The sequence below is a fragment of the Acinetobacter sp. UNC436CL71CviS28 genome, from assembly GCF_000620525.1.
Lineage (GTDB): Bacteria > Pseudomonadota > Gammaproteobacteria > Pseudomonadales > Moraxellaceae > Acinetobacter > Acinetobacter radioresistens.
This window is the reverse complement of sequence record NZ_JIBB01000027.1, coordinates 1-41,172: the sequence shown is the minus strand read 5'-3', so window position 1 is coordinate 41,172 and position 41,172 is coordinate 1. Positions and strand designations below refer to the sequence as shown.

40 protein-coding genes and 1 pseudogene are annotated in these 41,172 nt (G+C 44.0%); 20 read left to right on the top strand and 21 right to left on the bottom strand.

Annotated features, from left to right (window positions below):
• From N518_RS16800 to N518_RS0110800, 5 genes are all read right to left on the bottom strand, one after another.
• On the bottom strand, window positions 1–200 hold a 200-nt coding region (locus N518_RS16800), incomplete at its 3' end, for a helix-turn-helix domain-containing protein (protein ID WP_230400566.1).
• A gap of 404 nt (window positions 201–604) precedes the next feature.
• On the bottom strand, window positions 605–841 hold the full coding sequence (locus N518_RS0110815; protein WP_005023947.1) for a DUF378 domain-containing protein: 237 nt from the start codon (window positions 839–841) through the stop codon (window positions 605–607).
• A gap of 529 nt (window positions 842–1,370) precedes the next feature.
• On the bottom strand, window positions 1,371–2,642 hold the full coding sequence (locus tag N518_RS0110810; protein WP_005023946.1) for a replication-associated recombination protein A: 1,272 nt from the start codon (window positions 2,640–2,642) through the stop codon (window positions 1,371–1,373).
• Between the two features lie 143 nt (window positions 2,643–2,785).
• Window positions 2,786–3,958 carry a PQQ-dependent sugar dehydrogenase gene (locus N518_RS0110805; protein WP_005023944.1) on the bottom strand — a complete coding sequence of 391 codons (1,173 nt, stop codon included), beginning with the start codon at window positions 3,956–3,958 and terminating at the stop codon, window positions 2,786–2,788.
• Window positions 3,959–4,088: 130 nt separating this feature from the next.
• Window positions 4,089–4,493, bottom strand: coding sequence for a MerR family transcriptional regulator (locus N518_RS0110800; RefSeq protein ID WP_005023942.1), 405 nt, complete (start codon window positions 4,491–4,493; stop codon window positions 4,089–4,091).
• Between the two features lie 72 nt (window positions 4,494–4,565).
• Here N518_RS0110800 and N518_RS0110795 point away from each other — a divergent pair, with 72 nt between their 5' ends.
• Complete coding sequence (locus N518_RS0110795; protein ID WP_005023940.1) at window positions 4,566–5,183, top strand: cation transporter; 618 nt, start codon at window positions 4,566–4,568, stop codon at window positions 5,181–5,183.
• 46 nt (window positions 5,184–5,229) lie between these two features.
• Here N518_RS0110795 and N518_RS0110790 read toward each other — a convergent pair whose 3' ends face one another.
• Window positions 5,230–5,682, bottom strand: coding sequence for a YcgN family cysteine cluster protein (locus tag N518_RS0110790; RefSeq protein WP_005023938.1), 453 nt, complete (start codon window positions 5,680–5,682; stop codon window positions 5,230–5,232).
• A 189-nt stretch (window positions 5,683–5,871) separates the two neighbouring features.
• On the opposite strand from N518_RS0110790, the gene N518_RS16795 reads away from it, so the two are divergent.
• The 8 genes from N518_RS16795 to ahr all read left to right on the top strand — a co-directional run bounded on the left by N518_RS16795 (window position 5,872) and on the right by ahr (window position 11,133).
• Window positions 5,872–6,030, top strand: coding sequence for a DUF1328 domain-containing protein (locus N518_RS16795; RefSeq protein ID WP_005017692.1), 159 nt, complete (start codon window positions 5,872–5,874; stop codon window positions 6,028–6,030).
• A 179-nt stretch (window positions 6,031–6,209) separates the two neighbouring features.
• Window positions 6,210–6,944, top strand: a complete 735-nt coding sequence (locus tag N518_RS0110780; protein ID WP_005023935.1) for a dienelactone hydrolase family protein — start codon at window positions 6,210–6,212, stop codon at window positions 6,942–6,944.
• Between the two features lie 85 nt (window positions 6,945–7,029).
• On the top strand, window positions 7,030–7,395 hold the full coding sequence (locus N518_RS0110775) for an HIT family protein (RefSeq protein ID WP_005023934.1): 366 nt from the start codon (window positions 7,030–7,032) through the stop codon (window positions 7,393–7,395).
• A 210-nt stretch (window positions 7,396–7,605) separates the two neighbouring features.
• A complete protein-coding gene (gene mutY / locus N518_RS0110770) occupies window positions 7,606–8,637 on the top strand; it encodes an A/G-specific adenine glycosylase (protein WP_005023932.1) in 1,032 nt (343 codons plus the stop codon).
• A 51-nt stretch (window positions 8,638–8,688) separates the two neighbouring features.
• Window positions 8,689–9,225 (top strand): M23 family metallopeptidase, encoded by a 537-nt coding sequence (locus N518_RS0110765; protein WP_005023931.1) that lies wholly within the window; start codon window positions 8,689–8,691, stop codon window positions 9,223–9,225.
• A 9-nt stretch (window positions 9,226–9,234) separates the two neighbouring features.
• The gene (locus tag N518_RS0110760; RefSeq protein WP_005023928.1) at window positions 9,235–9,480 is read left to right on the top strand and encodes a hypothetical protein; all 246 of its coding nucleotides are present in this window, start codon (window positions 9,235–9,237) and stop codon (window positions 9,478–9,480) included.
• 34 nt (window positions 9,481–9,514) lie between these two features.
• Window positions 9,515–10,108, top strand: a complete 594-nt coding sequence (locus N518_RS0110755) for a DNA-3-methyladenine glycosylase I (protein WP_005023927.1) — start codon at window positions 9,515–9,517, stop codon at window positions 10,106–10,108.
• Complete coding sequence (gene ahr, locus N518_RS0110750) at window positions 10,105–11,133, top strand: NADPH-dependent aldehyde reductase Ahr (RefSeq protein ID WP_005023926.1); 1,029 nt, start codon at window positions 10,105–10,107, stop codon at window positions 11,131–11,133. Before N518_RS0110755 ends, ahr begins: the two co-directional genes overlap by 4 nt.
• On the opposite strand, the gene N518_RS0110745 is transcribed toward ahr, so the two are convergent.
• Window positions 11,130–12,557 carry a PLP-dependent aminotransferase family protein gene (locus N518_RS0110745; protein ID WP_005023924.1) on the bottom strand — a complete coding sequence of 476 codons (1,428 nt, stop codon included), beginning with the start codon at window positions 12,555–12,557 and terminating at the stop codon, window positions 11,130–11,132. The genes ahr and N518_RS0110745 overlap by 4 nt on opposite strands.
• Window positions 12,558–12,646: 89 nt before the next feature.
• Between N518_RS0110745 and N518_RS0110740 the strand changes: the two genes are divergently transcribed.
• Window positions 12,647–13,021, top strand: a complete 375-nt coding sequence (locus N518_RS0110740; protein WP_005017672.1) for a hypothetical protein — start codon at window positions 12,647–12,649, stop codon at window positions 13,019–13,021.
• Here N518_RS0110740 and N518_RS0110735 read toward each other — a convergent pair.
• On the bottom strand, window positions 13,000–13,908 hold the full coding sequence (locus tag N518_RS0110735; RefSeq protein WP_005023922.1) for a LysR family transcriptional regulator: 909 nt from the start codon (window positions 13,906–13,908) through the stop codon (window positions 13,000–13,002). The two genes, N518_RS0110740 and N518_RS0110735, sit on opposite strands and share 22 nt — an antisense overlap.
• Window positions 13,909–14,021: 113 nt before the next feature.
• Between N518_RS0110735 and dkgB the strand changes: the two genes are divergently transcribed.
• Entirely contained in the window at window positions 14,022–14,825 is an 804-nt protein-coding gene (gene dkgB, locus N518_RS0110730) for a 2,5-didehydrogluconate reductase DkgB (RefSeq protein WP_005023920.1), read from the top strand.
• 6 nt (window positions 14,826–14,831) lie between these two features.
• Window positions 14,832–15,998, top strand: coding sequence for an MFS transporter (locus tag N518_RS0110725; RefSeq protein WP_005023917.1), 1,167 nt, complete (start codon window positions 14,832–14,834; stop codon window positions 15,996–15,998).
• A 40-nt stretch (window positions 15,999–16,038) separates the two neighbouring features.
• Here N518_RS0110725 and N518_RS0110720 read toward each other — a convergent pair whose 3' ends face one another.
• Both N518_RS0110720 and dapB read right to left on the bottom strand, forming a co-directional pair.
• Complete coding sequence (locus N518_RS0110720) at window positions 16,039–16,692, bottom strand: START domain-containing protein (RefSeq protein ID WP_026444232.1); 654 nt, start codon at window positions 16,690–16,692, stop codon at window positions 16,039–16,041.
• 67 nt (window positions 16,693–16,759) lie between these two features.
• Window positions 16,760–17,581 (bottom strand): 4-hydroxy-tetrahydrodipicolinate reductase, encoded by an 822-nt coding sequence (gene dapB, locus N518_RS0110715; protein ID WP_005017661.1) that lies wholly within the window; start codon window positions 17,579–17,581, stop codon window positions 16,760–16,762.
• Window positions 17,582–17,877: 296 nt separating this feature from the next.
• Between dapB and N518_RS0110710 the strand changes: the two genes are divergently transcribed.
• The gene (locus N518_RS0110710; RefSeq protein ID WP_005017659.1) at window positions 17,878–18,237 is read left to right on the top strand and encodes a hypothetical protein; all 360 of its coding nucleotides are present in this window, start codon (window positions 17,878–17,880) and stop codon (window positions 18,235–18,237) included.
• Between the two features lie 111 nt (window positions 18,238–18,348).
• Here the strand turns inward: N518_RS0110710 and dnaJ are convergent, their stop codons facing one another.
• The 4 genes from dnaJ to N518_RS0110690 form a co-directional block, all read right to left on the bottom strand.
• Window positions 18,349–19,461, bottom strand: coding sequence for a molecular chaperone DnaJ (gene dnaJ, locus N518_RS0110705; protein WP_026444231.1), 1,113 nt, complete (start codon window positions 19,459–19,461; stop codon window positions 18,349–18,351).
• A gap of 104 nt (window positions 19,462–19,565) precedes the next feature.
• Window positions 19,566–19,943 carry a hypothetical protein gene (locus tag N518_RS0110700; protein WP_026444230.1) on the bottom strand — a complete coding sequence of 126 codons (378 nt, stop codon included), beginning with the start codon at window positions 19,941–19,943 and terminating at the stop codon, window positions 19,566–19,568.
• Between the two features lie 144 nt (window positions 19,944–20,087).
• On the bottom strand, window positions 20,088–23,210 hold the full coding sequence (locus N518_RS0110695; RefSeq protein WP_026444229.1) for an efflux RND transporter permease subunit: 3,123 nt from the start codon (window positions 23,208–23,210) through the stop codon (window positions 20,088–20,090).
• 2 nt (window positions 23,211–23,212) lie between these two features.
• The gene (locus N518_RS0110690; RefSeq protein ID WP_001050644.1) at window positions 23,213–24,313 is read right to left on the bottom strand and encodes an efflux RND transporter periplasmic adaptor subunit; all 1,101 of its coding nucleotides are present in this window, start codon (window positions 24,311–24,313) and stop codon (window positions 23,213–23,215) included.
• 144 nt (window positions 24,314–24,457) lie between these two features.
• Here N518_RS0110690 and N518_RS0110685 point away from each other — a divergent pair, with 144 nt between their 5' ends.
• The 4 genes from N518_RS0110685 (at window position 24,458) to N518_RS0110670 (ending at window position 30,580) form a co-directional block, all read left to right on the top strand.
• Window positions 24,458–25,090: a TetR/AcrR family transcriptional regulator gene (locus N518_RS0110685; protein ID WP_026444228.1), complete on the top strand. Its 633-nt coding sequence runs from the start codon at window positions 24,458–24,460 to the stop codon at window positions 25,088–25,090.
• A gap of 151 nt (window positions 25,091–25,241) precedes the next feature.
• Entirely contained in the window at window positions 25,242–27,926 is a 2,685-nt protein-coding gene (gene ppc, locus N518_RS0110680) for a phosphoenolpyruvate carboxylase (protein ID WP_026444227.1), read from the top strand.
• 364 nt (window positions 27,927–28,290) lie between these two features.
• Window positions 28,291–29,586, top strand: coding sequence for a solute carrier family 23 protein (locus tag N518_RS0110675; protein ID WP_005023905.1), 1,296 nt, complete (start codon window positions 28,291–28,293; stop codon window positions 29,584–29,586).
• 88 nt (window positions 29,587–29,674) lie between these two features.
• Complete coding sequence (locus N518_RS0110670; protein WP_005017641.1) at window positions 29,675–30,580, top strand: LysR substrate-binding domain-containing protein; 906 nt, start codon at window positions 29,675–29,677, stop codon at window positions 30,578–30,580.
• Here N518_RS0110670 and N518_RS0110665 read toward each other — a convergent pair.
• Window positions 30,577–31,320 carry a sulfite exporter TauE/SafE family protein gene (locus tag N518_RS0110665; protein WP_005023901.1) on the bottom strand — a complete coding sequence of 248 codons (744 nt, stop codon included), beginning with the start codon at window positions 31,318–31,320 and terminating at the stop codon, window positions 30,577–30,579. The genes N518_RS0110670 and N518_RS0110665 overlap by 4 nt on opposite strands.
• A gap of 184 nt (window positions 31,321–31,504) precedes the next feature.
• Between N518_RS0110665 and N518_RS0110660 the strand changes: the two genes are divergently transcribed.
• On the top strand, window positions 31,505–32,251 hold the full coding sequence (locus N518_RS0110660; RefSeq protein ID WP_005023898.1) for an HAD family hydrolase: 747 nt from the start codon (window positions 31,505–31,507) through the stop codon (window positions 32,249–32,251).
• 64 nt (window positions 32,252–32,315) lie between these two features.
• Here the strand turns inward: N518_RS0110660 and N518_RS0110655 are convergent, their stop codons facing one another.
• Both N518_RS0110655 and ilvD read right to left on the bottom strand, forming a co-directional pair.
• A complete protein-coding gene (locus tag N518_RS0110655; protein ID WP_005023895.1) occupies window positions 32,316–33,620 on the bottom strand; it encodes a hypothetical protein in 1,305 nt (434 codons plus the stop codon).
• A 74-nt stretch (window positions 33,621–33,694) separates the two neighbouring features.
• On the bottom strand, window positions 33,695–35,380 hold the full coding sequence (gene ilvD, locus N518_RS0110650; protein ID WP_005023893.1) for a dihydroxy-acid dehydratase: 1,686 nt from the start codon (window positions 35,378–35,380) through the stop codon (window positions 33,695–33,697).
• 315 nt (window positions 35,381–35,695) lie between these two features.
• Here ilvD and fmt point away from each other — a divergent pair, with 315 nt between their 5' ends.
• Window positions 35,696–36,658: a methionyl-tRNA formyltransferase gene (gene fmt / locus N518_RS0110645; RefSeq protein ID WP_005023891.1), complete on the top strand. Its 963-nt coding sequence runs from the start codon at window positions 35,696–35,698 to the stop codon at window positions 36,656–36,658.
• The gene (gene rsmB, locus N518_RS0110640; RefSeq protein WP_026444226.1) at window positions 36,655–37,962 is read left to right on the top strand and encodes a 16S rRNA (cytosine(967)-C(5))-methyltransferase RsmB; all 1,308 of its coding nucleotides are present in this window, start codon (window positions 36,655–36,657) and stop codon (window positions 37,960–37,962) included. Before fmt ends, rsmB begins: the two co-directional genes overlap by 4 nt.
• 23 nt (window positions 37,963–37,985) lie before the next feature.
• On the opposite strand, the gene zupT is transcribed toward rsmB, so the two are convergent.
• The 4 genes and pseudogenes from zupT to N518_RS0110620 all read right to left on the bottom strand — a co-directional run.
• On the bottom strand, window positions 37,986–38,795 hold the full coding sequence (gene zupT / locus N518_RS0110635) for a zinc transporter ZupT (protein WP_005023887.1): 810 nt from the start codon (window positions 38,793–38,795) through the stop codon (window positions 37,986–37,988).
• 89 nt (window positions 38,796–38,884) lie between these two features.
• Window positions 38,885–39,013, bottom strand: coding sequence for a methionine/alanine import family NSS transporter small subunit (locus tag N518_RS16790; RefSeq protein ID WP_005017618.1), 129 nt, complete (start codon window positions 39,011–39,013; stop codon window positions 38,885–38,887).
• Window positions 39,014–39,021: 8 nt separating this feature from the next.
• Complete coding sequence (locus N518_RS0110625) at window positions 39,022–40,500, bottom strand: sodium-dependent transporter (RefSeq protein ID WP_005017616.1); 1,479 nt, start codon at window positions 40,498–40,500, stop codon at window positions 39,022–39,024.
• 368 nt (window positions 40,501–40,868) lie between these two features.
• Window positions 40,869–41,172, bottom strand: a pseudogene (locus N518_RS0110620) (IS4 family transposase); the annotation flags it as partial.

Genomic DNA, 41,172 nt, shown 5'->3' with positions numbered 1-41,172 from the left:
AATTTCCAGAGGATTGAATCGATTTTGAGTTTTCTGTGACCACGTCTACGTCTAGCGAAGGTGTTATCAGAAGCATATCGAGCTTGATAAACGTCATTGATGCTATTTCTTTTAAGCTCACGATAGATCGTACTAGGATGTCTTTTAATGAGTTCAGCAAATTTTCTGGCTGAAAAGCCTTCTTTTCTTGACTCAAGCATTAATGCAGTACGATCTTCAAAGTTAAGATGATGGTATGACAATTTTATATACTCCATAAACCCTTTAAATTAATTAGGTGGTTTATGTCGCACTTCAAGTTTTACTCTGCCCTAATTTTAAAAGAGGATCTCTGCTAGAATATTCTATTAATTGTTTTATAATTGGGTGAATAGTATTGATTAAATAGTTTCCATTAAAATAAGAAGTTAATTTTTAAAATAGAAATTTAATATTTAACTGTAAAGCAGCAGTAGGAAATTTATAAAAAATAATAGAAAAGCTATAAGCTAATATTTATAGAGTGGCTTTTAAATATTAAGAAAAAGGTAAAAATAGTGTTTTATAAAAATAAAAATGGAGCCAAGACTCCATTTTTATATAAAATTTAAAATATTAGGCTTACTTAGCGAACAACTTTTGCATGAGGGTCATGGTGCACTGTTTTACCCAGTTTAGTACCCGTATAAATTAGATAAAGTGCAGACAAACCAACCAATACATAAATAATTCGGGATAGAGCACTCATTTCACCAAAAATTGCAGCAACTAGATCAAAATTAAATGCACCAACCAGGCCCCAGTTAATTCCACCAATAATTGTTAAAGCATATGCAATCCAGTCGATTGTATTAAGTCTCATAGGTTACTCTCCAGCCATCTATTTGATATATTAATTATGAGAATTTAATTAAATTTAATATGTTGTTTTGATGCTAAAAAGCTGTTTTCTATGTTGAGCTAGTGTCATTTTATAGAGTTTAAATTTTAACTAGGTTACTTTTATTTGTACAATTAGTGTTCAATGTAAACTTATAAAAATTGAGTTTTTTAGCTATAAAAGAAATACTATTAAATATTTTATATAATTTAAATTCCTTATATAGAGTGCCTAAAGATTAAAAATTTTGGAATTTTCTATTTAAAAAATTTATCTCTAGCCAATTACTAACTTATGATCTTAAAATTAAGAGAATAAATAACTTTAAAATATTTAATGAAATTTTTTATTTTTTATATAACCCATTAAGTAAATATAAATAAATATACCAAAAATAAAAAAGGCTTATCGGAAGACTCAACTTTTCAAAATAATATCTAGAAAAATAGGCTGAATATCATTAACAGACTTTTTAAATCCTAAAAACAAGGGCCCGGGTACGGCCCTTGATTTACTGTTGCTGTTGTTGCTGCCAGCGGCGCTGTTGTAGCTTCTCACCTTCCACTTCCCGCTTATTACGTGCCGACTCATACAATTGAGTACCTTTTAGCTCAGGGGGCAAGTACTCCTGTAATACAAAATGCTCCGGATAATCGTGCGGATATAGATAATTCACTCCATAACCTTGATCTTTCATCATTTTGGTAGGCGCATTTCTTAAATGTAGGGGAACAGGCAGGTTGGCAGTTTTCTCGGCCAAGGCCAAGGCCTTATTAATTGCCAGATAAGTACTATTACTTTTCGCACTGGTAGCCAGATATACTGCTGTCTGACCTAAAATAATCCGTGCTTCAGGCATACCCACTGCCTGAACTGAACGGAAGCATTCTCCAGCCAGTAAAAGTGCATTCGGATTAGAATTGCCAATATCTTCTGATGCTGCAATCAGCATACGGCGTGCAATAAATACCGGATCTTCTCCACCTTTAAGCATCCGGGCCATCCAGTACAAAGTTGCATCCGGATCACTTCCCCGAATTGACTTAATAAATGCTGATACTAAATCATAATGCTGTTCACCGGATTTGTCGTAACGTGCGATATTCTGCTGTGCAACCTTAACCACGATGGCATTATTAATTATATTTTCAAGGCCGGGTTCAAAGGTACTGGCAATCAGATCAAGTAGATTGAGTGCCTTGCGAGCATCTCCAGCAGCAAACTGGATGAGTGCATCATATTCTTCAATCTGGATATGCCGTTCTTTTAAAAATTCATCTGTTTGAAGTGCTTTATCAAGCAAGGTTTGAATAGATTCGCTATCAAGAATATTTAAGGTATAAACCTGGCAGCGTGACAAAAGCGCACCATTTACCTCAAAAGACGGGTTCTCAGTTGTCGCTCCGATTAAGGTGATTTTACCTTTCTCTACCGCATTTAATAGCGCATCCTGCTGAGACTTGTTAAAGCGATGAATTTCGTCAATGAAAACTACAGGTGTCAGCAGATCGCCACTTTCAGCAATAATTTCCCGTAGTTCTTTAACCCCAGTATTGAGCGCTGAAAGGCTAATAAAAGGTCGATCTACAGCCTGTGCCAGAAGCAAGGCAATAGTAGTTTTACCCACACCCGGTGGACCCCAGAAAATAATAGAAGGCAAATGCCCCTGATCAATCATCTGCCGTAAAGGTGCCTGCTCACCGAGCAGATGATCCTGTCCGATAATTTCTGAGAGGTCACGTGGACGCAGACGTTCAGGTAGAGGGATTTGAGTATCTGACATATTCTTTTTGCATTACTGTATAAGCTTTTATAGTAGCGTATTTTCAGGCTGCTGCACGGCAGTTTTTAAGCAGTACTGTATATAAGTGCGGGGCAAAAATAGCAAATATTCTGGCTTAAATATCAGCTTCATACCCCGATGCTTCATGAGCCAGCCGTTAGTTTCAAAAGTTTTGCATTTTTGCCATCCTCAATAACCCAGATCGAACCATCCTGAGCTTCCTGTAATCCCCGAATACGTTCCTTCATATCAATACGCTGAATTTCTTTCGCCGGGTTTTGCTCCAGATCTACGATAATCAAAGCCTCTGAAGACAGCCCTCCAATCAGTGCCTTCCCCTGCCACTTGGGAAATTGCCGGCCTTGATAAATCAGCAGACTCGAGGGAGAAATGACAGGTGTCCAGCTTAGCTCGGGTTTTTGAAATTCAGGTCGGGTTGAATGGTCAGGAATCGCTTTACCATCATAATGGTCTCCATTGGAAACGATGGGATAACCATAGTTTTTCCCCTCTCTAATCAGGTTCAGCTCATCCCCACCTTTCGGTCCCATTTCTACGACCCAGAGCTGATTTTTAGCATCAAATGCAATCCCAAGCGGATTTCGATGTCCGAATGACCAGATCTCGGCGGTTACTCTACTCTGCTGTGCAAATGGATTATTACTGGCCGGTGTACCGTCATCGTTTAGATGCAGTACTTTCCCAAGATTAGATTTCATATCCTGTGCCGGCGTAAACTTCTGGCGCTCACCTGAGGCAATCCAGAGTTTTCCTTCATGGTCAAAAGCCAGACGATGACCATAATGGCCTTGCCCCGAAACTTTTGGTATCTGACGCCAGATTACTTCATGGTTTTTTAAAGCTGGCACTGCACTGTTCAGGTCCAGCCGGGCTCTGGCGACAGCTGCTCCCTGTCCTCCAGCACCTTTTTCCGCATAACTATAGTAAACCCACTGGTTTTGATTAAAATTTGGATGCAATACGATATCGCCCAGACCGCCTTGCCCACCGTATGCTACTTCAGGCAGACCTGTGATATTTACTGTACGTTTTGTCAGCGGGTCAAATAGCTTGAGCTGACCTTTTCGTTCAGTGACCAGTAGTCGCTGGTCAGGTAGGATAGCGAGTGCCCAAGGTTCATTAAACTGGGTAATTTGCTGTACTTTAAATATCTGTAATTGCTTAGAAGTTGAAGTCTGGTCAGCCTGTTGATGGCTTTCCGGAGTATTAGTGTGTCCCTGATTTGAATTACAGCCATACAAGGTAAACAGGCTAAAAAATAATATAGATGTTATGCGGAATTTATTGTTATACATTACTTCTCTCTTAAATTCTGACTATATTTTCCATCATACAAATGAATGAATATATCTGTCCGATTTAATCAAAGTATTGCTTTACCAAATATTTCCTTTTGATTTAATTAATTTTCAGGAAAGTTAAAGCTTATGGTTCAGGGTGCTTAAGGCCAGAAATAATTTTGCAGTTCTGAATAGTAAGGTCAGCCCGACAGGTCTGGCGCAGCTGTTGTAACTTTGTACGGAAATTTTCAAGGCGTTGAAGTTTTTGTTCAATATGTCCCAAATGATCTTCTAGCAGTTGATCAACTGTATTGCACTGTTGATACGGCTTTTTCAACAGTTCAGTCAGCTGTCCAATTTCTTTAAGTGACATTCCCAGTTCACGGCAATGCCGGATAAAGATAAGCTGTTCAAGCGCAGTGTCATCATAATAACGATAGTTATTATTACCCCGTAATGGCAGCGAAAGCAGATTTTTCTTTTCATAAAAGCGAATACTGTCTACCGAAATTTTACTTTTCCTAGCCAGTTCACCAATCGAATACAGCATACGTTCCCCTCTTGACTCTGGAGTTACTCCAGACTTTTTAATTATTCTATCTGATCTTTCAGGAGTTGAATAATGGCAGGTTGCTGTAGTTGTCAGGAAACACAGGCCAAAAGCCGTAAATTCAGAAATGCGCTGTGGATAGCCCTATTTTTAAATTTCACTATGTTTATTGTTGAGGTTACAGGTGGAGCACATACAGGTTCCACTTCACTCTGGGCTGATGCACTGGATTTTGCAGGAGATTCTTTCAATTACCTGATTTCTATTTTCGTACTGGGTCTTGGATTATACTGGCGCGCAACAGCTGCCCTGCTAAAAGGACTGATGATGCTGGTTTTTGCTTTCATTGTTCTGGGCAAAGTGGTCTGGTCCTATATACATAGTGTACCGCCAGAAGCAATTACTATGGGTATTATTGGTACACTGGCACTGATCGCTAATATCCTGACTGCCCTGATTCTATATGCTTTTCGGGATGGCGAAGCCAATATGAAGTCTGTGTGGCTGTGCAGTCGTAATGATGCGATTGGTAATATAGCGGTAGTTCTGGCTGCTGTAGGCGTATTTGGAACACAGCAGGTCTGGCCAGATTTAATTGTAGCCTTAATTATGATTTTACTTGGCTTAAGCTCCAGCCTTACTATTATCCGGACCTCATGGAAAGAACGGATTCAGGCCAAGCTCGGATGAGATAGAATAAAAGAGAAGCTTGAGATACTTCTCTTTTATTTTTAATTTAACGTACCCAGCGCACGATATATTCTTCTATCTGGTCTTCCTCAATGTCCAGTTCAGAAATACAGCGGCCGGCTGCTGATTTTTTGGCTTTCATCACACTTTGGCGACTGCCGGTATTCAAATAGTGCCATGAAGGTAAATTTTTACCTTCAGACAGACGGCGATAAGCACAACTCGGAGGTAACCAGTGAATTGTAGCGAGCTTTTCTGGAGTCAGCTGGATACAGTCAGGAACCTGCTGTTTCCGGTTGGTATAATCACTGCACCGCGCTGTCTTGCAGTCCAGTAATTTACAGGCAACTTTGGTATAGGCAACCTCTTGAGTCTCTTCATCTTCAAGTTTGACCAGACAACACAAACCACAGCCATCACAAAGCGCTTCCCACTCTTCCGGGCTAAGTTGTTCAAGTGGATAGACTTTCCAAAACTGTGGACGCAACGGCTTCACCATAATACTTCATACAAATTTACTACCTGAACAGTATATCATTGTGTGTTTTGACTTTTAAAAAATACATCTCTCACAAATCATTTACTTAACGCAATACCTGGTATAATTTTTAAACACAAAGCTCACACTTATATTTTATTTTGCTCTCTATACTAAAAACACATTAATAAAAAATTATGGAGATAAATTATGTTTCGTTGGGCGATTATTTTTGCGGTGATTGCACTAATTGCAAGTCTGTTAGGTTTTGGTGGCGTAGCAGGCTTATCTAAAGACTTTGCAGTGATTCTGCTTGTGATTGCAGTTATTCTGGCAATCGTTGGTTTTATCTCACGCGGCCGAGTATAAATATATATTCATCGTGTTATAAAAAAGAAGGATTTATCCTTCTTTTTTATTTTTTCATCTTATTAAAAACATAAATTTTCACATTTCTTCTTTTATATTCTTTTTCTTTTCAGTCATTTTAAATATTTTTTATGATTTAATCAGGTCATTCTCTTAAGTTTATACAAGGATTGATCAGAATGACTTCAACAATCAAAACCCGCGAAATTCATTATAACGTAGCAGATGGTACCAATTTAGTTGGCTATTTTGCTGCGCCAGAATCTGATGCACCAGTAGCGGGTGTGATTGTAGCGCCAGAATGGTGGGGCAGAACTGAATATACTGAACAACGTGCCCGTGAGCTGGCTGAGCATGGTTATGCTGCACTTGCAATTGATATGTATGGTGACAAAAAGGTAACTATCGACGCGGGCCAAGCCAATGAATGGATGACCCAAACTTTTCAGGATCCGGACACAATAGTGACTCGTGCGTCAGCTGGCCTAAAGGCTTTGGCTGAACAAAATGAAGTAAATCCGGATAAACTGGCAGCAATAGGCTTTTGCTATGGGGGCAAGGTCGTCCTTGATCTGGCACGCTCAGGTGCACCACTTAAAGCCGTTGCTACTTTTCACGGTAATCTCTCTGCAAAAGAGCCGGCACAGCCTGGAAAAATTCAGGCTGAAGTTCTGGTATTGCACGGTGAACTCGACAGCATGGTCACTCTAGATGATGTAGCCAGTTTCAAGCAGGAAATGCAGGCAGCGGATGTAGAGCATGATGTTATTGTATTTGAAGCAGCAAAACATGGTTTTAGTAATCCATTAGCCGATGAACGTGCCCGGGCCAATGGAGTAGATCTGGGCTATAACGCAGAAGCAGAGCGACAAAGCTTAAAGGCCATGTATGATTTGCTACAACGTCACCTTTAACCTATAAAAGATTAAAACCGCAGTAAGGTGCTGATTACCTTACTGCATAGATTCAACCTATAAATAAAACGATGAGGGTATAATCATGATTGAAAATAATTGTCCATATTGTGACTTTGATGAATATGATGTGATTGATAAAAATGACTTTGGTGCCATTTTGCCTGAGCCAAAACCGTTATCTAAGGGACATTCTGTTATTATTCCCCTGCGCCATATCAGTTCATTTTTCGATGTCACTGATAAAGAACGTAAAAGTCTGATGTCGCTTCTGGAACTGGCGCGTAATGAACTTAAAATTCGTCATCAGCCTGAAGGTTTCCATATCGGCTTTAATGATGGTTCTGTCTTTGGAGAAGCTTCCCAGCATCTCCATATCCATATTATTCCACGCTATGCGGGTCAGGCTTTAAGACTGGACGAGCGCTGGGGAATACTGGACGAAGAATAAATGAGTAGATGATGCCTAGGGCATCATCTTTTATCCTGGTTACTGGGTTTAATGATTTCTGCCGTTTACTATAACGGTGCTATTTATCTTTAATACTTAATCTTTAAGCTGTTTAAAACACCTGCCATGAAACAGCCTTTTTCCAACTAAAAAATCTATTCTCGCTGTAGTTCAGCTATAATCTCTAGGTAATTCTTGCCTGAAATTTATATGTCCGAATTTTCCTTTTCACATGCTTTACTTGAATGGTTTGATGTTCATGGCCGGCATGATCTGCCTTGGCAAGTCAGTGATGATCCCTATAAAGTCTGGGTTTCAGAAATTATGCTTCAACAAACCCAGGTCAAGACTGTGCTGCAATATTTCGAACGCTTTATCCAGCGGTTTCCTACTGTAAATGACTTGGGACTGGCTAGTTGGGATGAAGTAGCCCTATACTGGGCTGGGCTGGGCTATTATGCACGTGCCCGAAATCTGCATAAAGCAGCTGGAATAGTTAGCTGTGAAGGCAAATTTCCAGACAGTCTTGAGGGCTGGATTGCTTTGCCCGGTATAGGCCGCTCGACAGCAGGCGCATTAATGTCACTCGGATTGCGCCAGTATGGTGTCATTATGGATGGCAATGTTAAACGGGTACTGGCACGCTTTTTTGCAATTGAAGAAGATTTGAGCCAGCCGGTACAGGAACGCAGACTCTGGAAACTGGCAGAAGAGCTATGTCCGACTGAACGTAACCATGATTATACGCAAGCTATCATGGATCTGGGTGCTACCATTTGTACCCCCAAAAAACCGTTATGCCTTTACTGCCCGATGCAGCAGCACTGTCTTGCCCATCAGCAGGGATTAGAAACTGAATTGCCTTATAAAAAACCAAAAAAGCCTGTGCCGCTGAAACAGGGCCATATCTTATTATTGCAAAGCCAAGACCAATGGTTATGGCAGCAGCGGCCAGCTAGCGGTCTCTGGGGCGGCTTGTATTGTCTGCCTATAATTGAAGATAAGCAGCAGTTTTCTCAGCTGCTGGCACAATATGGTTTAAAGCAGAAACAAGCGCCCATTCAGTTTACACATGGCTTCACTCATTTTACCTGGCTGCTGGATACCTATCTGTTCCACGTGGAACCAGAACAACGTGAGTTTCTACAGACTGAACTGGGTGGTGAATGGCTGAGCCCTGAACAGGCTCTAATGCGTGGTCTGCCAACGGCTATGAAAAAATTGATTCAGCTTATCGAGTGATGACATACTGGTTACTGTCATTTTATAAACTTATTTAATCAAGGAAGTCGTGTGTCACGTTTTGCCGGTTATATTTTTTTAAGTTTGTGTTTTATCTTGATAGCGGCCTGTACCTCTGCGCCGAAAAAACCTTCTGCCCTACCCGCTGCCCAAGTAAGTAAACTTCATCGTATGCAGCTTGCTCCGCGTTTGCCGGTTCCAGTGAAGAGTATGGAGCGTCAACAACTCAGTGATACCTGGGGAGTGTCACGTAGTAAAGGACGCACTCATGAAGGTATTGATATTATGTCTCCACGCGGTACAAAAGTTTATAGTGCCACAGAGGGGCTGATCGCAGATCTGCGCAATAACAATCTTGGAGGTAAAGTCATCTGGATTTTGGGACCAGGTGGCAGCTGGCACTATTATGCCCATCTTGATGGGCACAAGCGAGGTCTGGAAGTCGGTGATTATATTAAAAAGGGACAGCTCATCGGTTACGTAGGCAATACTGGTAATGCCCGTCATACAGCCCCTCATCTTCATTATGGAATTTATCTGCAAGGCAAAGGTCGTGGTGCAGTGAATCCTTATCTGTATCTGCGTTAGGAAAAAAATATGTCAGAAGCTTTAATTCAACGGCTGGTCGAGTTTGCAGAATCTGGAAACCAGCAGAAAATTGTGCTGGCCGGACAGAGTTACCAGGGCTGGATAATGGAAATTACTGAAGATGCGCTGATGATCAGCACAGGTTTTAATGATAAGAATGGTAAAGATTTCTGGTTAAAGTTTGACGATCTTGCTATTGCCGAACTATATTTTTGGAATAATCTTACCAGTGAGTGGATAAGATTTACTATTTAATGACCTTAAGTTAAACCACTCAGGGAGCACCATGATGACCCCTCAGCGCTGCGGATGGTGCTCGGATGACCCGCTTTATATTGCCTATCATGACCAAGAGTGGGGAAAACCTGAATATGATGAGCAACGCCTATTTGAAATGCTGTGTCTGGAAGGTCAGCAAGCCGGCCTCTCTTGGATTACCGTTTTAAAAAAACGCCAGGCTTATCGGCAGCATTTTTTTCAATATCCAATTGCTAAGATTGCCAGCTTGAGTGATGAGCTGTTACAGCAAAAAATGCAGGATTCAGGTCTTATCCGTCACTTGGGCAAGTTGAAGGCTATTCGTGACAACGCAGTTGCCTGGCAAAAACTTAAAGCTGAAGTCGGTGACGTAGGCCTCTGGTTATGGCAAGTTGTCGATGGTCAACCTTTATATCGAAATGTAACAGATTTTCGTCAGGCTCCTGCCCAGACAGAGACCAGTCTTGCACTTTCAAAAACTTTAAAAAAATATGGTTTCAAATTTGTTGGACCGACGACCTGTTATGCTTTTATGCAGGCAGTCGGTATGGTTGATGATCATGAAAATAGCTGTAAATTTAAGTCTAAGCCAAACATCCGCTTTTCTGCCAAGGAGTTGTTATGAGTCAGAAGAATACTATTCGTGCCTATGCTGCCATGCAGCCAGGTGCAGCACTGGTTCCCTATGAGTTCGATGCCGGTGATTTACAGCCACATCAGGTTGAAGTCAAGGTTGAGTACTGTGGCTTGTGTCACTCTGATATTTCAGTACTAAATAATGACTGGGGCAGTTCGGTTTATCCGGTTGTGGCTGGTCATGAAATTATCGGTACAATTATTGGCTTAGGCTCAGAAGCCAGAGGCTTGCAACTGGGTCAACGTGTGGGTATCGGCTGGACAGCAGAAAGCTGTCAGCATTGTGATTACTGTATTGCCGGCGATCAGGTAATGTGTAATGGTGGTTCTAAAGCGACTATTGTTGACCATGCTGGCGGTTTTGCTGAAAAAGTTCGTGCCGACTGGCAATGGGCGATTCCTCTTCCCGATGATCTGGATCCACAAAGTGCCGGCCCCCTGCTCTGTGGCGGTATTACTGTATTTGACCCCTTATTAAAACATCAGATTCAATCTGTACATCATGTCGGTGTTATCGGAATTGGGGGCTTGGGCCATATGGCCATCAAGCTGCTTAAAGCATGGGGCTGCGAAATTACTGCTTTCACTTCCAGTCTGGATAAAACACCCGAGCTGATTGAAATGGGTGCAGATCACGTAGTAAACAGCCGTGATTCTGCGGCACTTAAAGACCAATACGGCAAGTTTGACTTATTGCTCAGTACCGTTAATGTCAGTCTGGACTGGAAATCCTATCTACACACACTGGCACCACATGGTACCGTACATATGTTGGGACTCACCCTTGAACCGATGCAGGTACCAGTAGGAACCCTTATTGGAGGGAACAAATCAGTGACGGGCTCACCCACCGGTTCACCGGCGGCTTTGCGTCAGTTACTCAAGTTTGCAGCACGTAAAAATATTGCTCCACAGATTGAACTGTTTCCAATGTCACAGATTAATGAAGCTATTGAACGCCTGCACTCAGGTCAAGTACGTTACCGGGTGGTTTTAAAAGCAGATTTTGACTAACTGTCTGTGTTATCAAGTTTTTGTTTTACCCATTCTGCCAGTTTATCAATTGACTGGCAGATCTCATGACTTAAGCCATGTCCGGCATTTAAACGGATAAAATGCCGGTAGCGCCGGTCTTCTCCAAATACTTCTCCCGGTACAATGTTAATACCATGCCGCTGTGCAAAATGATACATTTCTAGTCCGTCAATCTGTACCGGAAATTCCAGCCACAGGGCATAACCACCCTCAGGCTGACTTAGACCGATTTTAACGCCTTGAAAAGCCTTTAAAATATATTCCTGATATTGTCTTACCTGCTGCATAAGACGGGGGCGTAAACTATTTAAATGTTCACGGTAACTGCGGCTATATATCAGATCGGCCAGTGCAAGCTGCAATGGTGTATTGACGATGGCATTTCCATTTAATAACCCGATTCTAAAAGACTGTAGCTGCTGGCTGATACATACCCACCCAATGCGGTAAGCAGATGATAAAGACTTGGAAACTGAACCGCAGTAGATGACATAACCGGCCTGATCCCAGTACTTAATAGGTAATGGTCGTTCCAGATTAAAGCCGCATTCAGCATAAATATCATCTTCAATCACATAACAGCGGTAGCGTTCTGCCAGCTGTGCAATCTGTGCCTTTTCTGTATTGGTCAGACAGTAGCCAAGCGGATTCTGGTAATTCGCAGTCATCAGACAGGCCTTTACCTGCCCGCTTTGCATCATCTGTTCCAGCCGGTCCAGATCAACGCCTGCATGACTGGCCGGTATTTCGATAATTTTACGCTTCAGACTGGCCAGTAGCTGTAACTGGCCATTAAAACTTGGGGTTGGTACCAGAATGCTATCACCCACTTCAGTAAGCTGCTGAATAATGAGTGATAATGCAGGCATACAGCCACTGGTAATTAAAATATCTTCTGGCTGAATATACAGGCCATCTTCTGCCCAGTGTTCGCTTAAAGCCTGACGTAACTTTTTATGGCCCTGCCGGTCACTGTATAGAAAGTCTTCCGGCTGGCTATGCTTGAGCGCACGCTGAATCGAACGGCGCAAAGCCTCTACAGGTACCAGTTGTGGTGATAGCTGGATAGCCCCCAGATGTACTAAATTAGTCTGAATGGAAGCCTGCTGTATTTCAATTTGCAGTTCAAGATTACTGACATCACGCGGTCTGGACTGGAAATCTAAATGACGGGGTAACGGGTTTTGTAATGACTGCCCTTTCACAAAATAGCCAGATCTGGGCCGTACATAAATTAAGCCTTGAGCTTCCAGTAATTCATAACAGCTTTGTGCAGTGCTCAGGCTCACTTCATGCTGCCGGGCAAAATCCCGAAGAGAACTGAGCCGCTGATCGGCTTTTAAAGCTTGGCTGTGAATTTTTCCGGCCAGCTGACTGGCAAGAAGTTGGTAGTGAAATGCCATATCTGTACTGCTTTTTTAAATTTTTTTGTGTCTGTAATGCTCTATAGCATAGGTTTAAGCTGAAAAAAATTAAAATTGAGCAAAACTTGATGAAAACTTGTACTTTATTATTTATTTGTCTATGGCTAGCAGCTTGTCAGCCACAATATCAGCAGAATACTTCTCAAAATGCACTGTGTCAGTCATTAATTGGAGGTTATTTAAAAATGCAGTCACTGCCTGGCTATCAGCTCTGGAAAATTACAGCACTCCCTTCCAGCACAGAGTGGCATTATCTTTATAAGAAACCTACTGAAAACGGGCTGATTATGACAGGTCTACTTCAGCCTAAAATCGAGTTTGTCTGTTCACAACAGCAGCAGCATTTACGACTCGAATTATTGCAGACATCCAGACAGCTCAGGCTCCCATTATTTGAGCTCCGTTTGCCTGTGCCAGCCTCTCAGGTAAATGGTTCAAAATGAAAACCCGAGCTTAATTCCTGTACCAGATATTCGATCAGTAGCCTGACCCGTTTTGGTAAATGTTCCTGCTGATAATAAACCGCATGAATAGGCTGATAATGTAATTCAATCTGGTCTTCAAACAAGGCAACTAGTCTGTTCTGGGCCAGATCCTGACCCACCAGAAATTCAGACAGGCAGGTAATTCCATGATGCAACAGGGCCAGCTGCCGTACAGTCTCACCATTAGATGCCCGAATTGGTGCAGTTGCGGTAAAGTATTCATTACCCAGTTTGAGAGGCCAAGTGTTCAAATGCTTGGGAGAACTAAACCCGATTAACTGATGCTGCAATAGCTCCCCAGCAGTTTGTGGAGTGCCATACTGTTCCAGATAAGCGGGGCTTGCAACTATATATAAGCGGCTTTGAGTGAGTAAACGAGCATGCAGACTTGAATCATTCAGCTGACCAAAACGGATAGCCACATCGGTCCGATGTTCTAAAAGGTCAATAATCTGGTCATGGCTGTTCAGTTCAATTTCAATATATGGATAGCGCTGCATAAATTTCTGCATGAGTGGAGCAATTACATGCAGCACAAAGGGGGTGGCCGAATCGATCCGGATTTTACCGGAAACCTCGTGGTCAGATTTAAGCAGCAGCTCTTCAGCATCGTTCAGCTCATTGATAATCTTGCGTGCACGCTCTAGAAACAGTTGGCCTTCCTGTGTCAGCGAGAGCTTGCGGGTAGTACGTTCCAGTAACGTAACGTTTAACTTACTCTCCAGACGCTGCAAAATACGGCTTAATCCAGAAGTTGACTGGCCGAGCTGTTCAGACGCCTTAACAATCGAACCACTATCCACAATACTGACAAAAACCTGCAGCTCTTCAAAAGTAGATTTCATCACATCCAATTAATGACAAATTAACAATAATATTTTGCAGATTATCTACTTTTTTAGCAACAAAGCTTCCGACAAAATAATCTTAACTATTTAAAAATATGATCGAGGTTACGATGATTATTCCTAAAATCGGTGTAGGTACCTTTCGCCTGTCTGGCCAAGCCGTCATTGATTCAGTCAGCCAGGCACTCGACGTTGGATACCGGGCGATTGATACAGCCCAGATTTATGGTAATGAAGCAGAAGTCGGTACAGCCATAAAGCAAAGCAAGGTCTCCCGACAGGAGCTTTTCTTAACCACCAAGATCTGGACTGGAAATTATGCACCAGAACGGATGATTGCCAGCCTGAAGGACAGCCTGCACAAGTTACAGACAAATGCTGTGAACTTGACACTCATTCATTGGCCAGCACCCGGTCTGGGCTACTCTGCTGCTGAACTGGTGCAGAGCCTGTATCAAGCCAAAAAGCTGGGACTCACCGAACATATTGGTGTGTCCAATTTCAATATTGCCCAGACAGAAGAGGCGATTGCAGCAGTTGGACCAGACCAGATTGTAACCAACCAGATCGAGCTAAGCCCTTATTTGCAAAACCGTACATTAGTACAATATCTGCAGAGCCAGAATATACAGGTTACCTCTTATATGACACTGGCTTATGGCAAGGTGCTGCAAGACCCTGTTCTTATGCGTATTGCAGCCTTACATGAAGCGAGTACCGCCCAGATTGCCCTGGCATGGGCCATGCAGCAGGGCTTTTCAGTAATTCCATCTTCTACCAAGCGTGAGCACCTGCTCAGTAATCTAGAAGCCCAGAAAATTCTGCTGAGCCATGAAGAAATGCAGCAAATCGCCGAACTTGAACGTAATGGACGGGAAATCAGTCCGGAGCAGCTGGCACCAGCGTGGGATTAAGTACGGATGAAAATTAATTTTCCGCTGCTTGCCCTTGCAGTCGGTGCGTTTGCGATTGGTACAACCGAATTCTCGCCAATGGGACTGTTACCTGATATTGCCGGGGATCTTGATGTTTCTATTCCGAGAGCTGGTATGCTGATTACTGGTTATGCGCTGGGCGTAATGCTTGGCGCTCCAGTGATGACTTTATGGTTTAGCAGCTTTAGCCGCCGTAAGGCACTTATTCTACTTATGGCTATTTTCACTATAGGTAATTTGCTGACAGCAGTTTCTACCAGTTATATGAGTCTGATGGGTGCACGTCTTATCACCAGTTTAAACCACGGTGCATTTTTTGGAATCGGGTCTGTAGTAGCCGCCAGTGTCGTTCCGGTCCATAAACAGGCCAGCGCAGTAGCAGCTATGTTTATGGGTTTGACTGTTGCCAATATTGGTGGTGTCCCTCTGGCAACCTGGGTTGGACAAAATATTGGCTGGCGAATGTCCTTTCTGGCAATTACCGGTCTTGGTCTGCTGACGATGCTATCTTTATGGAAAGCCTTACCTAAAGACCATAGAGGTAGCAGGCCTGATGTAAGAGCTGAGCTGAAAGTATTGACACGCAGGCCGGTCGTACTGGCAATGCTGACCACAGTATTGGCCTCTGGTGCAATGTTTACCCTGTATACCTATATTGCCCCGAGCCTGGTTGAATTTACCCAGGCATCTCCAGGATTCATTACCTTGATGCTGGTACTGATTGGTATAGGTTTCTCGATCGGCAATCATTTAGGCGGAAAATTTGCTGACCTGTCTCTGGACAAAACCCTAATCGGTTTCTTTGTATTGCTGATCGTCAGTATGCTGCTCTTTCCGTTACTGGCAAAAAATCCACTGGGGGCAGCAGTCGGACTGGTGATCTGGGGCATAGCCACCTTTGCTCTGGTACCCCCTTTACAGATGCGGGTAATGTCAGCCGCTCATGATGCACCAGGACTTGCGTCCTCAGTTAATATCGGGGCATTTAATCTGGGTAATGCGCTTGGCGCTGTAGCGGGTGGTGCCGTACTTAGCATGGGCTGGAGTTATATGGCAGTGTCGGTCAGTGGCGCAGTACTGAGCATAGTAGGCCTGCTTCTGGTATTCATCCAGAGGAAAGGACAACAGCCTTCCATAGCCTGTGAATCATAAGTGTTATCAATTTCAGCCTGTAAGGCAGGCTGAAATAACGTTATTGAATAGCTACAGGAAGTTTGGCATTGATATACATAGGCCGTTCAAGCTCGGATCGCATGATTTTAAGCATTTGGTAAGGCTGCTGTTCCACAAATATGTTCATAAAACTGATGGGCAAACTGCCTTCCGGGTTTACATATCCCATTGTGGTGACTTTAACTTTATTTGCACCTAAACGCTGAAAAGTCCAGTCCCCCTGATAGTCTTGAAGACGTATATAGTCAGGCTGACTAAAACGGGAGTCTGCCATACCCCGGTTACGGATATTCACTGTACCATTACGCTCTCTAGTAATTTTACTTTGAATAATAAGGTCACGATCTTTAAGCGGAAAAGGTAAGTCCATTACCACATGCAGCAAAAATTCTCCAGCTTGATCATCTCGGTTTAATATACTGATTTTCCCCATATATGGGACCCATTGTTGGGCACGCTCAACATCCATAATCAGCGCAACAGCCCGTTCCAAGGGTACATTAAATACTGTCTCTGCCTTATAGGATGCAGCCGGGTTGCGAGACATCTGGTAAGTCCAGACTTTGATATTCTGTTTATTAATTTTTAGTCTGGCCTGCTCTGCCGAGGTAAATTGAGTAATTAACAGACTCAGTAACATCAAGCAAATATTGAATATAGTTTTCTTTCTCATTTTTATTTTTCATACTTTTTATATAAGTGTAATCAGGCCCCTTTCTTCCTGAAAAGGGCCATTAGCGCTACATCTGGATATCATTGAATCCAAGCACATCTTTCATATCATATTTACCTGCTTCACGTCCAACGACCCATGCGGCTGCACGTACTGCACCGGCGGCAAAATTCATCCGGTTGGTTGCCTTATGGGTCACTTCGACACGCTCACCTTCCCCGATAAACATGACAGTATGCTCACCAACAATATCGCCACCACGAATAGTTTCAAAGCCAATGGTCTGACGCTCACGTGGGCCAGTATGGCCTTCGCGGCCATAAACTGCCACTTCTTTTAAATTACGGCCCAAGGTATCCGCAATCGCTTCACCCATCATGAGCGCAGTACCCGATGGAGCATCGACTTTATGACGGTGATGTGCTTCAATCACTTCAATATCAACTGTATCACCAAACACTTTTGCTGCAAGCTCGAGCAGTTTGATCGACACATTGACTCCAACTGAATAATTGGCTGCATAAACTACAGGTGTCTGGCTAGCACTTTCTTCCAGTACGGCTTTTTGTTCATCATTCATGCCAGTGGTTCCAATGACCATTGCTACCCCTGCTTCACGGCAAAGTTTCAAGTGCTGTTCAGTGGCAGCAGGTGCAGTAAAATCAATGATTACATCACAATCATTAAGCACGTCAGCCAGCTGACCAGATACTTTGACTCCCAGCGTACCAATACCTGCCAGCTCACCCGCATCGGCTCCTACCAGTGAGCTCTCTGGACGCTCTACTGCTGCTGCCAGCTGGTAACCTGCCTGCTGGACAGCCTGAACCAGAATCCGGCCCATACGGCCACCTGCACCTAAAACACCAATACGTGGAGTTGCTGACATAACATTTTCCCTGCAGTCATCTTTAAAATTGCTCTACTATAACAAAACTCTTCCCGCTCTCTGAAACTTGTCTGGAAAAATTATGGCTTAAAGTTCCTTTATAAAAATGAACCATTAAGAAAACAAGCAGTTCAAAGAAGAAGCAATATTTTTAGCTCATTCATGACTTTATTTATCCAGTTAACTGCTGAAAAATATTAAAAAATGTTCAGACAATTTCGTATTTTTCACAATTCTTTAAACAAGCAGGCGCAGACTAGCCAGCACCATTGGGTGTCATCAAATAAGGAAAAGATATGCGCTTTCACTTTACGGGTTTGGGAATCGTTTTAATACTGTGTACGGGTGCAGTCTGGGCTGAGCCGGTAGTTCAAGCGGGCGATACACTGGCAAATTTATCTACAGCACGCATCACGACGACTCTGCGCCAGACCTCTTTACCGTCTGGGACAGTACAGGTTCAGAATGAAACAGCTACAAGTATTGCAGTCGAGGAAATTGACACTATTATGCCCGATGAGCAGACAAGTAGAATACAGGAACAGTCTTCTGCGGCACAGGTTACCCAGCAGAGTATACTCCAGGCCTCTACCTCAGCCACTGGGCAGGAAGAACTGGTAAGCTGGAATGATATTGATGCCATACAGCCAGAATAAACCTGTGACTAAACAGACAGGTTTGTTAAGTATTCCAGATTATTTTAAATAAGAAAAAGCAGCTATGAAGAAAAGCTCCTCAATAGCTGCCTTTTATCTCAGAGCACCTGCTTAGTCAAACAGGCGATCAAAGAATGACTTTTTCTTCGGTGAAGACGTACTGTCTTCACCATCAAAAGAGGCCTGCAATTCTTTTAGCAGTTCACGTTGATGGCTGGTCAGATTGACCGGAGTTTCAATCACGATACGGCAAAGCAGATCGCCTACCATGCTGCTTCGTACCGGACGTACGCCTTTACCCCGTAAACGGAACAGCTTTCCGGTCTGGGTACCTTCAGGAATTTTCAGACTTACACGGCCTTCAAGTGTAGGAATCTGGATTTCCTTGCCAAGCGCTGCATCAGCAATGCTGACAGGCACATCCATATACAGATCAGCCCCATCACGCTGGAAGATTTCATGCTCACGCACTACGACTTCAACATAGAGGTCACCTGACTGGCCATCACGAATAGCTTCGCCCTTGCCACTCAGACGTACCCGGTCACCATTATCCACACCTGCAGGAATCGTCACTTCTAATGTTTGCTGACGATCTGCGACACCTGAACCATGACATGCATGGCATGGGTTTTTAATAATTTTGCCTTGGCCACGACATGTGCCACAAGTTTGTTGTACAGAGAAGAAACCTTGCTGCATACGCACTTGTCCTGAACCGTGACAAGTTTTACAAGTTTCTACATCTTTTGGATTTTTAGAGCCTTTACCATCACACACATCACATGGTGCTGGAGCAGTAAAGGTAATTGTTTTTTTAACCCCTTTTACAGCTTCCTCAAGGGTAAGTTCCATTACATAGCGTAAATCTGAACCGCGACGTTGGCGTTGCTGACGTCCGCCGCCACCAAACGCTCCACCAAAGATATCACCGAACTGGCTAAAAATATCTTCTGCACTGAAACCGCCAAAGCCACCACCAGCGCCACCAAAGCCGCCTTCAAACGCATTATGTCCCATACGGTCATACATGCTGCGTTTTTCGCTGTCCGATAAAATCTCATAAGCTTCAGAAGCTTCTTTAAATTTTTCTTCAGCCTCGGCATTGTCAGGGTTTCTGTCAGGATGATATTTCATCGCCAATTTACGATAGGCTTTTTTAATCTCATCATCACTTGCGGTTTTTGAAACGCCTAAAACCTCATAATAATCACGTTTAGCCATGTTTGGCGGTGCTCCTCACGGAAATTTTATCAATACTCTATTGCCGACTAAATGGGGGGCTTTAGCCGAATTTACAAGGGGAAAACTTTCAAAAAACAGATATATTAAAAAACTGCCTTATTTTTTAAATATTTAGACAAGCCTTTTAACCATGCATTTAATAAAAATAACCAGGCAATAGCACTAAAAACTACACCAGCAACTGTTGAAGCCGTTACCCAAAGGTTGCTATCCCATGCAAAAAAGAAGAGAGGAATAAACCAGACCACAGCAAAAACTGACATGAGGAGGAATAGAATACCATTGCGCATAATCCATAGCGCATGAGCATGAATCCAAACTTCCGCATCATCCACAACAGCTACTTTACGAGCGACCAGATAAGCAAAGGCCGCAAAAATAACCGTAAACAATGCAAGAAACATGAACGCATAAGAAATTACAATATAACGGCGATGCTGTTCGATATGGTCTTGCCTCATGGATTCTCTGACCTCATTCATTGCATGCATCAGTTATTTTTATGCAATGAAATTTGCTGTGTTATTTTGTGTAAAAGATAAGGTGCTACTATATTGAAGTTTTCAATATTTCGCACCTCATATTCAGCAAAAATTACTGCATATTTACGGTTTTTTCACCTTAAACCATGCTGCATATAAAGCTGGCAAGAAAAATAGTGTTAACAGCGTCGCAATAATCAGTCCACCCATAATCGCTACAGCCATCGGACCGAAAAAAATACTGCGTGATAGGGGGATCATGGCCAGAACCGCCGCCAAGGCCGTCAGAATAATAGGACGGAAACGCCGAACCGTCGCATCAATAATGGCATTCCAGCGATCATGACCGGCCTGTATGTCCTGCTCGATCTGGTCAATCAGGATCAGAGAGTTACGCATAATCATGCCAGACAGGGCAATCGTGCCCAGCATGGCAACAAAACCAAATGGTTTATTAAACAAAAGTAAGAATAAAACAACGCCAATTAAGCCTAATGGTGCAGTCAAAAATACAATTGTTGCCCGAGACAAACTCTTCAGCTGAATCATGAGTAATGTCATGACCACTGCCAAAAAGAGTGGCATACCGGCATTGACCGAACTTTGTCCGCGTGCCGACTCTTCCACTGTTCCCCCCACTTCAATGAGGTAGCCACTTGGCAGCTCAGCGCGTAACTTGTCCATTGATTCAGCTAACTCACCAACAACAGTAGCTGGCTGTAAATTGGTACGAATATCTGCACGAACAGTAATTGTCGGTAACCGATTCCGGTGCCAAATCAGACCATCTTCAAATTTGTATTCAATTTTCGCAATCTGGGCTAGAGGCACAGTTGTTCCATTCGCTGTTGGTACTGCAAGGCTCGCCAGTGAAGCTACTTCAACGCGCTCAGCTTTATCACCACGTAATCGGATTTCGATCAGCTCACGCTTTTCACGATACTGTTCAATTGCGCTACCTGTAATTGAGGCGTTCAAGAAGTTAGCTAAATCGAGACTGGACACACCCATTTGTCGCGCACGGTCTTGATCAATTTGAATGGAAATAATCTTGCTTGGCTCGCCCCAATCCAAATGCACATTGGTGGTATTCGGGTTTTCACTAATTACTCTAGCAACCTGCTGTGCTTCTTTACGTACCAGATTTAAATCTTCACCTGAAACCCGGTACTGAATCGGATATCCGACCGGAGGCCCATTTTCCAGTAATGACACACGAGTACGGACTTGTGGGAGTAACTGCTTAATTTGGGTTTCTAACGAACGGCGAATTTCATCACGATCATCAAGCGACGATGCCAAAACAACAAACTGCGCAAAGCTGGCTTGCGGTAATTGCTGGTCTAGAGGTAAATAAAAACGTGGTGAACCTGTACCGACATAGGCTACATAATTATCAATACCTTTTTGTTTAGACAGGAATTGTTCAACTTTTTTCACCGCTTGCTCTGTAGCGGTTAACGATGCGCCTTCTTCGAGTTTTAAATCGACTAAAATTTCAGCGCGGTTTGAAGGCGGGAAAAACTGCTGTGGCACCATCTTAAACATGAGTACAGACAGCACAAAAATCCCCACCGTTGTTGCAATCACGGTTTTACGGTAGGTCACACAAAACTCGACCATTTTCCGAAAACGTAAATAGAAACTAGATTGATAAGGATCGTAATGATGGTCCTGTGAAATGGCCACACTTTGCGGTTGCGGTTTTTTAGTTATTCTTGCCCATAAACGGACATACCAAGGTGCTTGATGACCTGTCTTGGTAAAATCAGGTAGTAGTTTTTCACCCAAATAAGGTACAAATAAAACTGCGGCAACCCAAGACACCAATAAAGCAATCGTCACGACCTGAAAGATAGAGCGTGTGTATTCACCTGTACTGGACTGAGCCGTAGCAATAGGTAAAAAGCCTGCGGCGGTAATTAATGTCCCCGTCAACATCGGAAATGCTGTTGTTTTCCATGCAAATCCGGCGGCCTTAATTCGGCTATACCCCTGCTCCATCTTAATGGCCATCATCTCGACCGCAATAATGGCATCATCTACAAGCAAACCCAAAGCTAGAATTAGGGCACCAAGCGAAATCTTGTGCAGACCGACATCAAATAAATTCATGCCAGCAAAAGTCATTGCTAAAACCAAAGGAATGGAAAAAGCGACGACTAAACCCGTCCGGAAACCTAATGAGAAAAAGCTCACTAACAAGACAATAATGACTGCTTCAGCAAGTACTTTGACAAACTCATGGATACTACGTTGTACCGCTACTGGTTGGTCAGATACTTTTTGTAGTTTCATACCTAGAGGTAATGTTTTTTGCAGTTGGGCAAATTCTGTTTCCAGATTTTTACCTAAGGCAATAATATCGCCGCCTTTACGCATAGATACGGCAATACCAATACCATTGTCACCCATAAAACGCATACGCGGCTGAGCAGGTTGGCTAAAACCACGGTAGACATCAGCAACGTCACCAAGCTGAATGGTTTTATCGCCTACCAGTAAAGGCATTTTTTTAATGTCATCTACGCTTTGTAGTTGGCCACTTACTCGAATTTGAATACGATCCGTTCCAGTTTCAAAAAAGCCTGCACTTGCCATGCTATTTTGCTTTTGTAGGGCTTCTTGTATGGCAGAAACAGGAATACCGAGCTGAACCGCTTTAGTGTTTGAAATTTCAATCCAGATTTTCTGATCTTGTAGCCCAATCAGCTCAACTTTGCCTACATCTTTGACTCTCTGTAGTTGTAATTGCAAACGATCGGCATATTCTTTCAAAAGCGCATAGTCAAAGTCTTTGCCTGTCAGTACATAAATATTACCGAAGGTATCGCCAAATTCATCATTAAAAAATGGACCTTGCACCCCACTTGGGAGTTCATGGCGAATGTCATTGACCTTCTTCCGAACGTTGTACCAAACATCAGGAATTTGCGCAGAAGTGAGAGAATCTTTAGCAACAAAAGTCACCATCGACTCGCCTGGACGGGAATACGCCATAATCTTGTCATACTGACCTGTGGTCATCAGTTCCTTTTCGATACGGTCCGTAACTAAAGTAGAAACTTCTTTGGCTGTTGCCCCTGGCCAGTAGGTTTGTACGACCATGACTTTAAAGGTAAATGGCGGATCTTCACTTTGTGAGAGTTTTGAATAAGAAATTGCACCAATAATGCCTAGCAAGAGCATGAAATAAAGGACAATACCTTTATTGTTCAGTGCCCATTCAGAGAGATTAAATTTCATGGTTATTTGGCTCCCTGAATTTTCACTGCACGATTTTCACGATCAATCGGGTGAATCTTCTGTTTATCGCGCAGCAAGTGCACACCACCAATCACAACCCAATCATTTGGTGTTAAACCCGATAATACCGGCACACTATCTCTGCCATAAGCACCAATCGTTACAGGTACTTTACGTAAGGTCTGATTCGCATTTACCACCCATACATAAGGTTGGTTATCTGTTGCAGATACACTCGAAAGTGGCACACTCATGACATTAGTTTGAGTCGAACTAAAAAATACGCGTGCACTTTGTCCAAGCTGAATAGCAGACTGACCTTCTTTGAGTGCCACCTTAACTGTGAATGTACGGGACTGGTCAGCAGCTGGAGAAACTTCGCGTACATATCCGGCAAATCGTTCGTTCGGTTTAGACCACAAAGTTATCCATGCCGCTTGGCCAACTTTAATCTCGCTAACTGCTTGTTCCGGTACGCCGATGACCACTTCACGTTCACCATCAATTGCCAGTTGATAAGCCGCTTGCCCTGCTGCAACCACCTGTCCAATTTCAATATTACGCGCTGTAATCACCCCGTTTTTATTAGAAACAAGTTGGTTATAACCAGTCTGGTTGGCAGAAACTTCATAATTAGAACGAGCTTGTTGTAATGCTGCCTGAGCCGCATCATATTGATTTTTTACCGTATCGTATTGCGAACGGCTTACGGCATTTATGGGTAATAATTGTTGAAACCGCTTAAGCTCATCTGAGGCTGTTTTTGCTGCTGCCTGTGCGTTTTCTAATTGAGCTTTGGCAGCATTTAATTGTAGCTGTGCATCCGCCACATCGAGTTTTGCTAATACTTGCCCAACTCTAACCCGGTCACCTACATCCACATAGCGAGCCGTAACTTGTCCACCCACCCGAAATGCCAAGGCAGTTTGTTGTCGAGCCTGTACATCTCCAGCATAGCTTTTTTGTTCGTGAAGTGTGGTTGAAGGCTGGGTCACCATCACATAGGGTATTTCTTCTGTTTTGGGAGCCTCTTTACTACACCCCATTAATGTGACCATGCAAACAATCATCATACTCATGATGAGAGGTTTTAACAGATTCATATCTTATCGCTCTTATTCAAACTGGTTTTTTAAGGCACAATATATTTGCATCATAGTTTGTTTGTTTTTTAATTAATATACCGCGCGGTACATAAATTAAAATATTTTTAATTCTTCTTTTATTTAAAGTTTCTGGATAATGGTGTGCAAATAACAGCAGGTCGTCCTAAAGATTTGGAAAAACGAGCCCGGATCCTGGCCGCAGCCAAGTGTATGTTTTTAAAACAGGGCTATCACGGCTCCAGTATGAACCAGATTGCATCTGAAACCGGTGTAACCAAGCTGACGGTCTATAATCATTTTCAGGACAAAGCCACTTTATTTACCTGTGCCATTGAAGAAAGTTGCGAGGAAGCGATACCGGCCCGCCAGTTCAGTCTGCATGCACAAAGCCATTTTGCTAAAGAGCTGTATCAGGTCTGTAGCCGGGTATTACATTTAATTTACCTGCCAGAAGCGCTCAAGCTCGAATATATCCTGCTGCAGCTGGCAGCCGAGCAGAGTCCTCTGGTAGAACAGTTTTTTAAGGCTTCGCATCAGCGCCTGACCAATAGCCTGACAGATTTCTTCCGCCAGGCTATTGAGTTGAGCTTTATTCAGCCAGCTGCCCCGGTCATGTATACCGAGCTATTACTTTCCCTGTTATTGGGTATCCGACATCAGCATGTATTACTTGGTATGCAGCCGGTCCCAGATCAGCAAGAACGTGACTGCATGATTCAGCAGGCCATTGAACTGTTTTTATTACGCTATCAGGTTCGCTCATCTCTACCTTGAACCAGACCTCTACTCTATTTTAAAAAATTTAACTGTATTGCCTGTTATTTTTTGCACAAAAGATCAGGAATTCAAATTCTCTGTCTTGGCAAGTCACATAATCGCGGTATAGTCAAAAAGATATAAGGAAAACAGCCTCAGGAGAAAGGTGATGATTCAACAAATTGATGCCCCGTTACGTGAAGATGTCCGTTTGCTCGGTAATCTTCTGGGTGAAACCCTCAAACTGCATGCGGGACAGGATTTGTTTAATCAGATTGAACAGATTCGTGCTTTAGCTAAAGGTGCGCGTGACGGACAAAAAGAAGCAGAAAAACAGCTCGAAGAACTATTTTCAACATTAAAAGATGAAGAAATTCTGCCCCTGACCCGGGCTTTTTCCCATTTTCTGAACTTTGCCAATATTGCCGAGCAATATCATCTGGTCCGCAGCCGGAGACAGCATGAATTCGATGAAAATGCTCCTTCTCCAAACCCGCTTGATCACCTGTTTCAGAAATTTAAACAAAAAGATATCAGTGCTGATGCGCTCTACCAGCAAGTTTGTGAACTCAAGATCGAGCTGGTACTGACCGCACATCCTACAGAAGTCAGCCGCCGTACCCTGATTCAGAAATATGACGGAATCAACCAGTGCCTGTCGCGTCTGGACCAGCAAAAACTGACCCCTCATGAACGTCAGAGTGTGCTGGATGAAATGAAGCAGCTGATCTGTTCAGCCTGGCAAACCGATGAAATCCGCCAGCATCGTCCAACCCCGATTGATGAGGCAAAATGGGGTTTTACCACTATTGAACAAACCCTGTGGAATGCTGTACCTAAATTTATTCATGAACTGGATCAGCTGGTACTCGAGCATTGTGGCCGACCTCTGCCGCTCGAAGTTGCACCTATTCGCTTTGCTTCATGGATGGGCGGCGACCGGGACGGGAATCCGAATGTAACCCATCAGGTTACACAGGAAGTTTTATGGCTATCACGCTGGCAGGCTGCTGATCTGTATGTACGTGATATTGAAGCCTTGCGCTGGGAACTTTCCATTCAGAACTGCTCCGAGGAAATGAGCGAAGCGTTGGGATATACCCACCCTGAACCCTACCGGGAATATCTGCGTCAAACACGCGAACGTTTACGCGCTACCCGTCACTGGCTTGCACAGAAATTACAGGGGCAAGATGCTGACGCCAGCCTTGTTATTCATAGCAAGGACGAATTACTCCAGCCTTTACTTCTCTGTTATCGCTCACTGATGGCCTGTAACCTGCCAGAAATTGCCAATGGCCGACTGCTGGATTTTATCCGTCGGGTTAACTGTTTTGGTATCGAACTCTTAAAACTGGATGTCCGTCAGGAGTCGGGCCGTCATCGCCAAGCCATCTCGGCCATTACTGAATACTTGGGTCTGGGAAATTTTGACACCTGGACAGAACAGGCACGCCAGAACTTCTTGTTGCAGGAATTACAAAGTAAACGGCCTTTACTGCCTAAACACTTCAATGAGCCGGCACAAAGTCTGATCCTGCATCCCGATGTTCAGGAAGTGTTTGCGACCATGCAGACCTTGGCCGAACAGCCATCTGAAAGCCTGGGTGCTTATATTATATCTATGGCGGAGTACCCGAGCGATGTACTGGCCGTACTGCTACTGCAAAAAGAAGCAGGTATACAACGACCATTGCGTGTTGTGCCCCTGTTCGAAACCTTAAAGGATCTGGATGGTGCAGCCGCTACGATGGCGACACTGTTCAATATGCACTGGTACAGACAGCACATTCAGGGTAAGCATGAGGTAATGATCGGATATTCCGACTCCGCAAAAGATGCCGGCTTTATGTCTGCCAACTGGGCACAATACCGTGCTCAGGAAGAGCTAACTGCGGTGGCCCGGCAACATGCTGTTCAGCTGACTTTGTTTCATGGTCGTGGTGGTTCTATTAGCCGTGGTGGAGCACCGACCCAGCAGGCTTTATTCTCCCAGCCGCCCGGTTCAATATCAGGGGCTATTCGGGTAACAGAACAGGGTGAAATGATCCGCTTCAAATTTGGTGTGGAAGGTATTGCCCTGCAAAATCTGGAAATTTATACCGCGGCAACGCTAGAGGCAACTTTATTGCCACCGCCAGAACCTAAAGCCGAATGGCGTGAACTGATGCATTGCATGACTGATCTTTCAGTACAGGTCTATCGCCAGACTGTACGGGAGAATCCACACTTTGTGCAATATCTGCGTACTGTAACTCCTGAGCTGGAACTACAGATGCTGCCGCTAGGCTCACGCCCGGCCAAACGTAAAGTTAGTGGCGGTATCGAATCCCTGCGTGCTATTCCATGGGTATTTGCCTGGACCCAGATTCGGCTGATGCTCCCTGCCTGGCTGGGTACAGGTGCTGCGCTGAATCAGGTACTGGATGAGGGCCAAAAAGAACTGCTGGATGAAATGTTACAGCAATGGCCTTATTTTCAGACACTGATAGACATGCTGGAAATGGTGCTGTCCAAGGCCGATGCCCATGTAGCGCTATATTATGAGGCTCATCTGACTGATGATCCTGAACTCAAAGCACTTGGACAAGAGTTGCGTCAGCGTCTGCAAGATGCAGTTCAGACTTTACTGGCACTCAAGGGCGAATCCAAGCTGCTCAGTCATAATGAAGTACTGGACCAGTCAATGCGGGTGCGTAAACCGTATCTGTTGCCCCTGCACCTGTTACAGGCCAAATTGATGAAACGCCGCCGGATCTATCTGGCTGAACAGCAACTTGAACATACACCGGTTGACCATGCCCTGATGGTCAGTATTGCGGGTATTGCCGCAGGTTTACGTAACACAGGCTAATCCATACTTTAGCAAATAGGTTTTAAATACTTAAAATCTCTGCCAGTAAATAAGATTTAATTTACTGGCAGATCAATATGTAGCTCTCATCCGTTTTGCCATTCCGATTAGGCTCCTTTAAAAAAATACTGCTTAAAACATATTATTTTTATCTCATGCAAAAATTATTTTTAAAGTCAATACTCTAAAAAATCATAAATTAATTGATTGATTTCGTAAAATTTAGCGTATTCAACCTTTTTACCGGTTGGTAAAAAAACCAAAAAACTATTGTAATTATCATCATTTAATTTTACTGGAGAGATTAATTCTCCAGAAAAGAAAGAGTATGATGTCGCCAGTTTGAATTTCAAGAGCTCATTTTATGTCCAATTGGTTTCCCAAATGGCGTCCTTATGCCGGTCATATTGACCAGCGACCCGTCTCTACCAATGAATATCTCCCTCCGGCACAAAGTGTAGTTTTAGGTATCCAGCATGCATTTGCCATGTTTGGCGCAACGGTACTTGCACCTTTACTGATGGGCTTTGATCCTAACCTGGCTATTTTGATGTCCGGGATCTGCACCATTTTATTCTTTTTAATTACAGGCGGTCGGGTACCAAGTTATCTGGGTTCAAGCTTTGCTTTCATTGGTGTAGTCGCAGCAGCAAGTGGCCATGCCATTGGTAGCGGTGTCAATCCGAACCTGGCTGTTGCTTTGGGCGGTATAGTGGCCTGCGGGGTATTTTATGCCATCATCGGTTTCATTGTCATGCTGACTGGTACCCGCTGGATCGAGAAACTGATGCCTCCTGTGGTAACAGGCGCAGTGGTAATGATTATTGGCCTGAACCTTGCGCCAGTGACTGTCAAGAGTGTAGCAGGCAATCAGTTTGATATGTGGATGGCGCTACTAACGGTACTTTCTATGGGTATTATCGCAGTCTTTACCCGTGGACTTTTGCAGCGTTTATTATTGCTGGTTGGGCTACTACTGTCTTACCTGCTTTATTTTATCATTAGTAATGTGCTGGGCTATGGTAAACCGATTGATTTTTCAGTCATCTCGAATGCAGCCTGGTTCGGACTTCCAAGTATGACCACGCCCCGGTTTGAAATGAATGCCATGCTGATTATTGCACCTGTTGCACTGATCCTGGTAGCTGAAAACCTGGGACATATCAAGGCAGTTGGGGCGATGACAGGTGAAAACCTGACCCCGCATCTAGGCAAGGCATTTGTTGCAGACGGGATTGCGACTTCACTGTCAGGCAGTGTTGGTGCTCCCGGTATGACCACCTATGGTGAAAATATTGGGGTAATGGCAATTACCCGGGTTTACTCCACCATTATTTTTGTGATTGCCGGTATCTTTGCAATTTTTCTGGGCCTTTCACCAAAATTTGGTGCAGTCATCTCTACTATTCCTACCGCTATCCTGACAGGTGCATCAATTGTAGTATTTGGCCTGATTACCATTGCCGGCGCCAAAATCTGGATTGAAAACAAGGTCGATTTTGCTAATAACAAAAATCTGGTAGTTGCTGCCGTGACTATTATTCTGGGAGCCGGTAATTTTGAGCTGGTCTTTGGCAACTTTAATCTGGGCGGTATTGGTACTGCAACCTTCGCAGCAATTTTATTGAACTGGTTTTTTAGCCTTAAAGATAAAACCTGATTTGATCTGTTGATTTCGGCAGCCTTCGGGCTGCTTTTTTTATGGGGGTTTTAGTAAGATAGAGGTACTTTCCCAGAACAGCTCAGCCATGCGCCTTGACTTATTTGATCTGCAGCTTTTTTTGAATATTGTAGACAGTGGCAGTCTGACCCGGGGTGCCGAGCGCTCAGCCATTTCCTTGCAGGCAGCCAGTGAACGTATCAAAAAACTGGAACAGCAGTTTACCGTACAGCTGTTTATCCGGCACTCTTCTGGTGTTAGTCTGACCTTAGCCGGACAAGCCTTTGCCGAGCAGGCCACATTGATGATCCAGCAAGGGCGGCATTTACAGCACAGTATGCTACCTTTCTCCAGAAATTTAAGCTGTGAAGTCGCACTCTGGTGTAACTCATCTGCACAAAGTGAGTATCTGCCACAGTTGCTACCCCAGTATCTGGTTGAAAATCCTCAGGTCAGAATCGATCTGAAAGAGGCAGAAAGTAACGATATTATTTATGCATTGGATAAGGGGACGGCGCTCCTGGGCCTGATTTCCAGTTTCTTTCAGGCCCATCAGTTACAGACACTGGAGTTCTCTGATGATCCTTTGGTACTGATCTGCCCCCTAAAGCATGAACTGAGTCATTTTAAAGAATTGGTTCTGGCCGATACGCTCACCCAGCCTTTTGTCGGATTAATGCAGCATCATTCTCTACAGCAGTCAATTGAAACCCAAGCCCAGCTTCTTGGCTGCGCTATCCAGTACCGTTTACGCCTGCCAAATTTTGCAGCCATTGCCCAGGTAGTTGCCAATGGCGTAGGGGTGGCAGTTATGCCTAAACGTGCAGCCATGCGACTAAGTGTTCATTACACCTTCCATCAGATCAAGCTGAATGGTGCTTGGGCCAATCGTAAACTCTTATTGGCCGCACGTAGTTTTGACGAGCTGCCTGTGCCATATCAGCATTTCAGCCAGTTTTTGCTGGCAAAGAAAAGTCAGCTCAGTCTGGGCTAGAGCCAGCCTAACTGGTGTAGCATCATATAACTGCCGAATAAAACCAGACCAATAAAAAACACTTTCCGGAATTTCTGCTCGCTTATCTGATAACGGATTTTAGTACCCAACCACATGCCAATAAGTGCCGGAATCAAGGCAATCATTGATAGAGTATAATCAATCGGTGTATTATCAACCGGGTTTTGATGCAGAAAAATAGCCAGACACAGTGTGGAAACGGTAAAAGCTAACCCCAAGGACTGTACCAGATCATCTTTTTTAAGCTGTAAAGACTGCAAATAAGGGACAACCGGGATGACTACTACCCCAGTTGCTACCGTCAGTGCTCCGCCCAGATATCCTATTGCTGGAGAAAGCCATTTCTCATACGGTGCCAGATTCGGCATATTTTTAGCGCACAGGCCATATAGTCCGTAAAGCGCCAACATAGCCCCTAGTAAAATTTCGCTATGAAACGCCATATCTGTTTCACCCAGGGTTGGAAAAATACTCCATATTGTCCCGGTGACTATTCCCACTAGCATCGGCCAGAAACGTCGGATCAGTCGTACCACATGGCCTTCGGCAAAAAGCTGCCAAAAGTTGGTGACCATGGAAGGTATAATCAATAAGGTAGCCGCCTGAAATGGATTGATCACCAGACTTAGCAATCCCATTGAAACTGCGGGCAGGCCCAGACCAATAGTTCCCTTGATCATTCCCGCTACTGCAAATACACCTATGACATAACCAAGCATTCAACTCATCCCTTTGGGTAGAGCGATTATTTTAAGTAAAGTCAGCAACTTCCAATATCAGGGTTTTATGGAGCAGGCCTCAACAGAAGATTGAGGCCAAATGATATAAGGGACAGAGCGGAAAACTGTTTTAGCCGCCCATGTTATACTTCCATGCGCTTGGGCTGAGTAAAGAATACGTACCATGTTTAGTAACAAAAAAGTAATCTGTTTTGATCTGGATGGAACATTGATCGATTCAGTTGGTATCTGGAATGATATTGATGCCCACCTGATTGAAAGCTTGAGGGGCCAGAACATCTCACTGTCACAGATTCAACAGCAGCGCGACCAGCAACTGAATCTATTCAGGACTCATGCTGATCCATACCTAGAATATTGTGGTTTTTTAAAAGACAGTTATGGTTCTGCTTTATCAAAACAGGAAATCAAAACATTACGTTATACCATCTCCCAGCATTTTCTTGATCAGGTAATACGTTTAAAACCGTATGCCGAGCATTTCATAAAGGAATTACAACAGCAGAATTTTCTGCTGGCCCTCGCCACCACAACCAGTATTCATAATATCCAGCGTTATCAGCAGAATAATCCCAACATTTACCAGAAGATAGATTTTAATACCCAGTTTTCCCTCATTCTTACCCGCGAAAATGTTACGCGCATTAAACCGGATCCTGAAGTTTACCTTAAGACCTTGGCACATTTTCAGATTACAGCCAGTGAATGCCTGATTATTGAAGACTCGCTGGTCGGTGTAGAGGCAGCACATGCGGCTGGCATACAGGTCGTGGCCATATATGATGAACATTCCCAACATGAACAGGATCAAATCCGTCTTAAAGCGGACTATATAGTGCAGGACTATAAAGAATTGTTGGAGGTTCTGAACCAGCAGGCTGTCAGCTCAGTCTGGTCAAAGAAAATATAACTGATATATTACTGCTTGGAACTTACAGCTGTTTTTTTATTCCAGTCGGGTTCAGGTTCTTTGATTAATCCCTCTGCTGATGCTCTGCATCATTTTCAGTTTTATACTTTTCTTCCAATACATTGTTAAAAATACTTTCAATCATCCAGACCCGGTACAGGCTGTTAAAGGTATAGCTCTGCCCATCAATCCGTAATTGCAATACTGGTAAACTAGGTTGGTGCATGTTTTCACAGTGCATATCATTCTTTTCCAGTAATGTCACAACATCCTGTTCACCAAGCTGCTCAATTCCCAGACTATGCTGTAGTTGCATAAAATGCGGTTTATACGACAAATCTTTGCCTTGCGTCCACACTGCTTTGAGTAGAGTGTACATGGTTTCAATACGCTGTTCTTCCGGCACACTATAAAATAATCGTGCCATATTTAAAGTTGCTTCCTGAGTGGGGCGGCAAAATGGCGTAAAAGCAACTTCGGTGCGTTTTGATAGGCGGGTGGCCAGACTCCAGTCAAACCAGTCACGGCCATGGTAACTGAGCGGATAAACCTGCAACTGGATATTATAATAATCTGCCAACTCTTCTTTAATATAAGCCAGCAGTAGCCAGCTAATAGGGTCTTCAAGTGCAATATACAGATCAAGCTCCGGATGCATACTCTGAATATCTGACAGCTCTTCAGCATCACTGAGCAGATGCTCACGCCACTCGATATGATTGATCAGGAAAATCGGATTACCCGTCAGCAGTTTTTGCTGTTTGAGACGGCGGGTTAAACGCAGCAGATCATCAACTGCATGGTATTTTCGTCCACCGAACTCAAAGTAGCTGGACAAGATTGCATTATCTGTAAAGATTCGCTCCGGATAGTCATGCGGCTGTTGATGGCGCTTGGCCATTGCATACAGTGTGCGCAACTTGCCATATTGCTGCTGCCAGAGCATATGAAACACATCCTCAAGCAGATACAGGAAATTACGCCCCTGTAACGGTGTATTACGAAGTATCAGTTCGGCCTGTTGCAAGGCCTCTGCAGTAGGCAGTTCCGGAGTTTCATGAAAGCTAAAACGGTGCTGCTTTGCCAGAATCTGCGCATCATTAACGCAATAGGCCTGCCATTCACTGGCAGTCATGTTATTAGGTGGTTCAGCTGCCCGGCTTGAAATAATAATTTTGAGCGGCTTGATGTCATCACTGAGAATATTGTCGAGCTGGGTCAGCTGCTGTGCAGCCAGATAACTATAGACATCATCCAGCCGCAGATAAATACTCAGCCCCTGATCTGTAGGCAATACCGCCTGCCGGGAAGGTTTTTGATAAAACCAGCTCGATCGGATCGGATCAAACCAACGGCGTAACAGTGACATGTGAGTAGCCTCTAAAAATAAAAAACCCTTGTCTTAATACAAGGGTTTATAACAAGTCAGGACAAAATGTTCAATTACACATCCAGATTTAGATCAGTAACGGCACCCTTGTCTGCGCCTGCTGCCAGTTTAGCAAACTTGGCCAGCGCACCCGAAGTATAATTTGGTTTCGGTTTAACCCAAACGGCTTTACGAGCTGCCATTTCTTCATCTGAAATATGCAGGGTCATCTCACGGGTCTCGGCATTAATCGAAATCCGGTCACCATTTTTGACCAGACCAATCGGTCCACCTTCATAGGCTTCCGGAGTTACATGACCAATTACAAAACCATGACTACCACCCGAGAAGCGGCCATCTGTAATCAGGGCAACTGTCTGGCCCAAGCCCTTACCGATAATGGCAGAGGTTGGCTTGAGCATTTCTGGCATACCGGGTCCACCTTTTGGCCCTTCACCACGGATGACCACAACTTCGCCTTCTTGAACTTCGCCATCCAGAATACCGCGCATAGCTCCAATTTCACCTTCAAATACCCGCGCCGGGCCTTCAAAGTAAAGCCCTTCTTTACCGGTAATTTTTGCCACGGCACCCATAGGAGACAAGTTGCCCTTCAACACTACCAGATGTGAATCCTTTTTGATTGGTGCATCAAACGGCATGATAATCTGCTGACCCTCAGGATAATCTTCTACATCAGCCAAGTTTTCAGCCAGAGTCTTACCAGTTACTGTCATGCAAGAACCATCCAGCATGCCACGGTCCAGCATCCGCTTCATCAGGGGCTGAATGCCTCCGATTTTAATCAGTTCCGACATCAGGTATTTACCTGAAGGGCGTACATCAGCAACGACCGGAATATCCTTGCCAATACGTACGAAGTCATCCAGTGTCAGTTCGACACCGGCAGTATGTGCCATCGCAATCAAATGCAATACACCGTTGGTTGAACCGCCCAGAGCAATCAGAACTTTAATTGAGTTTTCAAATGCCGCCTTGGTCATGATATCGCGAGGCTTGATATCCAGACGTAACAGGTTCATTACTGCTTCGCCAGCACGCGCACAATCGAGCTGTTTGTCACTTGATATAGCTTCTTGCGAAGATGAACCCGGCAAGCTCATGCCAAGCGCCTCAATGGCAGAGGCCATTGAATTTGCGGTATACATTCCACCGCATGATCCCGGACCAGGCAATGCCACTTCTTCAATCTGCTTGACCTGAATTGCACTGATTTCACCTTTGGCATGCTGGCCTACTGCTTCAAAGACCGAAATCATATCAGTGTGACCTTCACCCGGTTGAATCGTACCACCATAAATAAACAGGCCCGGGCGGTTCAGACGGGCAAGTCCCATGATGCATCCCGGCATATTCTTGTCACAGCCACCAATTGCAATTACGCCATCATAAGCCTGACAGCCAACAACAGCTTCAATTGAGTCAGCAATAATTTCGCGGGATACCAGTGAATATTTCATACCTTCAGTACCATTTGAGATACCGTCAGAAATAGTAATGGTATTAAAAATGATTCCTTTACCACCGGCTGTATTCACGCCACTTTCTACTTCACGCGCCAGACCATCAATATGCATATTGCATGGTGTAACATTTGCCCAAGTCGAGGCAATACCAATAAATGGACGGGTAAAATCATCATCATTAAAGCCCACCGCACGCATCATGGAACGTGCCGGCGCATTTTCGATGCCCTCATAAACTGGTGCTGAATGCTCGCGTATATTTTCTTTGCTCATGAAAACTCACTCCGTGGCTTAGGCGATGGCCGTAGCTATGATCGCATCATCTGTATTTTTTAATTGTGATCATTCTATAGAAGCCTCTGTATTTCTTAAAGCTGCAAAGGGCTTTATCTCTCGAATAATCCCGAAAACTTGCATGAATAATTTTTTATTTTTCTATAAAATAAAATTATCAATAAATAGTTTTAAATAAATTTTTGTTCATATATAGCATCCAGTTTGTTCAGGTTACAGCCGGATACGCATCGCTTTTAGGCCTCCAGCCGATTATGCCTTATACTTGAAACAAGTTTATAGCGGATTGCACTTGTGAGAATCATTTTTGCCGGCACCCCTGAATTTGCCGCAGTAGCTTTAAATGCATTATTAAAAACACCTCATGACATTGTGGCGGTTTATACCCAGCCAGACCGCAAGGCAGGTCGCGGCCAGAAATTGACTGCCTCAGCGGTAAAACAGCTGGCACTTGCACATGATCTACCCGTTTTTCAGCCTCTGCATTTTAAAAGCAGTACTGAAGAAGGGCTGGCCGCACAGCAGCAGCTGGCCGCACTTAATGCAGATGTAATGGTGGTGGCGGCTTATGGTCTAATTTTGCCACAAGCTGTTTTAGATACTCCTAAATATGGTTGCTTGAATATTCACGGTTCGCTGCTGCCACGCTGGCGTGGTGCTGCCCCTATTCAGCGCGCTATCGCTACAGGCGATCAGGTTACTGGTGTCACTATTATGAAAATGGCTGCCGGGCTGGATACAGGCGATATGATGCTTAAAACGCTATGTCCGATTCTGGCCAGTGATACCTCGGCAACTCTGCATGATAAACTCGCAGTACAAGGCGCTGAAGCCATCTGTACAGTGCTCGAATCTGAGCAGACCCTGCAACAGGCACTTGCTGATAGTGAAGTCCAGAATGACAGCTTGGCTGTGTATGCCCATAAGCTGAGCAAGGCTGAAGCAGAAATTGACTGGACTCAGGATGCAGTAGCTCTGGACCGCAATATCCGGGCGTTTAATCCGTGGCCGGTAGCATTTTGTCAACTAGATGACCATACTGCGCTGCGTGTCTGGGAATCACGGCTTTCAGACCAGCAAGATACTGCCGCCCAGCCAGGTGAGATTGTTGCGGTCGATAAAAAAGGGGTTCATATAAAGTGCGGTCAGCACACTGTACTTTGCTTGACCAGCCTGCAATGGCCAGGCGGTAAACCGCTGAATGCTGTACAAATTAATCAAACCCAGAAACTGAAGGTTGGGCAAATCCTACAATGAGTTATATTCCCTCTCCCGGTCCAGACCTGAATTTACGTGCACAAGTGGTGCATAGTCTGCTGGCAGTACAACAAGGCCAGTCTCTGTCACTGATCCTGAACCAGCAGCTAAACCAGGTGGCCGACCGTGACCGAGCCTTGTTCCATGAGTTGTTACTAGGTACTTTACGCCAATGGTTCGCCCTCAAGTCACTGGCCCTGCCATTGCTGACCAAGCCCCTGAATAATCCTGTAGTCGAAACCTGCCTGTATTTAGGGTTGTATCAGGTACTTTGCACCCGTATTGCGCCACATGCTGCAATTTCGGAAACGGTCACTGCAACTAAACAGCTGGGCTTTCATCCGCTCAGTGGCGTGGTTAATGCCATTTTAAGGCGGGCCACACGGGAAACCGAGCAATTTCAGCACACCCTGAACCAGGCGCATGGTCTGCCAAGCTGGCTGTTTAAACGACTAAATAAAGACTGGCCCGAGCAGATCCAGTCACTCAGCCAGAACCTCAAGCAATCAGCCCCACTGACCCTAAGAGTAAACCAGCGTAAAATCAGTCGTGAAGCCTATCTGGAACAACTGCATAATATACAGATTCAGGCCCATGCCTGCGTTGTATCAGAGGTAGGAATTGTACTGGACCAGAGTATGCCTATCCGTGAACTACCAGGTTATGACGAGGGCTGGTTTTCAGTACAGGATGAACATGCCCAGCTAAGTACCAGCCTTTTGCCCAATCTGAATACCAAAACGGTTATTGATGCCTGTGCAGCGCCTGGCGGGAAAACGGCGCATCTTTTAGAAAAGTACCAACCTGCGCTACTGGTTGCATTAGATCAGGACCCACAGCGTTTAAAACGAATTACAGAGAATCTGCAACGGCTTGACCTTGAAGCTGGTCATGTTCAGATTGAAACAGGCGATGCAACACGCTGGCAGCCTGAACAGCCAGTAGATTGTATTATTTTAGATGCGCCCTGTTCGGCTATTGGGGTCCTGCGCCGGCATCCCGACATCCGGCTGTTGCGTCAGCCCTCAGACATTGCCCAGACTGTCGATCTGCAAAAACGGATTTTGCATCATATGTGGCAACAGCTTAATGTTGGGGGAACTTTGCTTTATATCACCTGCTCGATTTTAAAAGTTGAAAATGAGCAGCAAATGACCCAGTTCTTTATTGAACACAAAGATGCTGTAGAAGACAAGATCCAGGCAGATTGGGGGATTGAGCAGCTCTATGGCCGTCAGCTGCTGCCAGAACCTGGACATGGCGATGGCTTTTATTACTGTAGAATTAAGAAAGTGGCAATTTAAGCCACTTTTTTATTCAGCCACTCTTAACTGATAAATCTGAACAGTACCAGACTTGAAGCCAAAATCGCCATGCCGGATACCAGTCCATATACGGTTTCATGGCCTTGGCTATAACGTTTGGCTGTGGGCAGCAGCTCGTCTAAGGCCAGATAAACCATCACTCCACCAATAATTCCAAAGACAATGCCATAAATTGCATCACTCATGAAAGGCTGCAAAATAAAATAGCCAAGTGCTGCACCTATAGGTTCAGCAAGACCGGAAACAAAGCTTGCACCTAAAGCAAGTTTTTTATTCTGAGTGGCTATATAGACGGGTAAAGCAATGGCTACCCCTTCAGGAATATTATGAATAGCAATTGCAACTGCAAGTGGTGCTCCCAAGGTCGGACTTTCCAATGTGGCAAAAAAAGTTGCCAGACCTTCGGGCAGATTATGGGCAGTAATAGCAAACAGGGTCAGCAGTCCCGTCCGCATCAGCTGCTGCTGATCCAGTCCATGCTCTGTACCTTTTTCTACACTTTCATGCGGGTTAGGAATGAAGTGATCAAGTAGTAATACCAGAATAATGCCCAGCAGCAATGAAAAAGTTCCCAAGGCATAACCGGTTTTAGGGTCAAAAGCACCAGAGAAAGAAGCAATAGATTTATTAAGAATTTCAGTAAGCGAAACGTAAACCATCGCACCGGCTGAAAAGGCCAGACCGAATGATAAAAACCGGAAGCTGGGCTGCCTAAAAAACAGGACCAGCGCTCCGCCAATCACTGTGGCCAGTCCGGCCAATAAAGTGACCAGAAAAGCTGTCAGGACTTCTTGCTGCATGAAGTTATCCATGGTTTGTCCCTTAAAAGTAAAAAGTCATTATCTACAAGAGATAATGACTTTTTTTATAGGCTTTCAGTATTGAAGCAATGTATTTTTATTTAGAGTCTATGTTGGTCATTAATATCGATCTCTTCAGGATGTCGCATCAAGTGAAGAATAGATAAAATTAGACCACCCCATAGAAAGACAATGGAAATGACCAGCATAATAATTGCAGATGTATTCATATCACCTCCTAACGCTGACTGAGCTTAGTAAACAGCAATGCGCCTAGCGCACAGAAAATAATACTGCCCCAGCCAAACCAGACCTGAAGGCTTAAGGAGTAATCACCATAGCCTTTTTGCAGTAAGGCATTTAAAGTCAGTGCCAAAGTTGACAGCAGTACCACTGGAGTAACTACAGTTAGTGTAAGTTCCCAAGTACGGCCCAGTTTAACTGTAGAAATCGAGTTGATGTGAATTTCTAGTTCAGTCATCAGTACACGTTTGAACCAGGAAACGATAATAATTGAAACTAAAGCACCCGACACAATTCCAAGGTTATTAATAAAGTGGTCAATAATATCGACCAGCTTGATGGCATTGACACTTGAGAACAGGAAAATAGATACCGCACCTGTACTGAAACCAATCACACTTACAGCTTTCTTGCGGCTCCAGTTTAACTTGTCCTGCATGGCAGCAATTGGCACTTCCAGAATACTGACCATTGAAGTTACACCAGCTACAAACAGTGAACCAAAGAACAGAATACCAAACAGATCAGCCCCGGCTCCCAGACTTGAAATCAGTTTAGGAAATGCAATAAAGGCCAGTCCGATCCCGCCACTTACTACTTCCTGTACGCTAGTACCGGCCGAGTGAGCCATAAAGCCCAATGCAGCAAATACCCCAATACCAGCTAGAAGCTCAAATGACGAATTGGCAAAACCGACAATAAGACCCGAACCCGTTAAATTGGTTTTTGGCTTTAGATAGGAGGCGTAGGTCACCATAATACCGAAGCCAACAGACAAAGAAAAAAAGATATGACCATAAGCTGCCAGCCAGACCTTATAATCCATCATGGCTTTCCAGTTCGGGGTAAAGAAGGCATTCAAACCATCAGCTGCCCCTGGTAAGCGTAACGCCTGAATCACCAGAATAGTGAATAGCACTACCAGTAAAGGCATAAAGATACGGTTAGAAAGCTCAACTCCTTTTTTTACGCCTCCATAGAGAATAGCCAAAACCAGCGCCCAGACACCCACCAGAGGCCAAAAAAGATGGCTAACAAAAGACATATCAAAATTGCTGGCTTCTGAAGTTCTCAGGAAGGTTTTGAAGAAGAAAGCCTCCGGGTCATTCCCCCATATTTGTCCCATAGAGAAAAATATATAACTACCCGCCCAGGTGAGCACTCCTGCATAGTACAAAGCAATAATGATACATACACACACCTGCCACCAGCCCAGTGATTCAGCAGGTTTAAACAGTTTTTTATAAGCCTTAGGCGGTGCGCCATTGCTTCGGTGCCCGACGGCATAGTCCAGAAATAGCAGGGGTAATCCTGCTGTTAATAAAGCAATAAGATAGGGAATTAAAAATGCACCACCGCCATTTTCATAGGCAACATAGGGAAAGCGCCAAATATTTCCCAACCCCACGGCTGAACCGATGGCCGCAATAATAAAACCTGATCGCGCGGACCAATTTTCACGAGTATCTGTCATAAAACACCTAAATCTTAGGTTTCTTTTAATGCTGCTTTTTTTTGGGATAATAACGCAAGCAAAAAAAGTATCCTGAATAAATCTTCCTTGTTTGAACTTAGGTCAGCCTTTTGAGCTGTATGTCTAATTCACAAACCTGCAAAGTCAGAAAGGCCTGCTTAAAGCCGAATCTGGAGTTTTGCTTTTTTATGAAGAAACAATACCTGTTTTTGTTTTACTTTGCTGTAATTTCTACAGTCACATTTTTAAATCTTTCGTCTATTCATCCTTCACTTGTTTTAATTTCAATTATTTAGAAAAATAATTTATAAAGTACAGTCTTATATGGTCCTAAAAATTATAAAAATCTTCTCTGTACACGACAAATTTCACAGAACCCTTATCCTATCAGGGTTCTGCCTTCTTAAAATTGCCAAAATTTCCTTAAACTCTTCTTTTTTCCCAAAACCAATTAAACGCTGAATCGCCATTTGAACATAGTCTAAACCATAGCGAAATAAACTCATTGAGAGTCGTCCATGCTTCTTTATTTTTATCGCTTTTTTTTGATCATGTTGCCATTCACCCGTTAAGTAACACCAACAGAAGCTTATAGCTAACACCGCAATCAATTTTTTCACTCGTCTAGGGTCTGTCAAGCGCGTATTTTCAAGATTAAACCCGCGTCCTTTG

Bases quoted from the DNA above. Each gene is read 5' to 3' on its own strand.
- N518_RS0110720 (WP_026444232.1), bottom strand. From the start codon at position 16,692: ATGAGAAAGAAAACTATATTCAATATTTGCTTGATGTTACTGAGTCTG.
- N518_RS0110790 (WP_005023938.1), bottom strand. From the start codon at position 5,682: ATGGTGAAGCCGTTGCGTCCACAGTTTTGGAAAGTCTATCCACTTGAA.
- N518_RS0110805 (WP_005023944.1), bottom strand. From the start codon at position 3,958: ATGTATAACAATAAATTCCGCATAACATCTATATTATTTTTTAGCCTG.
- N518_RS0110755 (WP_005023927.1), top strand. From the start codon at position 9,515: ATGACCCCTCAGCGCTGCGGATGGTGCTCGGATGACCCGCTTTATATT.
- N518_RS0110745 (WP_005023924.1), bottom strand. From the start codon at position 12,557: ATGGCATTTCACTACCAACTTCTTGCCAGTCAGCTGGCCGGAAAAATT.
- N518_RS0110660 (WP_005023898.1), top strand. From the start codon at position 31,505: ATGTTTAGTAACAAAAAAGTAATCTGTTTTGATCTGGATGGAACATTG.
- dnaJ (WP_026444231.1), bottom strand. From the start codon at position 19,461: ATGGCTAAACGTGATTATTATGAGGTTTTAGGCGTTTCAAAAACCGCA.
- dkgB (WP_005023920.1), top strand. From the start codon at position 14,022: ATGATTATTCCTAAAATCGGTGTAGGTACCTTTCGCCTGTCTGGCCAA.
- N518_RS0110700 (WP_026444230.1), bottom strand. From the start codon at position 19,943: ATGAGGCAAGACCATATCGAACAGCATCGCCGTTATATTGTAATTTCT.
- ppc (WP_026444227.1), top strand. From the start codon at position 25,242: ATGATTCAACAAATTGATGCCCCGTTACGTGAAGATGTCCGTTTGCTC.
- N518_RS0110710 (WP_005017659.1), top strand. From the start codon at position 17,878: ATGCGCTTTCACTTTACGGGTTTGGGAATCGTTTTAATACTGTGTACG.
- rsmB (WP_026444226.1), top strand. From the start codon at position 36,655: ATGAGTTATATTCCCTCTCCCGGTCCAGACCTGAATTTACGTGCACAA.
- N518_RS0110760 (WP_005023928.1), top strand. From the start codon at position 9,235: ATGTCAGAAGCTTTAATTCAACGGCTGGTCGAGTTTGCAGAATCTGGA.
- N518_RS0110740 (WP_005017672.1), top strand. From the start codon at position 12,647: ATGAAAACTTGTACTTTATTATTTATTTGTCTATGGCTAGCAGCTTGT.
- N518_RS0110655 (WP_005023895.1), bottom strand. From the start codon at position 33,620: ATGTCACTGTTACGCCGTTGGTTTGATCCGATCCGATCGAGCTGGTTT.
- N518_RS0110695 (WP_026444229.1), bottom strand. From the start codon at position 23,210: ATGAAATTTAATCTCTCTGAATGGGCACTGAACAATAAAGGTATTGTC.
- N518_RS16790 (WP_005017618.1), bottom strand. From the start codon at position 39,013: ATGAATACATCTGCAATTATTATGCTGGTCATTTCCATTGTCTTTCTA.
- N518_RS0110725 (WP_005023917.1), top strand. From the start codon at position 14,832: ATGAAAATTAATTTTCCGCTGCTTGCCCTTGCAGTCGGTGCGTTTGCG.
- mutY (WP_005023932.1), top strand. From the start codon at position 7,606: ATGTCCGAATTTTCCTTTTCACATGCTTTACTTGAATGGTTTGATGTT.
- N518_RS0110690 (WP_001050644.1), bottom strand. From the start codon at position 24,313: ATGAATCTGTTAAAACCTCTCATCATGAGTATGATGATTGTTTGCATG.
- dapB (WP_005017661.1), bottom strand. From the start codon at position 17,581: ATGTCAGCAACTCCACGTATTGGTGTTTTAGGTGCAGGTGGCCGTATG.
- N518_RS0110665 (WP_005023901.1), bottom strand. From the start codon at position 31,320: ATGCTTGGTTATGTCATAGGTGTATTTGCAGTAGCGGGAATGATCAAG.
- N518_RS0110735 (WP_005023922.1), bottom strand. From the start codon at position 13,908: ATGAAATCTACTTTTGAAGAGCTGCAGGTTTTTGTCAGTATTGTGGAT.
- N518_RS0110675 (WP_005023905.1), top strand. From the start codon at position 28,291: ATGTCCAATTGGTTTCCCAAATGGCGTCCTTATGCCGGTCATATTGAC.
- N518_RS0110625 (WP_005017616.1), bottom strand. From the start codon at position 40,500: ATGACAGATACTCGTGAAAATTGGTCCGCGCGATCAGGTTTTATTATT.
- N518_RS0110775 (WP_005023934.1), top strand. From the start codon at position 7,030: ATGATTGAAAATAATTGTCCATATTGTGACTTTGATGAATATGATGTG.
- N518_RS0110780 (WP_005023935.1), top strand. From the start codon at position 6,210: ATGACTTCAACAATCAAAACCCGCGAAATTCATTATAACGTAGCAGAT.
- N518_RS0110670 (WP_005017641.1), top strand. From the start codon at position 29,675: ATGCGCCTTGACTTATTTGATCTGCAGCTTTTTTTGAATATTGTAGAC.
- zupT (WP_005023887.1), bottom strand. From the start codon at position 38,795: ATGGATAACTTCATGCAGCAAGAAGTCCTGACAGCTTTTCTGGTCACT.
- N518_RS0110795 (WP_005023940.1), top strand. From the start codon at position 4,566: ATGGCAGGTTGCTGTAGTTGTCAGGAAACACAGGCCAAAAGCCGTAAA.
- N518_RS0110800 (WP_005023942.1), bottom strand. From the start codon at position 4,493: ATGCTGTATTCGATTGGTGAACTGGCTAGGAAAAGTAAAATTTCGGTA.
- N518_RS0110815 (WP_005023947.1), bottom strand. From the start codon at position 841: ATGAGACTTAATACAATCGACTGGATTGCATATGCTTTAACAATTATT.
- ilvD (WP_005023893.1), bottom strand. From the start codon at position 35,380: ATGAGCAAAGAAAATATACGCGAGCATTCAGCACCAGTTTATGAGGGC.
- ahr (WP_005023926.1), top strand. From the start codon at position 10,105: ATGAGTCAGAAGAATACTATTCGTGCCTATGCTGCCATGCAGCCAGGT.
- N518_RS16795 (WP_005017692.1), top strand. From the start codon at position 5,872: ATGTTTCGTTGGGCGATTATTTTTGCGGTGATTGCACTAATTGCAAGT.
- N518_RS0110810 (WP_005023946.1), bottom strand. From the start codon at position 2,642: ATGTCAGATACTCAAATCCCTCTACCTGAACGTCTGCGTCCACGTGAC.